Source organism: Dactylosporangium salmoneum, assembly GCF_039532525.1.
Taxonomy (GTDB): Bacteria; Actinomycetota; Actinomycetes; order Mycobacteriales; family Micromonosporaceae; genus Dactylosporangium; species Dactylosporangium salmoneum.
Map to the genome: position 1 here is coordinate 148010 of NZ_BAAARV010000004.1, position 53849 is coordinate 201858.

72 protein-coding genes and 1 tRNA gene (2 of these 73 running past the window's edge) are annotated in these 53849 nt (G+C 71.1%); 53 read left to right on the plus strand and 20 right to left on the minus strand.

Translation table 11 applies throughout. The features are described from left to right. Together ABD352_RS01520 and ABD352_RS01525 are read right to left on the minus strand one after the other, a co-directional pair. Nucleotides 1-356 carry the 5' portion of a hypothetical protein gene (locus ABD352_RS01520; RefSeq protein ID WP_344610336.1) on the minus strand. Its footprint begins 154 nt before the window's first position, so the window shows 356 of its 510 coding nt (coding positions 1-356); the start codon lies at nucleotides 354-356; its stop codon lies off the left edge, out of view. Between the two features lie 372 nt (nucleotides 357-728). Continuing rightward, nucleotides 729-1247, minus strand: coding sequence for a hypothetical protein (locus ABD352_RS01525; RefSeq protein WP_344610337.1), 519 nt, complete (start codon nucleotides 1245-1247; stop codon nucleotides 729-731). 140 nt (nucleotides 1248-1387) lie between these two features. On the opposite strand from ABD352_RS01525, the gene ABD352_RS01530 reads away from it, so the two are divergent. From ABD352_RS01530 to ABD352_RS01625, 20 genes are all read left to right on the plus strand, one after another. Then, nucleotides 1388-1639: a helix-turn-helix domain-containing protein gene (locus ABD352_RS01530; protein WP_344610338.1), complete on the plus strand. Its 252-nt coding sequence runs from the start codon at nucleotides 1388-1390 to the stop codon at nucleotides 1637-1639. Then, complete coding sequence (locus ABD352_RS01535; protein ID WP_344610339.1) at nucleotides 1639-1905, plus strand: hypothetical protein; 267 nt, start codon at nucleotides 1639-1641, stop codon at nucleotides 1903-1905. The genes ABD352_RS01530 and ABD352_RS01535 overlap by 1 nt, the downstream gene beginning before the upstream one ends. A 64-nt stretch (nucleotides 1906-1969) precedes the next feature. Beyond that, complete coding sequence (locus ABD352_RS01540; protein ID WP_344610340.1) at nucleotides 1970-2455, plus strand: hypothetical protein; 486 nt, start codon at nucleotides 1970-1972, stop codon at nucleotides 2453-2455. After that, nucleotides 2452-2733 (plus strand): hypothetical protein, encoded by a 282-nt coding sequence (locus ABD352_RS01545; RefSeq protein ID WP_344610341.1) that lies wholly within the window; start codon nucleotides 2452-2454, stop codon nucleotides 2731-2733. The genes ABD352_RS01540 and ABD352_RS01545 overlap by 4 nt, the downstream gene beginning before the upstream one ends. After that, nucleotides 2730-3077, plus strand: a complete 348-nt coding sequence (locus ABD352_RS01550) for a hypothetical protein (protein WP_344610342.1) — start codon at nucleotides 2730-2732, stop codon at nucleotides 3075-3077. The genes ABD352_RS01545 and ABD352_RS01550 overlap by 4 nt, the downstream gene beginning before the upstream one ends. After that, a complete protein-coding gene (locus ABD352_RS01555) occupies nucleotides 3074-3346 on the plus strand; it encodes a hypothetical protein (protein WP_344610343.1) in 273 nt (90 codons plus the stop codon). The genes ABD352_RS01550 and ABD352_RS01555 overlap by 4 nt, the downstream gene beginning before the upstream one ends. Further along, the gene (locus ABD352_RS01560) at nucleotides 3343-3729 is read left to right on the plus strand and encodes a hypothetical protein (protein WP_344610344.1); all 387 of its coding nucleotides are present in this window, start codon (nucleotides 3343-3345) and stop codon (nucleotides 3727-3729) included. The genes ABD352_RS01555 and ABD352_RS01560 overlap by 4 nt, the downstream gene beginning before the upstream one ends. Then, nucleotides 3726-4754, plus strand: coding sequence for a hypothetical protein (locus ABD352_RS01565; protein WP_344610345.1), 1029 nt, complete (start codon nucleotides 3726-3728; stop codon nucleotides 4752-4754). The genes ABD352_RS01560 and ABD352_RS01565 overlap by 4 nt, the downstream gene beginning before the upstream one ends. After that, nucleotides 4751-5383: a hypothetical protein gene (locus ABD352_RS01570; protein ID WP_344610346.1), complete on the plus strand. Its 633-nt coding sequence runs from the start codon at nucleotides 4751-4753 to the stop codon at nucleotides 5381-5383. The genes ABD352_RS01565 and ABD352_RS01570 overlap by 4 nt, the downstream gene beginning before the upstream one ends. After that, nucleotides 5380-7170 (plus strand): UvrD-helicase domain-containing protein, encoded by a 1791-nt coding sequence (locus ABD352_RS01575; protein WP_344610347.1) that lies wholly within the window; start codon nucleotides 5380-5382, stop codon nucleotides 7168-7170. Before ABD352_RS01570 ends, ABD352_RS01575 begins: the two co-directional genes overlap by 4 nt. Before the next feature lie 11 nt (nucleotides 7171-7181). Next, the gene (locus ABD352_RS01580; RefSeq protein ID WP_344610348.1) at nucleotides 7182-7865 is read left to right on the plus strand and encodes a hypothetical protein; all 684 of its coding nucleotides are present in this window, start codon (nucleotides 7182-7184) and stop codon (nucleotides 7863-7865) included. Next, the gene (locus ABD352_RS01585; protein ID WP_344610349.1) at nucleotides 7862-8158 is read left to right on the plus strand and encodes a hypothetical protein; all 297 of its coding nucleotides are present in this window, start codon (nucleotides 7862-7864) and stop codon (nucleotides 8156-8158) included. Before ABD352_RS01580 ends, ABD352_RS01585 begins: the two co-directional genes overlap by 4 nt. Before the next feature lies 1 nt (nucleotide 8159). Next, on the plus strand, nucleotides 8160-8495 hold the full coding sequence (locus tag ABD352_RS01590) for a hypothetical protein (protein ID WP_344610350.1): 336 nt from the start codon (nucleotides 8160-8162) through the stop codon (nucleotides 8493-8495). Between the two features lie 102 nt (nucleotides 8496-8597). After that, nucleotides 8598-9548, plus strand: coding sequence for a hypothetical protein (locus ABD352_RS01595; RefSeq protein ID WP_344610351.1), 951 nt, complete (start codon nucleotides 8598-8600; stop codon nucleotides 9546-9548). A gap of 282 nt (nucleotides 9549-9830) precedes the next feature. Beyond that, nucleotides 9831-10037 (plus strand): hypothetical protein, encoded by a 207-nt coding sequence (locus ABD352_RS01600; protein ID WP_344610352.1) that lies wholly within the window; start codon nucleotides 9831-9833, stop codon nucleotides 10035-10037. Next, nucleotides 10034-10360 carry a hypothetical protein gene (locus ABD352_RS01605; RefSeq protein ID WP_344610353.1) on the plus strand — a complete coding sequence of 109 codons (327 nt, stop codon included), beginning with the start codon at nucleotides 10034-10036 and terminating at the stop codon, nucleotides 10358-10360. Before ABD352_RS01600 ends, ABD352_RS01605 begins: the two co-directional genes overlap by 4 nt. Before the next feature lie 360 nt (nucleotides 10361-10720). Continuing rightward, nucleotides 10721-11524: a hypothetical protein gene (locus ABD352_RS01610; RefSeq protein ID WP_344610354.1), complete on the plus strand. Its 804-nt coding sequence runs from the start codon at nucleotides 10721-10723 to the stop codon at nucleotides 11522-11524. A 19-nt stretch (nucleotides 11525-11543) separates the two neighbouring features. Further along, nucleotides 11544-11774: a hypothetical protein gene (locus tag ABD352_RS01615; protein WP_344610355.1), complete on the plus strand. Its 231-nt coding sequence runs from the start codon at nucleotides 11544-11546 to the stop codon at nucleotides 11772-11774. Then, on the plus strand, nucleotides 11771-12022 hold the full coding sequence (locus ABD352_RS01620) for a hypothetical protein (RefSeq protein WP_344610356.1): 252 nt from the start codon (nucleotides 11771-11773) through the stop codon (nucleotides 12020-12022). The genes ABD352_RS01615 and ABD352_RS01620 overlap by 4 nt, the downstream gene beginning before the upstream one ends. Nucleotides 12023-12204: 182 nt before the next feature. Next, entirely contained in the window at nucleotides 12205-12732 is a 528-nt protein-coding gene (locus tag ABD352_RS01625) for a hypothetical protein (RefSeq protein ID WP_344610357.1), read from the plus strand. A 237-nt stretch (nucleotides 12733-12969) separates the two neighbouring features. Here the strand turns inward: ABD352_RS01625 and ABD352_RS01630 are convergent, their stop codons facing one another. Both ABD352_RS01630 and ABD352_RS01635 read right to left on the minus strand, forming a co-directional pair. Then, entirely contained in the window at nucleotides 12970-13146 is a 177-nt protein-coding gene (locus tag ABD352_RS01630; RefSeq protein ID WP_344610358.1) for a hypothetical protein, read from the minus strand. A 107-nt stretch (nucleotides 13147-13253) separates the two neighbouring features. Further along, entirely contained in the window at nucleotides 13254-13583 is a 330-nt protein-coding gene (locus ABD352_RS01635) for a hypothetical protein (RefSeq protein WP_344610359.1), read from the minus strand. A gap of 75 nt (nucleotides 13584-13658) precedes the next feature. On the opposite strand from ABD352_RS01635, the gene ABD352_RS01640 reads away from it, so the two are divergent. The 29 genes from ABD352_RS01640 (at nucleotide 13659) to ABD352_RS01780 (ending at nucleotide 37986) form a co-directional block, all read left to right on the plus strand. Further along, entirely contained in the window at nucleotides 13659-14165 is a 507-nt protein-coding gene (locus ABD352_RS01640) for a helix-turn-helix domain-containing protein (RefSeq protein WP_344610360.1), read from the plus strand. Next, the gene (locus ABD352_RS01645; protein WP_344610361.1) at nucleotides 14162-15430 is read left to right on the plus strand and encodes a PBSX family phage terminase large subunit; all 1269 of its coding nucleotides are present in this window, start codon (nucleotides 14162-14164) and stop codon (nucleotides 15428-15430) included. The genes ABD352_RS01640 and ABD352_RS01645 overlap by 4 nt, the downstream gene beginning before the upstream one ends. A gap of 15 nt (nucleotides 15431-15445) precedes the next feature. Continuing rightward, on the plus strand, nucleotides 15446-15814 hold the full coding sequence (locus ABD352_RS01650) for a hypothetical protein (RefSeq protein ID WP_344610362.1): 369 nt from the start codon (nucleotides 15446-15448) through the stop codon (nucleotides 15812-15814). Between the two features lie 16 nt (nucleotides 15815-15830). Beyond that, on the plus strand, nucleotides 15831-17429 hold the full coding sequence (locus ABD352_RS01655) for a phage capsid protein (RefSeq protein ID WP_344610363.1): 1599 nt from the start codon (nucleotides 15831-15833) through the stop codon (nucleotides 17427-17429). A 3-nt stretch (nucleotides 17430-17432) separates the two neighbouring features. Further along, on the plus strand, nucleotides 17433-18638 hold the full coding sequence (locus ABD352_RS01660) for a phage minor capsid protein (protein ID WP_344610364.1): 1206 nt from the start codon (nucleotides 17433-17435) through the stop codon (nucleotides 18636-18638). Nucleotides 18639-18649: 11 nt separating this feature from the next. After that, on the plus strand, nucleotides 18650-20674 hold the full coding sequence (locus ABD352_RS01665) for an NUDIX domain-containing protein (protein ID WP_344610365.1): 2025 nt from the start codon (nucleotides 18650-18652) through the stop codon (nucleotides 20672-20674). After that, nucleotides 20674-20895 carry a hypothetical protein gene (locus ABD352_RS01670; protein ID WP_344610366.1) on the plus strand — a complete coding sequence of 74 codons (222 nt, stop codon included), beginning with the start codon at nucleotides 20674-20676 and terminating at the stop codon, nucleotides 20893-20895. The genes ABD352_RS01665 and ABD352_RS01670 overlap by 1 nt, the downstream gene beginning before the upstream one ends. A gap of 126 nt (nucleotides 20896-21021) precedes the next feature. Further along, nucleotides 21022-21729 carry a hypothetical protein gene (locus tag ABD352_RS01675; RefSeq protein WP_344610367.1) on the plus strand — a complete coding sequence of 236 codons (708 nt, stop codon included), beginning with the start codon at nucleotides 21022-21024 and terminating at the stop codon, nucleotides 21727-21729. Nucleotides 21730-21743: 14 nt separating this feature from the next. After that, nucleotides 21744-22760, plus strand: a complete 1017-nt coding sequence (locus tag ABD352_RS01680; protein WP_344610368.1) for a major capsid protein — start codon at nucleotides 21744-21746, stop codon at nucleotides 22758-22760. A 7-nt stretch (nucleotides 22761-22767) separates the two neighbouring features. After that, complete coding sequence (locus ABD352_RS01685; protein ID WP_344610369.1) at nucleotides 22768-23163, plus strand: hypothetical protein; 396 nt, start codon at nucleotides 22768-22770, stop codon at nucleotides 23161-23163. A 3-nt stretch (nucleotides 23164-23166) separates the two neighbouring features. Beyond that, nucleotides 23167-23757 carry a DUF4082 domain-containing protein gene (locus tag ABD352_RS01690; RefSeq protein WP_344610370.1) on the plus strand — a complete coding sequence of 197 codons (591 nt, stop codon included), beginning with the start codon at nucleotides 23167-23169 and terminating at the stop codon, nucleotides 23755-23757. Between the two features lie 88 nt (nucleotides 23758-23845). Further along, the gene (locus ABD352_RS01695; RefSeq protein WP_344610371.1) at nucleotides 23846-24352 is read left to right on the plus strand and encodes a hypothetical protein; all 507 of its coding nucleotides are present in this window, start codon (nucleotides 23846-23848) and stop codon (nucleotides 24350-24352) included. A gap of 8 nt (nucleotides 24353-24360) precedes the next feature. Further along, nucleotides 24361-24798, plus strand: coding sequence for a hypothetical protein (locus ABD352_RS01700; RefSeq protein WP_344610372.1), 438 nt, complete (start codon nucleotides 24361-24363; stop codon nucleotides 24796-24798). A gap of 7 nt (nucleotides 24799-24805) precedes the next feature. Further along, complete coding sequence (locus ABD352_RS01705; protein ID WP_344610373.1) at nucleotides 24806-25858, plus strand: hypothetical protein; 1053 nt, start codon at nucleotides 24806-24808, stop codon at nucleotides 25856-25858. Continuing rightward, nucleotides 25855-26532, plus strand: a complete 678-nt coding sequence (locus ABD352_RS01710) for a hypothetical protein (protein WP_344610374.1) — start codon at nucleotides 25855-25857, stop codon at nucleotides 26530-26532. Before ABD352_RS01705 ends, ABD352_RS01710 begins: the two co-directional genes overlap by 4 nt. Next, a complete protein-coding gene (locus tag ABD352_RS01715) occupies nucleotides 26532-26861 on the plus strand; it encodes a hypothetical protein (protein WP_344610375.1) in 330 nt (109 codons plus the stop codon). Before ABD352_RS01710 ends, ABD352_RS01715 begins: the two co-directional genes overlap by 1 nt. A gap of 7 nt (nucleotides 26862-26868) precedes the next feature. Beyond that, nucleotides 26869-27216, plus strand: a complete 348-nt coding sequence (locus ABD352_RS01720; RefSeq protein WP_344610376.1) for a hypothetical protein — start codon at nucleotides 26869-26871, stop codon at nucleotides 27214-27216. Beyond that, the gene (locus ABD352_RS01725) at nucleotides 27213-27659 is read left to right on the plus strand and encodes a minor capsid protein (protein ID WP_344610377.1); all 447 of its coding nucleotides are present in this window, start codon (nucleotides 27213-27215) and stop codon (nucleotides 27657-27659) included. The genes ABD352_RS01720 and ABD352_RS01725 overlap by 4 nt, the downstream gene beginning before the upstream one ends. A gap of 14 nt (nucleotides 27660-27673) precedes the next feature. Continuing rightward, nucleotides 27674-28138: a phage tail tube protein gene (locus ABD352_RS01730; protein ID WP_344610378.1), complete on the plus strand. Its 465-nt coding sequence runs from the start codon at nucleotides 27674-27676 to the stop codon at nucleotides 28136-28138. Then, a complete protein-coding gene (locus tag ABD352_RS01735; protein WP_344610379.1) occupies nucleotides 28135-28617 on the plus strand; it encodes a DUF7426 family protein in 483 nt (160 codons plus the stop codon). The genes ABD352_RS01730 and ABD352_RS01735 overlap by 4 nt, the downstream gene beginning before the upstream one ends. A gap of 216 nt (nucleotides 28618-28833) precedes the next feature. Continuing rightward, nucleotides 28834-31119, plus strand: coding sequence for a hypothetical protein (locus ABD352_RS01740; RefSeq protein WP_344610380.1), 2286 nt, complete (start codon nucleotides 28834-28836; stop codon nucleotides 31117-31119). Nucleotides 31120-31136: 17 nt separating this feature from the next. After that, nucleotides 31137-33311, plus strand: coding sequence for a hypothetical protein (locus tag ABD352_RS01745; protein WP_344610381.1), 2175 nt, complete (start codon nucleotides 31137-31139; stop codon nucleotides 33309-33311). Nucleotides 33312-33314: 3 nt separating this feature from the next. After that, entirely contained in the window at nucleotides 33315-34538 is a 1224-nt protein-coding gene (locus ABD352_RS01750; RefSeq protein ID WP_344610382.1) for a poly-gamma-glutamate hydrolase family protein, read from the plus strand. A gap of 9 nt (nucleotides 34539-34547) precedes the next feature. Then, entirely contained in the window at nucleotides 34548-35027 is a 480-nt protein-coding gene (locus tag ABD352_RS01755) for a hypothetical protein (protein WP_344610383.1), read from the plus strand. Nucleotides 35028-35037: 10 nt separating this feature from the next. Beyond that, the gene (locus tag ABD352_RS01760; protein ID WP_344610384.1) at nucleotides 35038-35898 is read left to right on the plus strand and encodes a hypothetical protein; all 861 of its coding nucleotides are present in this window, start codon (nucleotides 35038-35040) and stop codon (nucleotides 35896-35898) included. Nucleotides 35899-35900: 2 nt separating this feature from the next. Then, a complete protein-coding gene (locus ABD352_RS01765) occupies nucleotides 35901-36353 on the plus strand; it encodes a hypothetical protein (protein ID WP_344610385.1) in 453 nt (150 codons plus the stop codon). Nucleotides 36354-36622: 269 nt separating this feature from the next. Beyond that, nucleotides 36623-37021 carry a hypothetical protein gene (locus tag ABD352_RS01770; RefSeq protein ID WP_344610386.1) on the plus strand — a complete coding sequence of 133 codons (399 nt, stop codon included), beginning with the start codon at nucleotides 36623-36625 and terminating at the stop codon, nucleotides 37019-37021. A gap of 120 nt (nucleotides 37022-37141) precedes the next feature. Further along, nucleotides 37142-37465 carry a PadR family transcriptional regulator gene (locus tag ABD352_RS01775; RefSeq protein WP_344610387.1) on the plus strand — a complete coding sequence of 108 codons (324 nt, stop codon included), beginning with the start codon at nucleotides 37142-37144 and terminating at the stop codon, nucleotides 37463-37465. Further along, the gene (locus tag ABD352_RS01780; RefSeq protein ID WP_344610388.1) at nucleotides 37462-37986 is read left to right on the plus strand and encodes a hypothetical protein; all 525 of its coding nucleotides are present in this window, start codon (nucleotides 37462-37464) and stop codon (nucleotides 37984-37986) included. The genes ABD352_RS01775 and ABD352_RS01780 overlap by 4 nt, the downstream gene beginning before the upstream one ends. A 19-nt stretch (nucleotides 37987-38005) precedes the next feature. Here ABD352_RS01780 and ABD352_RS01785 read toward each other — a convergent pair whose 3' ends face one another. Genes ABD352_RS01785 through ABD352_RS01800 form a run of 4 tightly spaced genes read right to left on the minus strand, consistent with a single transcriptional unit; the run spans nucleotide 38006 to nucleotide 41429 of the window. Next, nucleotides 38006-38266 (minus strand): hypothetical protein, encoded by a 261-nt coding sequence (locus tag ABD352_RS01785; protein ID WP_344610389.1) that lies wholly within the window; start codon nucleotides 38264-38266, stop codon nucleotides 38006-38008. Further along, a complete protein-coding gene (locus ABD352_RS01790) occupies nucleotides 38263-38490 on the minus strand; it encodes a hypothetical protein (RefSeq protein WP_344610390.1) in 228 nt (75 codons plus the stop codon). Before ABD352_RS01790 ends, ABD352_RS01785 begins: the two co-directional genes overlap by 4 nt. Next, nucleotides 38487-40232: a helicase HerA domain-containing protein gene (locus tag ABD352_RS01795; protein WP_344610391.1), complete on the minus strand. Its 1746-nt coding sequence runs from the start codon at nucleotides 40230-40232 to the stop codon at nucleotides 38487-38489. The genes ABD352_RS01790 and ABD352_RS01795 overlap by 4 nt, the downstream gene beginning before the upstream one ends. A 42-nt stretch (nucleotides 40233-40274) precedes the next feature. Beyond that, the gene (locus ABD352_RS01800) at nucleotides 40275-41429 is read right to left on the minus strand and encodes a hypothetical protein (RefSeq protein WP_344610392.1); all 1155 of its coding nucleotides are present in this window, start codon (nucleotides 41427-41429) and stop codon (nucleotides 40275-40277) included. Between the two features lie 102 nt (nucleotides 41430-41531). On the opposite strand from ABD352_RS01800, the gene ABD352_RS01805 reads away from it, so the two are divergent. Then, nucleotides 41532-41774, plus strand: a complete 243-nt coding sequence (locus tag ABD352_RS01805) for a helix-turn-helix domain-containing protein (protein WP_344610393.1) — start codon at nucleotides 41532-41534, stop codon at nucleotides 41772-41774. On the opposite strand, the gene ABD352_RS01810 is transcribed toward ABD352_RS01805, so the two are convergent. The 5 genes from ABD352_RS01810 to ABD352_RS01830 form a co-directional block, all read right to left on the minus strand. Continuing rightward, nucleotides 41764-41979: a site-specific integrase gene (locus ABD352_RS01810; protein ID WP_344610394.1), complete on the minus strand. Its 216-nt coding sequence runs from the start codon at nucleotides 41977-41979 to the stop codon at nucleotides 41764-41766. The genes ABD352_RS01805 and ABD352_RS01810 overlap by 11 nt on opposite strands. After that, complete coding sequence (locus tag ABD352_RS01815) at nucleotides 41976-42221, minus strand: hypothetical protein (protein WP_344610395.1); 246 nt, start codon at nucleotides 42219-42221, stop codon at nucleotides 41976-41978. Before ABD352_RS01815 ends, ABD352_RS01810 begins: the two co-directional genes overlap by 4 nt. After that, nucleotides 42206-42472 (minus strand): flavin reductase, encoded by a 267-nt coding sequence (locus tag ABD352_RS01820; protein ID WP_344610396.1) that lies wholly within the window; start codon nucleotides 42470-42472, stop codon nucleotides 42206-42208. Before ABD352_RS01820 ends, ABD352_RS01815 begins: the two co-directional genes overlap by 16 nt. Continuing rightward, the gene (locus ABD352_RS01825) at nucleotides 42472-42648 is read right to left on the minus strand and encodes a hypothetical protein (protein WP_344610397.1); all 177 of its coding nucleotides are present in this window, start codon (nucleotides 42646-42648) and stop codon (nucleotides 42472-42474) included. Before ABD352_RS01825 ends, ABD352_RS01820 begins: the two co-directional genes overlap by 1 nt. 266 nt (nucleotides 42649-42914) lie before the next feature. After that, entirely contained in the window at nucleotides 42915-44135 is a 1221-nt protein-coding gene (locus ABD352_RS01830) for an NsdA family TPR-like regulatory protein (RefSeq protein ID WP_344610398.1), read from the minus strand. 421 nt (nucleotides 44136-44556) lie between these two features. Between ABD352_RS01830 and ABD352_RS01835 the strand changes: the two genes are divergently transcribed. Continuing rightward, nucleotides 44557-44838 carry a hypothetical protein gene (locus tag ABD352_RS01835; RefSeq protein WP_344610399.1) on the plus strand — a complete coding sequence of 94 codons (282 nt, stop codon included), beginning with the start codon at nucleotides 44557-44559 and terminating at the stop codon, nucleotides 44836-44838. A 54-nt stretch (nucleotides 44839-44892) separates the two neighbouring features. Here ABD352_RS01835 and ABD352_RS01840 read toward each other — a convergent pair whose 3' ends face one another. From ABD352_RS01840 to ABD352_RS01850, 3 genes are all read right to left on the minus strand, one after another. Further along, complete coding sequence (locus ABD352_RS01840; RefSeq protein ID WP_344610400.1) at nucleotides 44893-45834, minus strand: tyrosine-type recombinase/integrase; 942 nt, start codon at nucleotides 45832-45834, stop codon at nucleotides 44893-44895. A gap of 131 nt (nucleotides 45835-45965) precedes the next feature. After that, a tRNA-Val gene (locus ABD352_RS01845) sits at nucleotides 45966-46037 on the minus strand. A gap of 117 nt (nucleotides 46038-46154) precedes the next feature. Next, nucleotides 46155-46613, minus strand: coding sequence for a peroxiredoxin (locus ABD352_RS01850; protein WP_344610401.1), 459 nt, complete (start codon nucleotides 46611-46613; stop codon nucleotides 46155-46157). Between the two features lie 47 nt (nucleotides 46614-46660). Between ABD352_RS01850 and ABD352_RS01855 the strand changes: the two genes are divergently transcribed. Beyond that, nucleotides 46661-49159, plus strand: coding sequence for an Hsp70 family protein (locus tag ABD352_RS01855; RefSeq protein ID WP_344610402.1), 2499 nt, complete (start codon nucleotides 46661-46663; stop codon nucleotides 49157-49159). 42 nt (nucleotides 49160-49201) lie between these two features. On the opposite strand, the gene ABD352_RS01860 is transcribed toward ABD352_RS01855, so the two are convergent. The 4 genes from ABD352_RS01860 to ABD352_RS01875 form a co-directional block, all read right to left on the minus strand. Beyond that, a complete protein-coding gene (locus tag ABD352_RS01860; RefSeq protein WP_190257925.1) occupies nucleotides 49202-49633 on the minus strand; it encodes a DUF3052 domain-containing protein in 432 nt (143 codons plus the stop codon). Nucleotides 49634-49740: 107 nt separating this feature from the next. Further along, on the minus strand, nucleotides 49741-52128 hold the full coding sequence (locus ABD352_RS01865) for a transketolase C-terminal domain-containing protein (protein WP_344610403.1): 2388 nt from the start codon (nucleotides 52126-52128) through the stop codon (nucleotides 49741-49743). Between the two features lie 43 nt (nucleotides 52129-52171). After that, on the minus strand, nucleotides 52172-52615 hold the full coding sequence (locus tag ABD352_RS01870) for an NUDIX hydrolase (RefSeq protein WP_344610404.1): 444 nt from the start codon (nucleotides 52613-52615) through the stop codon (nucleotides 52172-52174). Between the two features lie 27 nt (nucleotides 52616-52642). Beyond that, nucleotides 52643-53047 carry a YjbQ family protein gene (locus ABD352_RS01875; RefSeq protein WP_344610405.1) on the minus strand — a complete coding sequence of 135 codons (405 nt, stop codon included), beginning with the start codon at nucleotides 53045-53047 and terminating at the stop codon, nucleotides 52643-52645. 289 nt (nucleotides 53048-53336) lie between these two features. Between ABD352_RS01875 and aceE the strand changes: the two genes are divergently transcribed. Continuing rightward, nucleotides 53337-53849 carry the beginning of a pyruvate dehydrogenase (acetyl-transferring), homodimeric type gene (gene aceE, locus ABD352_RS01880; RefSeq protein ID WP_344610406.1) on the plus strand. It continues 2232 nt past the right edge of the window, so the window shows 513 of its 2745 coding nt (coding positions 1-513); the start codon lies at nucleotides 53337-53339; its stop codon lies beyond the right edge, outside the window.

Below are 53849 nucleotides of genomic sequence, written 5' to 3' on the forward strand. Positions count from 1 at the left end.
CCGAGCCGTATAGGTCGATGGCCATAGTCGGCCAGCAGTTTGAGCCCGGTCTCGTATCCAACGGTGCTGACGTCGTTGTCTTGCATCAGCGAGTGCCTGAACCGCCAGATCGACCACATCACGAACGCTGGCCCACGTTTGTCCCACACCGTCAGCGCGGCGCCGAGCTGTAGCGCGGTCTTGCATGCCTCGCCGGCCGTACCGGCGTCGTTCAAGAGCGTCTCTACCACATCCCGCCGCACGAGAGCCGATCCTCGCGTACCGGCGATCGTCTTGGGCAGCCGCGCGGCGCTGGTTGGGCCCGATGCGTCCGCCGGAACGTGATGTCGCAGGCCCAGGAGGCCCGCGTCGCGCACGGGAGGGCCGCTCGCGCGGGCAGAAATTGTCGTACCCCCGAGTGGTCTGACCTGGACGGACGCGGTGGGAGCGGCCAACGGCGGAGGTGGCGCGGGCCCGTGCGGACCGCGAGCTGGTGGTCCGTCGAGCCTCGGCACACAGAGCAGTGACGCTGCCGAGGGAGCCGGTGAGCTGACCGCGTGCAGCGCTGGTCAGTGGACGCGGCAGCGGCCATGGGGGGTGCGGGGTGGGAACCCCCGCCGCGGCGAAGCCGCAATGAATCCAGTGGGCACGGTTGGGTTCGAACCAACGACCCCCCGCTTGTAAGGCGGCGAAGATTTAGCGTTGTACGGATGCCTGGTTAACGCGGGCGTCCCCTGAGCACAAACCCGTTAAGCGGGGTGTCCCTGACTGGGCGTGGTTTGCTGCTCCGCTTCGTGTCTCGCCTCTTCGTAGAGATCCAACACTCCCTGGATGAGGGCGAGCTTCACTTGGGCGGGCTCGTCGAGCCTGCGGATGCGGGTCAGCTCGTACTGCAGGTCGAAGCCTTGGCCTTGGCGCACCGGAGTGCGGGCCGGTGATCCGCCACTCGGCTGCAGGTGACTGATCTTGGCCCAGACTTCGTCGACGACTGCCGCGAGCTTCGGACCCGGCTCGGCGTCGAAGCCGGCGGCGCCGAGCGCTGCGCCCGGGTCCGCCTTGACTGCGAGCGCCATGGCGACAACGGTCCGCTCGGTGGGTCGCACGGATATCCGCTGGCCCGCGCCACCTGAGGCCGTGCCAGCGACGAGCTGCCGCCAGCGTGTGTCGCTGATGCCGGCACGCCGGGCGGCCTCCCTGACGCTGATGCGCAGATCGGCCCGGGCCGGCTCGAGCAGCTCGCCGAGGGCAGACAGTTCGCGGTCTGTCATGGACCCGATGCTACGCGAATCTTCGCAGAACATCGCAACGGCGGACATGAATATTCACTATTCATGCACTTGTTGTCGGAGATTCGAGGAAGTTCGCAGAAGTGTTGCGAACTTTTGCGAACTAAGTCTAACGTTGAGCCATGCCCGACACCGCAACACGCCGTGACAAGGCACGAAGCCCCCTGGACCACGACCCGCAGCGACTCCGGCAGCGCCGCGTCGCCGCGGGCCTGACCCAGGCCAAGCTCGCGGCCGCTGCCGAGATCAGCGCCAGCCACCTGTCGGAGATCGAAGGCGGCACCCGCAACCCTTCGCCCGCCGTTCTCGTCCGCCTTGCCGAGGCGCTGCACTGCCAGCCGACGGACCTCATGCCCCCGGCCGGGGGCTCCTGATGGCCACCCCCGCGCAGCGCGAGCTCGCCGCGAGCATCGGCTCCCTCACCCGCTGGTCCCGCGTCCACGGAGACGAGGCGCGGCGTGCCGCTCTCGCCCCCGCGCGCCGCGGCCTCCGCGCGAAGTGGGAGCAGGAGGCCGACCCGGACGGGCGGCTCTCGCCGGCCGAGCTGGACGCCGCCGTCGAGCGGCTCAAGCAGGCGCACTACCGGCGCATGGCACTCGCCAGCTCCAAGGCCCGCGGCTCGAAGCGCGCCGCGGCCTGATCAAAGACGTGGCCCCGCCGGGCGCGTCACCGCCCGCGAGGCCCTGACCGGAAGGGATCTTCCGATGGAGAGCAACGTACCCCCGTTCGCCGACTACGCCGCGGCCGCCCGCGACATGCGCCGCGTCAACCACGACTCGCTCCTCGCCGCCCTCGACGGCATCCGCCTCGACGCCGCCGAGCAGCACTTCGTCGCTCTCGTCGCCGAGCTGCACTCCACGACCGTCGGCGCCGCGCTGCAGCTGCTCGAGCGCTGCCGGACGGGCGCCGGCTGCTACACCACCCGGCTCACCCTCTGCGCCGACAGCATCGAGCGCGCCTACACCGACACCGGCAACCTCGCGCCCGGGTGGCAGATCCTCGACGCCCGGGACGAGATCAGCTGGCACGACATCACCGGCGTCGCGGAGTGCGAGGACAAGACGTGCGAGGTGTCCGACGAGCCGGGCGGCCCGTGCGTGGTGATCGTGTCCGCGGCGTGGGGTGACGGGTTCGCCCACCTCCGCCACGACGCGCTGCTCCAGGTGCGCATCCCGGCGGGTGACCTGTGATCGCCTTCCTGATCTGCGCCGCGCTGGGCCTGGCCGCCGTCGCCGGCGTCTTCCTCACGCTCTACCTGACCACGGAGCGTGCGCTGACCAAGACCCGCGCACGATGCCGCAAGCTGGCCGACGACTTGTTCGCTTCGGAGCTCGAGCGTGACCAGCTCGCCGCCCAGCTCGCCAGGCACCTCGACGCGACGCAGCCACTCCCGGCCGCCGCCGTCGACGAAGGCCTGGCCGCGCTTGACCGCATGACCTGGACGATCGACGACGGCGGCGCGGCATGAACCCCGTCGCCATCCTGAACCTGCTGCTCCGCAGCTTCAGCCTGCAGGAGATCCTCGCCGTCTGGGGCGTCGGTTGCCTGCTCGCGATGGCGGCTGGCCTCGGCATCTGGGTCCTGCTCGAGGACTACATCGCTCGCCCGGCGCCCTGGTCCGCGAGCAAGCCCGCCAGCCCGACGCCGCCAGCCGACCTGCGGCGGGCACCCCGGGCCGGCCGTCACACGATCGGTCACCCGGACCACTCGCGTGAGACCCGGCTCAGCGACCTGCTCGAGCACCTCGCGATCGAGAGGGCGGCCGCCGCGGCCAAGGCCGAGGCCAAGGGCACGCCGGACGGTGCCGTGTGACGACCACCGTCAACACCAGCAGCGCGGCCGGGCGGAAGGGCATCGAGGCCAGCCTCGACGGGCTCACCGCGTCCGGCCGCGCCGTCGACAACCTGCCGTCGTGGTGGCACGACCCCGTGCCCGCCGACGAGCCGCTGCCTCGGCTCATCCTGCCCGCCCCGATCACCGACCCGGCCCTGGCCGACTTCAGCCCGGAGACGCAGCAGGTCATCACTGACCTGCGGGCCGCCGTCGAAGCTTCGCGCCGCGCTCGCGGGGCGTCCGCATGAGCGCCGGAACGATCTACCTGCTGCATTTCGAGCGGCCGTTCTCCCACGCCCGGCACTACCTGGGCTGGACCGGCGGCCCGCTGCCGGTCCGGTTGCAGGCGCACCTTGCGGGTCAGGGTGCGCGGTTGCTCGCCGCGGTGCACTCGGCCGGCATCACCTGGTTTCTGGCGCGCACCTGGGAGGGCACCCGGGCCCGGGAGCGGCAGATCAAGCGCCAGGGCGGTCTGTCCCGTTCGTGCCCGATGTGCGGGGTCCGGCCGGCCAGTTCCGCGGATCGCACCGCGCTGCGCGGCCTGGCCCGCCGCTACCCGGCCTACATGCCGCCGTCGATCCGCCGGCGCGCACTCCCGATCGTGACCGTCTCCACTGGAGGTCTGCTGTGACCATCACCATGACGCCGGAGGTCGCCAAGATCCTCCGCGCGCCGTTCCCCGCCGAGGCCGTTGGCAAGCTGCCCCGGATCTGGTGCAGCAACTGCCGCGACGCCCGCGGCAAGGTCTGCGACCGGCACCGCAAGGTCCGGTGCAACGACTGCCGGAACAACATCACCGACGCCCACCTGCACCTGGACTACGTCGGCCATGCCGAGACCACCGACCGGCTGCTGCAGGCCGACGCGGGCTGGACCTGGGAGCCCGTCGCGTTCAACGCCGAGGGCCTGCCCGTCGTCGACGCTCACGGCGGCCTGTGGATCCGGCTCACCGTCGCCGGCGTCACCCGGCTCGGGTACGGCCACGCGGAGGGCAAGAAGGGCCCGGACGCGATCAAGGAGGCGATCGGCGACGCGATCCGCAACGCCGCTATGCGCTTCGGCGTCGCCCTGGACCTGTGGGGCGCCACGTTCAAGGAGGACGACGCCGACGTCGCCCCGGCCGAGACCGAGCCGACGCCGGCGCGGCTGGCCGCGGCCCCCGCCTCTTCCGCAGCCCCGGCCGCCCCGGCGGAAACGGAAGACGATCGCCGCAAGCGCGCGATCGCGCTCCGCGACTGGGCCCTCAAGCCGGAACGCACCGCCGAGGAGCTCCGCACCGCCCTGGCGAAGCTCAAGGCCGAGCACCCTGAGACGGCCAAGACGGTGATCGTCAACGCCACCGGCGACGACGAGCCCCTCTACCAGCAGCTGCAGCGCCGCATCCACGACACGGCCGAGGCCTCGCCCGCGGCCCCGACCGGGGTGACCGACGAGCAGCACCGGCACATGCACGCCCTGTGGCGCGAGCTCGGCTACGCCGGCGACGGCAACCGCGACAACCGCCTGATGGTGATCAACCGCATCCTCGGCCGGGCCGACGAGCACCTGCTGACCACCAGCAAGGACCTGACGCTCGCCGAGGCCGACCAGGTCATCGCCGCGCTCAAGGACCGCCGCGCCCAGGTCGCGCGCCAGCGTGAGGGAGCAAACGCATGACCGACGACCTTTGGCCAACTCCGAATTGGGCTGATCCACCGGCAGAGGTCATCCAGCCGGAGGAGGCCGCCGCCCCTGCACCGGTCGTGCCGCGCGCCCAGCTGGCCGCCGAGGCCGTCTGGTGGGACGCCGTCGCCGCCCAGGCCAAGAGCCGCGCCGCCGGGGCCCGCAACGCCCTCGACAAGCAGGCCCAGGCCGAGTTTGCCCGGGACGGCATCGCCCCCACGTGGCGCATCCCCGACGTCGGCACGGTGCCGCTCTCGCTGACCGCCGACCGCGTCGACGTCGTCGACGAAGCCGCCTACACCGAGTGGGTCGCCGCCACCTTCCCCGAGCAGGTCGAAACCATCGTCACGACCCGGGTACGGCCCGCCTACGACGAGGTCGTGCGCAAGGCCGCGGCGAAGCGTCGCGCGGCGTGCACCGAGGACGGCGAGGTCATTCCCGGCCTCGAGTTCGTCGCCGGCGGCGCGCCGAAGGGCATCAGCATCCGCGCGAGCAGCGATGCCAAGGAGTCCGCGGCCGCGCTGGCCGACGCCGCCCTGGACGGCCTCTTCGAGGCCCGCACCGCTGCGCTCGCCGTTGCCCGGCTCGTCGTCGACGAGGTCCAGGCGGAGGTCTCCGCATGAACCGCCCGACGCATGAGCAGGCCGCGATCGTCGACGCCTCCACCACCGGCGAGGACCTGGTGGTGGAGGCCGGCGCTGGCACCGGCAAGACCTCCACGCTCGAGATGCTCGCCGCCGCCAACCCGCGGCGGCGCGGCATCTACCTGGCCTACAACAAGGCGATCGCCGCCGACGCCAGCCGCAAGTTCCCCCGGTCGGTGCAGTGCAAGACCAGCCACAGCCTGGCCTTCCAGGCGGTCGGCCGGCAGTACGCGCACCGGCTCAACGCGCCGCGGATGCCCGCCCGTGAGACCGCCAAGGCCCTGCGGATCAACAACCCGGTGCAGGTCAGCGGTGACCTCGGCCCGCTCTCCCCGACGCAGCTGGCCCGGATGACCATGCAGACTGTCGAGCGGTTCTGCTACAGCGCCGACCAGCAGCCCGAGGCCTGGCACGTGCCCCGCATCGAGGGTCTGACGGGAACCATCACCCGGCAGGTCCTGGCATCGGTCATCGTCCCGTACGCCCGCACGGCCTGGGAGGACCTCAGCCGCCTCGACGGCCAGTTGAGGTTCACGCACGACGTCTACCTCAAGCTGTGGGCCCTGAGCGGCCCTCGGCTGCCGGTCGACTACGTGCTCCTCGACGAGGCCCAGGATTCCAACGCTGCCGTCGCCGGCGTCGTCGAGGCCCAACAGGCGCAGCGCATCCTCGTCGGCGATCGCTCGCAGGCCATCTACGGATGGCGCGGCGCCGTCGACGCGATGGCCACCTTCACGGGCCGCCGGCTGCAGCTGTCGAAGAGCTTCCGGTTCGGACCCGCAGTCGCGCACGAGGCCAACAAGTGGCTGGCCATCCTCGACGCGCCGCTGCGCCTGACCGGGCACGAACCGATCCCGTCCGAGGTTGTCTCGCTCGAGCTGCCCGACGGGCCCGACGCCGTTCTCTGCAGAACCAACGCGGAGGCGGTGCGCCAGGCAGCGGCGGCAATCGCCCAGGGCGTCCGGCCCGCGCTGGTCGGCGGCGGCGATGACGTCCGCCGCCTGGCCGAGGCCGCGATCGACCTCATGGCCGGCCGCGGCACCGCACACCCGGAACTGATGGCGTTCAGCTCGTGGGGCGAGGTCCTGGACTACGTCATGCAGGACTCGGCCGGCAGCGACCTGCAGGTCGCGGTCGGGCTGATCGAGAAGTACAAGCCCGAGGGTGTGCTGCAGATCCTCGAGCAGCTCGTCGACGAGCACCACGCCGACGTCGTGCTCTCCACCGCGCACAAGGCCAAGGGCCGCGAATGGTCGAAGGTCCGGATCGCCGACGATTTCCGCGAGCCTCGCCGCAGCGAGGACAACCCCGACCCGGAGCTGCCCCGCGCTGACGCGATGCTCGCCTACGTCGCCGTCACGCGTGCGCAGCTGGTCCTCGACCGGCACGGCCTGGAGTGGGTGGACCGGTGGGCGCCAGCGCACCTGATCGACCGGCCGAGTGCGGCCGCGCTCCGCGAGGACGAGGCCGCGCTCGAGCGGCACCTCCGGCAGCTCGCCACCCGCGACGTGCCCGCCGTGGTCGTCAACGCCGCGGCGGCCGCGCTCGTCGCCGACGTCGAGTCGTTCGAGTGGCCGGAACCGGCGCCCGTCGACGAGCCCGACGTTGAGCCGGTCGACGCCCCACAGCCCGTCGAGGAGCCGACCTCGGTGGCGTCGCCGTGGCCGCTCGCGCCCGGCTGCCGCCGCTGCAAGGTCCCCGACTACCGGGACTGCACCTGCCGCCTGATGCCCGACCGTCGCCCCCTGGCCTCGGTGACGTCATGACCATGACGCCGATGCAGGAGCGAATCCTCCCCAAGTACGCCGCCGGGATGGAGATCAGCAGCCTCTCGCCCGCGCTCGGCGCCGCCCGCGACGAGGTCACCCACGTCGTCGCGGGGGTGTGCGGCTACAGCCGCGACCACGCCCGGCACCTCGTGTCCCTGCTCGATCAGCCCGCGCCGCCGGCGGAGGCCCCGCCGGCGGCCGCGCCGCACTCTCGGTATGCCGACACCGGGCGCCGCCGGCGCGGCAGCCTGGCCGCTGTCACCACCAGACCGCAGGAGGCGCCCGTTGCTGCCCCGACGCCCGAAGCCGTACCCGACGACGCTCCTGCTGGCCTCGCGCCGCCCACCGCGCCTGAAGCAGCACTACCACCCGAAGCCGCCGCCGAGCCCAAACCCGCCCGACTGAAGACCGCCCAGGCCCGCCGCGAGCCGCGTCTCACCGCGGCACCCCCGGCCCGGCCCGGCGTCGACGTCGACCAGGTCGCCACCGCCCCGGCCGTGCCCTTCGTGCCGCACGAGGTCAGCGCACCGGCCCCGGCCGCATCGGCGGGGCGCACGCCGCTGCTGGACTACCCGGCCTGGTGGTGCCCGCGCTCGACCTGCCACCGCCGCCAGTTCGACCCCGGCCCGTGCCGCAACTGCGGCGGTGACCTGCTCAAAGTCCGCATTGAGATCCACCGGGACCACTCATGAGCAGCCAGTTCCCGCGGGCCACGCCCGCCCGTACCCGACGCCGGCGCCCGGCCGCCCCCGGGGCTGCCCGCACCCGCGTGGCCCGGCACCGGTTCGAGGCCGACGACACCATCCCCCAGGACTACCGCGGCTGGGAGACGTGCAGGTCATGCCGCATGGTCGGTGCCCCCGGCGACGGCCACCACTACGGCGTGGACGAGCCCGTCGAGCCGCCGCCCCAGAAGTACCCGGAGCTGGACCCGGAGACCCGCCAGCTCGAGCTACGCCGCCTCGGCGAACGAGAGGACGACTGACGTGCTGATCATCCACCGCTGCGCCACCTGCAACCACCCGGACTACTGGCAGGAGCGCACCGGCACCACCGCCGGCGACACGGTCGACGGCAAGGTCGTGACGTCGGCGCAGCGCCGCACGTGCTGCCGCCGCTCCAACTGGAGACCGCCTGAGACCGCGCCGCGCTGGAAGGCGCTCACCTGCGAGCCGGTCACCGAGCTCACCCGCCCGGGCGAGAAAGCCGACAGCAGCCCCAATGCCGCGCGCATGTGCGACTGCGACGCCTGCTGGGACCTGTGGATGCAGCTCACGGGCGAGACGAGCAGGCCGCGGCACCTGGTCGCCGTCCCCAGCTGACGCCTTCCCCGCACTGCCTCGGCGCGGTCTCCACCTCCCCGGTGACCGCGCCGAGGCGCACCTAGACGCTCATCGATCACCTTTGATCATGGAGGCACCCCGTTGGAAACGGTGGACCAGGCCCCCGGCGCGTGGCTGAACATGGTGCGCCGGATGCGGTTCAACGGCCTCGTGCCCGGCGTCGCCGGCCGCGTCATCAAGGCGGTCGCCTTCGACCTGGCGGCCTGCGCCGACTACGTCGACGGCAGTGACGTCCGGCCCGGCCTCGCCCGGATCGCTGTTGAGTGCGAGATCGACTACCGCACCGCGAAGCGCTGCATGGCCGCCATCCGCGCGCTCGGCATCATCCGGCTCGTCCGCTCCGCCGCCCGCCGCGGCCACTCAGACGTGTACCAGCTGACGATGCCCGCCGACATCCTCGACCGCGTCACCGTCCTCACGCCGTCCGAAATGGACCAGGCGATCGAGGAGATCCGCGGCGGCAACCGCCGCCGAACGGTATCCGCAGGCCCGGACGACGACCCCGGTACGGGTCACGCCCGCCCCCGTACAGAGACGCCGGTACGGGTCACGGCGACCCCCGTACAGCCTGTGGATAACCCGCCGGTACGGGTCACAGACGCCCCCGTACCGGCCCTCACGGCCGACGCCAGTACGGGTCACGCCGTGCCCCCTAGCGACGCCAGTACGGGTCACGCCGTGCCGCAGTACGGGTCACGCCATGCCCCCCCACCGAGCCAAAGCACCGAGACAACTACTACGACCGAGCCAAATGATCTTGCTCTTCGTACGGACCTCACGGTGATAGCCGACCCACCGTCCGCCGAAGATCCACATTTCATCGAAGGCGAGCAATCAATAGCCGAGCCATGCCCACACGGCATCGACCCCACCGCCGCCTTCCGATGCCCCGCCTGCAACCACGCCACCGGCGCCACACGCGACCCCACCCGCTGCGAACACGGCCGCGCCCCCAGCCGCAGAGGCTTCGTCGACGGCTGCCGCATCTGCCCGACGCCGCCCCTCCGCCTCGTCCAAGGCGGCGCCGCATGACCCCACACCGCACACCACGCGAGAAACGCGCCCAAGCCGCGGCCGCCACAGCCATCGCACGAGCCACAGCCCACACCCACCTCGGTGCCAAAGAGCCCGACCCAAGACCAGAGCGCTACCCGGTCACACCCGAAGTAGCCCGCGCCATCCGACTCGAAGCCGAGGAGACCCAACGTGCCAACAACCCCTGAACCCCACCAAACGGAACCGGGCGTCCTCGGTTCCTCGCGCCGCGCGCAAGGGTCGCTCCAGGACCTCATCGACGCCGCCACACCGGCGCCGATGCGGCCCGCCCGCGGGAACGTCCTCGGCTGGATCGTCCTGCGGCGTGGCGAGGGCCGGTGGCTCCTCGACTTCGACGGCGAACTCCACCAGCAGCGCGCCGGCGCCGACAAGGCCCTCCATGAGGCGCTCACCGGCGGGCACCGCGCCGTGCTGGTGGAGGCGACCTGGGTGCGGGATGCCGTGGTGATCGGCGGCCCGCTGTGAGCCCGCTCGACGGGGTCCGGGCGCTCGGCGAGGAGATGCGCGCACTCCTCGCCGGCGCACCACCCACCGACCCATGCGCTGCCCACGGCCACGCCTGCCGCTGCCCACGCCCCGACATCGAGGCCTTCGTCGACCGCCTCAACGCCGAGCACCACGACCAGGAGGAGCGGTTCCGGGCACTCTTCACCCGCCCGGAGCCGCCGGCGCATCGCGAGCGCCTGGCCGAGCTCGACGCGCTCACCGACCGCATCGACCCGCTCCTGCAGCACCTCGACGACACCTGGACCGCCACAGAGCGTGCGCTTGGGCGGAGGTGGCCATGACCGCCGGCCGCAGGGGAAGACCGCCCGGGCCCGACGCCGACACGATCCTGCGCCTCGAGGAGTGGGCCCGCCTCGCGCCCCGAGGCCGCCCCGTCGCCGAGATTGCAGCGGCGATCGGCATGACCCGCGCCGCCCTCGACCAGATGGTGTGCCGTGCCCGCCGGCGCGGCGACCCGCTCGCGGTCTACCACCCGCTCGCCGTGCTGCCAGGCCAAGGCACGTGGCAACTCACCGGCCGAGCCGGACCGCGCCGAGCGAGAGCAAAACGCGAATCAGGCTCACAAACTGCTTGAGAAATGTCCGTTTTGACGCACACCATAATGACGCTTATGGTGTGCGTCCCGCCCACGGGGAGCGATCATGCACCACCCGCACACCCTCCACGCCCTCGCCGCCATCTGGTCGCTCCGCGCCGCCCTCACCTACCTCCCCGACTACCGCGACGCCCTCACCATCCAGCGCCGGAACCTCGCCACCGGCCGCGGCCGCATGCGCACCCTCGCCGAGCTCCACGCCTTCGACACGCTGCTCCGCGCCGAGCGGGCCGAGCGAGCCGCCGGCGCCATGACCGGCCTCAAGCCCTCCGCCTCGCCACCCGCCCCGGTCCCGCTCGACCTGATCGACCTCGAGCAGGACATCACCAGCGTGCTGGCCGCGGCCGTCGACATCGTCGCCTACGCCAACCGCGCGCACCCAGTCCTGCAGCTCTCGCCGCTCTGGCGCATCGTCATCGAGGACCTGGGCGTGCGCCGCGGCGGCCACTGGCGCTGGTCGTACCTCGTCGCGGCCATCCCCGGCACGCCGCCGGGCTTGTGCGACCAGGTCGAGCGGATGCTCGCCGAGGAGGACGCGCGGCTCCGCTCGGCGATGGGCCTGCGCCCCGACTCGGTGCCGGTGCCCGGCGCTCCGCCGTGCCCGACCTGCCGCGAGCGCCGGCTGCGTGTGCAGACGTCGGCGCCGAGCTCGGCGCGGTGGACGATCGTCTGCCGGACCGACACGTGCCTCTGCCTCGGCGACGGCGACCCACGGGCCGGCGACGGCTGCCCCTGCGGCATGCCGATTCGCGCGCGTGGCGTACGGCACATCTGGGATGCCAGCAGCCCGCTCGCAAGTTCTGCAGGTGCGGACGCGGCACACCGCGCGTCGACCTTGACTGTGGCCTGACGCCGAGGAGGATCCCTGCATGTCGGAATTCGAGAAGACCCAGAACAACCTTCGCGTGACGCTGGAGATCGACAACCAGCTCACGTGGGGCGAGCTAATTCACTTCGTTGAGCTGGGTCGACGTGCTGGCCTCCGCGCGGACGAACCCGTTGATTTCGTGTACGACAGCCAGCTCACAGAGAACCCGATCACTGGTCTTTCCCTGCACCTGCCCAGTGAGGATCTGCCGCGGGGGGCAGAAGGGGCATGATCACCGTGGACGGCGTCGACTACGGCACGGCGGCGGAGATCGCCGCTGAGCTCGCATGCCCGGACGTCGACGCCGACCTCGTCTACAGCTGGGGCCGTCGCAGCCTGATCGAGCGAATTCACCGGCCCGGCCGCGGCCGCGGCACAACGTGGTACCGCCTCGACCAGGCCGCCGCCGCCGAGCTGCGCACGCGCGAGTCCCGGCGTGGCCGGCGAAGGTCGCTTGACACCGGGCAGGCGGCCGCCTGATCATTTGTCCATTCCAACGCAGCAGGCGACGTGTGCCCACAGTCCGGGGCGACGGCGCTTTTTGCGTCTCATGGACCCGCCACCCTGTCGAGCGAGGTGCGCATGACCGACGTCCCCGCCGCCCGCCCCGCCGACCCGGCCGAGGTATTGCCACCGCTCGCTCAGTGGCCTGGCCGGTAACTGTGCTGACCTACAACCACCACAAGGCCGACAACGCACTTCGTCTGCTACAACTCGCCCACGACCAGTGGACCTACGGGCTGAAAGCCATCCAAGGTAGCAAGTACACCGAGGAACTCCGGGACCGCGCGTTGAGGCAGTACGGCTACGCCTTCACCATGCTGCTTCTGGCCCGCGGACTCGACGACATGTGCAAAACGACGGCTTCGTATACCGCGACCCGCGCCAGAATGGTGGACCTGCTCGAAGCAACCAGGTACGCAGCTAACCACACCGTTCATCAGCTCAGCGCGGTTGGCCAGCCAATCGGGGTTATCACGTGGCCACTGCAATGGCCGATCGAATACACAGTCGGGCACATGGAGTGGGTGCCCGAAGGGCACCTACCCGCAGCGTCGGACGAAAAGGACGACGCCCAACGCCGGTTCCGTGCCCGATACCTCGAACTGCTAGCTGGCCGCGACATGTCACCTGCCCTGGCGCAGCTTCGCTGGTGGTTTGAGGAGCAGGTGCTGGCCCTCGGATCGTGATCGTCTCTGCTGGGCGCGAGTCCAGCGCATGCAAGTCGGGCCGGGTACCAAAGCTCCCATTTTGATGATGATCGGGGGTGCGCGGCTGGGAGCGACCCCCGCCTACGAGCGTCAGTGGTCGCGGGGCTGCCACCACGCAACGGCCTGAACGGTGGCCCGCGCACCCCCGCCCCCTGGCGACTACGAGGAGGGCTCGGCACCCCGGAGGGGCCGAGCCCGAACGAGCTAGCGCAGCTGCTACTTCGCGTTGACTCGACCCGACAACACGCCTAGCCGAAGCACCGTGTACGCCTCGGCCAGCTCGAGAACGCCGTTATCGCCGCTAACTGCCCGGTTCTCCGCGTTCCTGATGATCCGTTGCAGAATCGCCGTCCGTGCCTGGGTGTACAGGTCGTCCTCGTCTTCGCTTGCCATACGGCATCCCCTCATTCGTGCGGGCGGCACACTCCGCCACCCGCGCTCAGCCGCCCACCATAACGACTGGGTACGACATTTCTGGCTGTACGCGGGGGACTGCGTCGTCAGGGCGTAGCAGGCGCCGACACCGTCGGCACGGCCTTGGTCGGCAGGATCGCCGTCACGCCGCCGATCAGCACGAACGTGACGCACAGCAGCGCCACGAAGATGATCGGCGACAAGATCCACAGGGCGATTACCCAGCCCGCTGTCGCCGCAGCCTTCGAGCCCCGCGGCGGAGGAGTCGTCGGCGTCACAATCACGATCTGCTGCGGCGGAGGAGGCGGCACCGGCCGCGGATAGGCCGGCGGCTGCGGCGGCGAGTACGGCCGCTGCTGATACGGAGGCGCCGACGGCACGCCATACGGGTCCCACGCTTCCGGCTGCTGCGGCATCCGACCAGCGTCCCGACACCTACACACGCCGGTCAATGGTCCGGTCGGCTACGCGATTCCGGCTTGAGGTGACCGATGACAACCAACGCGGTCACCCCCCAGGATTACGACCGCGTCCGCGAGCTCCACGGCCAGGGCCTGTCCCGCAACGAGATCGCTCGCCAGCTCGGCCGGTCCGGCCGCACCATCAGCCGCATCGCCGCCGAGCTCGGCCTCAGCTTCGAGCGCGCCGGCGCGACCGCGGCCGCCACCGAAGCCAAGAAGGCGGACGGCGCGGCCCGGCGGGCGCAGCTGCAGCTCGACGCGCTCGAGGCCAGCCAGAAGCTGCTCGGCCAGATGTTCGCCCCGGCCACCGTCTACAACTTCGGCGGCAAGGAGAACACCTACGAGGAGATGCGCCACCCTGAGCCGCCGTTCCGAGACAAGCAGTCCATCGCCGCGGCGATCGCCGCGCTGACGAGCACCGCGCTCCGCCTCGCCGAGTACGACAAGGCCACCGGCTCGGAGGAGGAGAAGGGCATGCTGCTCGAGCTACGTGACCAGCTGCGCGCCGCTCGGGACGCGTCTCGAGGCCAGCAGTGAAGATCGACATCCGGGGTCTGCCCCTCTCCGAGAAGCAGATCGATTACGTCGTCGACTCCGACGCCTTCGTCAACCTCGCCGACGGCGCCATCCGCTCCGGCAAGACCGCCTCCGGGCTGTTGCGCTGGCTCATGCAGGTTGCCGACGCGCCCACCGGCGGCGACCTGGTCGTGTGCTCCAAGACGTACGACACCGCGGTCCGGAACATCTTCAACCCGCTCCGAGAGGCCCGGCTCTTCGGCCCGCTGGCCAAGGCCACCAGCTACACGCGCGGCGCTCCGACCGCCAAGATCCTTGGGAAGACCATCGAGGTCATCACCTTCAACGACGAGCGCTCCGAGGGCCGGCTACGCGGCATGACCTGCGCCTCCGGCTACGTCGACGAGTGGTCGCTGATGCCCGAGTCCTTCCACGAGCAGCTCCTCGGCCGCTGCTCGCTCGACGGGGCGCAGCTGTTCGGCAACACCAACCCGGACAACCCGCGCCACTGGCTCAAAAAGGACTACATCGACGAGTCTGGGCCCGGGAAGCGCCACCACGGCGACTGGAAGGTCTGGAAGTTCCTGATCGACGACAACCCAGTGCTGTCCGACAAGGTCAAGGCCCGCATGCGGCGCCAGTACACCGGGCTGTGGTATCGGCGCATGATCTTGGGCGAGTGGTGCCTCGCCGAAGGCGCCATCTACGAGAACTGGGACCACGACCGGCACGTCGTCAAGGCCCTGCCCGCGATCACGCGCTGGATCTCGCTCGGCGTCGACTACGGCACCGTCAACCCCTTCGCCGGCCTCGTCCTGGGCGTCGGCGTCGACGGCAACCTGTACCTCGTCCGCGAGTGGCGCTGGGACTCCAAGAAGCGCATGCGCCAGCTCACCGACGTCGAGTACTCGACCCGGCTCCGCGCCTGGATGCGCGAGCAGAAGCTGGCGCCCGACTGGGTATGCGTCGACCCCTCCGCGGCCAGCTTCATCACCCAGCTCTGGCAGGACGGCCTCAGCCCCGTCTACGCCGACAACAGCGTGATCGACGGCATCCGCCTCATCGGCTCCCTCCTCGCCCAGGGCGCCCTTTACGTGCACGAATCCTGCGAGGGCTGGATCGAGGAGATCCCCGGCTACGCCTGGGACCCCGACAAGGCCGAGCTCGGCGAGGACGCCCCGATCAAGCTCGACGACCACAGCCTGGACGCCGGCCGGTACGCGATCCGCACCACCCAGCACAACTGGACCCCGCTGCTGCGCCGCGACCTCGAGCTCGCAGCCTGACCGACAGGAGCCCCGGTGCGCCCGACACCGATCCCCGACCGCGAGATCTGGCCCGGCGCGCACCGCGTGACCTTCGGCCCACCCGAGGGCGACGACAGCGGCAAGATCGAAACTGTCGAGACGCTCGTCGACCAGGGCCCCGACACGGGCTTCACCCGCGTCTCCGTGCGCTGCGAGCTCGAGCCAGGCGACGTCGAGGAGCTGCTCGCCGGCGGCACCGTCTGGGTCACCTTCTACGGCGGCGGCCTCATGCCGTTCTCCCTCGACGTCATGCCCGGCCTCGTCCCGCTCTCCACCGCCGGCGGCGATGCCGCTGCCGACACCCCACCAGCCGACGAGTGCCTCGCCGAACGCGAGCTCCGCGAGGCCGGGTACACCTCCTGACCCGAGAGAGGCGATCGTGGCGCTGCCCGCCAACGGCACCGAATGGCCGCCCAAGGCGTACAAACCGGCCTACGACGCCTACCGCGTCTGGGACGCCTGGTACTCCAACGACACCGACCGGCTCCGCAGCGTCTACGCCGGCTCCGGCATCCGCCCCGACGTCGTAGCCCGCGCCCGGCCCAGCCAGTACGCCGGCGGCATCATCGGCAAGGCCAGCCGATGGCTCTGGGGCCGCCCCAGCCCGCTCAACGGCCCCGACACCCGCCTGCATATCCCGCTCGCCTCCGACATCGCCCGCGCCTCCGCGGACATGCTCTTCAGCGAGCCGCCGACCCTTGCCGAAGACGACGTCCCGGACGACGTCCGGAAGCGCTACGAGCAGCTTCTTGAGGAGGACAGCTGGCACCAGCTGCTCCTCGACGGCGCCGAGCTCGACACTGCCCTCGGTGACATCTACTTCCGGTCCGTCATCGACGAGGACATCGCGCCCGGGCGCGCCATCCCCGCGCTCGTCCACGCCGACGCGGCCATCCCGACGATCCGCTACGGGCACCTCATCGCGGTGCGGTTCTTCCGCTGCCTGCTCGAGGACGGCGACACCTACCTGCGGCTCGTCGAAGACCACACCGACGGTCGGATCGACTATGCCCTGTACGAGGGCCGTCGCGACAACCTCGGCCAGAAGGTGCCGCTCACCGAGCACCCCGACGCCGCGGTGCTCATCCCCGGCCTCGACGAAGGCTCCGGGCAGGAGACTGGCGTCAAGGGCCTGACAGTCGAGCGGATCCCGAACCTCGGGCCGAACCGGCGGTGGCGCGGCAAGCCGCAGCTCGAGCAGCTCGGCCGGCCGGACATTGACGGCGTCGAGCCCGGTCTGGACGCGCTCGACGAGGCCTGGACCTCGTGGATGCGCGACCTGCGCCTCGGCAAGGCCCGGATCATCGCCGACCGCAACATGCTCGAGTCCAACGGGCCCGGCGGCGGCGCCTACCTGGACCTCGACAGGGAGGTTTGGGCGCCGGTGAACGTGCCGCCCTCGCAGAACAACAGCGCGCCGATCACGCTCAACCAGTTCGCCATCCGGTTCGCCGAGCACGGCGCAACCTGCGACGCGCTGACCGCCTGGGTGCTCCGCTCCGCCGGGTACTCCACGCAGACCTTCGGGGAGGCGGACCAGGTCGCCGCCACCGCGACGGAGGTCGAGCAGCGCGAGCGCCGGTCGTTCACGACCCGCAACCGGAAGATCATCAACTGGAAGCCTGGTCTCGCCCGGTTCCTGTTCAAGCACCTGATGCTCGAGCAGGCCCACTTCGGCGGCCCGGCCCCGGTCCGGCTGAAGCTCGAGTTCGGCGACAGCGTCACGGAGTCGCCTCTCGACGTCGCCCAGACCGTGTCGCTGCTCGCCGGCGCGAAGGCCGCCTCCAAGGAAGTCCTAGTCCGGATGGTCCACCCCGACTGGGACAACGGCCAAGTCAAGGCCGAGGTCCAGGCGCTCAAGGACGAGGAGCAGGTGGCCGACCCGACGCTTATGGGCGGCGCCGACTTCGCCCCGCCCGGCAACGACCGGCCAGGGCCACCCGGACCGCCAGCCAAGGGGCAGCCGCCCGGGAGGTAGCCGGTGCCCGTCTCCCGGACCCTTGCCGAGGACCTGGCCGCCAACCTCGCCGACCTGTACGCCGACGTCGAGCGGCAGCTCGCCGCCGAGGTCGCGCGCCGGCTCGCGGCCGGCATGCCAGCGCCCACCTGGGCCGCCGACAAGCTCGCCGCCCTGGCCACGCTCCGCCGTTGGGCCGAGCGGCTGCTGCAGCAGCTCACCGGGCGCCAGCGCGACCAGATCGCGCAGGCCATCGTGCTTGCGTACGTGCGCGGCGGCCGCGAAGCGCTCGACGAGCTCGCCCGGCAGCAGATCCCGCAGCTGCACCGGCTCGCCCTCGGCAACCAGGTAGCTGGCATGGCCCGGCTCTCCGCGGTCGCCGAGCAGCACGCCGCGGCGATCTGGGCGGAGGCCACCGCCGTCCGGGCAGCGCTGCCCGGCGTCGACGCCCTGCAGGTCCTGGCGTTCAACCTGGCCAGCACACTGCAGGGCACCCACCTGCCGGTCCTGCGCTGGGCGCTCGACGCCTACCGCACGGTCGTCGCTCGAGCGGCCGCACCGGTGCTCCTCGGCACGCTGACCCGGCGTCAGGCCGCTCAACAGGCCTGGGAGCAGCTCCTCGGGCAGGGCATCACCGGCTTCGTCGACAGCCGCGGCCGACGCTGGAACCTCGCCTCCTACGTCGAGATGGCCGTCCGCACCACTACCGCGCACGCCGCGGTACAGGGCCACCTCGACCGGCTCGGCCAGGCCGGAATCGACCTCGTCATCGTCTCCGACGCCCCACAGGAGTGCATCCTGTGCCGGCCGTGGGAGGGCAAGGTTCTCGCCCGCGTCGGCCCCCCGGGCGCCCGTACCGTCCGCCTCGAGCACGCCACCCGTGACGGCGAGCTCGTCGACGTCCACATCGCTGGCAGCGTCGCCGAGGCGATCGCCGCCGGCCTCATGCACCCGAACTGCAGGCACAGCCTGTCGATCTACCTGCCCGGCGTCACGAGGATCCCGCACCATACCGCGGATCCCGAAGGCGACCGGGCCCGGCAGCAGCTGCGGTACCTCGAACGCGGCGTCCGCGCCTGGAAGCTCCGCGCGGCCGCGGCCATCGACCCGGCCGCCAGCGACCGCGCCCGGGCCAAGGTCCGCGCCTGGCAGGCCCGTATCCGTGCGCACGTCGCCACGACCGGCCTGCGCCGCCACCCAGAGCGAGAACAGATCGGCGCCGCGCGCTGACCGGAGGAACCATGGCTAAGGCACGCGGGAAGCTCAGCGACGGCGCGCTCGCGGCCTTCAACATCAAGCACCCACGTGGGCACGGCGGGAGGTTCGTCAAGAAGGGTTCGGCCGGCGCGCCGACGGTACCAGCGGTCACACCAAGCGTTCCGACGCCCGCAGGCACCGGACGCGCCGCACAGCGCATGCGCGCGGCGCGTCCGGCCCCGACGCCCGGGTCCTGGCCCTCGGCGGGGTCGTCGCCTGCGCCAGCCGCCCACGTGGCTCCGGCGCCCGCGCCAGCAACACCGCACGCGGCGAAAGCCGGACGCGCACGTGCAGCGTTCGGCGCGTCCACCAGCAAACCGAGCGCGGCGGCACCGCCCACAGCCACGTCCAGTACCGCGAAAGTGGACACTGCACGCGACGCCATCTACGGGCGCCACCCCAAGGCCCGGCAGATGGCCTTCCAGCTCAGCGCGTACGGCGGGCTCCGCCGTGACGACTTCGATGGGCTCAGCGCGGCCGAAAAGTCCACGCTGCTCGGGGACCTGTCGTACATTGCCACCACCTCGAAGAGCCTGGCCAGCACCAAGCGGGCCCAGAAGCTCATCGACCGGTTCACCCCACCGGGCACCCCACACGGGCACATCCCGACCCAGTCGGTACTCCCTCCAGTCAGCGCCGTGGCCGGCCAGACCCGCTTCCCGAACGGCCTTTCAGGGCGGCTCACGGTGCTGCCGGCTGGGCAGCGTGGCCAGTCCGGCGATGGATGGTTCCGGCTGAAGAACGGCCAGAGCGGGCCGTGGGGCAAGTACGGGGCCAGCGGCCTCATGCTGCGCCACGTCGACCCGGCCGACGGCAAAGAGCGGTACCTGATGGTGCAGCGCGGGCCGGGTATCAGCGACCCGGGCAAGTGGCAGTTTCCTGGTGGGGCGCGCGAGTCGAAGGAGGACTACTTCCAGGGCGCCGCCCGCGAGGTCGTCGAGGAGCTCGGCTTCAAAGACACCGACCTCGCCGGCGCTCAAGTCCACGGCTTCCACGAGCACTCGATCCCGGACGGCTGGGCGTACCACTCCATCGCGGCGACTGTCAACAAGCAGCTCAAGCCCGACCTGAGCTCGCACCACGCGCGCATGGAGACCGCCGACGCGAAGTGGATGACCCGCGACGAGATCGACGCGCTCGACCAGCGTGGCGAGCTGCTCAAGCCGCTCGCCGGTGGCCAGCTGCAGGCGAACGTCATGAGCCTGTTCCCGCCCAAGCATCGGCAGGTCGGACGGCCGGGCCCGGTTACAACCAAGCCGGCCCGGCTGGCCGCTGCCGCCGCGATCGCCGCGCCCGCGCCGACGCCGGCGAAGCCGCCGCACAAGCCGTCGACTGGCCGCGACCTGCTGCCGGACACGGCCACCAAGGACGCGTTGCGGCAGCAGGTCAAGCAGATGCGGACCCAGTACGACGGAAAGACCGCTGACGGCCGTCTCGCGGCGATCGGCGCGCTGCAGGGCTTCGACGACGTGCCGACGGTGGCCAGCAAGGCCGACATGGACAAGCTGCTGGCGACGGGCAACTACATTGAGGCGTGGCGCGGCGTCCGCGGATCGACCGGCTCGGCTGGCTTCCGCGCAACCCGCGGAGGCGCGGTGTCGCAGACCAAGTCGGCCGCGGACATCAACGAGGAGCTGAGGTCAGGGCCTGCGTACTACGGCCTCGGCATCTTCGGCAACGGCTACTACTTCGCCACCGACAAGGGGTTCGCGGAGCAGTACGCTGACGGCACGAAAGGCAGCCTCGTGCGAGTCCTCATCCCGAAGTCGGCCAAGATCGTCCCGCATACCAAGGTCGTCAGCGAAGCGCGTGCAGCGAGCTCGTCGCGGTCGAAGGCGAAAGGCCAAGTAGGCGAGAACGGCACCCTGTATGACGAAGGCCGGTACGCCGCGGCAAAGGGATACGACATGATCGAAATCCCGCACACGACCGGGCCGCACGTCGCAAAGCCGGGAAAGCCCGCATTCAACATCCTGAACCGGTCGGTTCTGGTAGTCGAGGAGGCATAGTGGCAGGCCAGCCTGACGCACAGCTGTACGAGCGGCTCGTCGACCTCCTCGGCGCCCACGATGTCCACCCGGACGACCGCATCGACATCCAGCAGGCGCTCGCGACCGCGACCACCTGGAACGACCTGCCGCAGCCCCTCCGGCTCCGCATCGAGGAGCTGGAGCGCACCCTCGAGCGCCAGGCCTGGGCCGACCCGTCTGACATCCCCGGCAACGACTGACGCGTCCTCCGCACACGGGGTCCTGAGCAGCTCAGGGCCCCGTTTTGCATGCCCGGACACGCCCCACAGACTCCCGCGCAAGGCCGCGGCGAGATCACCACCGGTTGACCCCAAGGAGGGCCACCCATGCACCTCACCCGACGTCGGACCCTGCTCGCCATCAACGGCCTCGCCTACCGCGGCCCGGCCCTGCGCGACGCGCCGACGGACAACCCCACCGACGGCGGCGCCGGCGGTGGCAGCAGCACCGGGCAGGACGGCGACAGCGGCGACGGCAAGGACGGCGACGCGGACCGAAAGCCCAACTTCACCGGCGACTTCGACCCGGACCGGGCCGCTCGAGCACTCCAGTCCGCCCGCGACGGGGAGAAGACCGCCAAGGCCGAGGCCAAGGCGGCGAACGACCGGCTTGCCGGAGTGCTGAAGGCGCTCGGGCGGAACCCGGACGGCAGCGAGGCTACCGACCCGGAGGCCGCGGCCTCGCAGCTCACCACACGAGCCGAGCAGGCCGAGGCCGCCGCCTGGCGCGCCGGCGTGCAGTTGGCCGTCCACCGTCTCGCCGGCAAGGCCGGCGCCAACCCGGACGCCCTGCTCGACAGCATGTCGTTCATCGACAGCCTCGACGACCTGCTCGAGGCCGACACCGACAGCGACGAGTTCCGGACCGCCGTCAAGGCCAAGATCGAGGCCGCGGTCGCACGGAACCCGAACCTCAAGGCGGCCACCTCGAACAGCACCGGCCGCCTCGGCGCGGTCGCCGGCGGCTCCGGCGGCTCCGGCGAAGGCCGGCCGAAGAGCCTGCGCGAGGCGTACGCCCGCACCCTCAACAAGTAACCAGGAGACACCACATGGTGATCAGCCTCGCCGACGCGCAGAAGAACTCCGCGTCGGACGTGGACTACGCCGTGATCGACGAGACTCGTCGCACGTCGTGGCTCATGGACCAGATGGAATGGGACGACGTCGCCACACCCGGCGTGGGCGGCGCCTCCACCACCTACACCTATTCGCGGCTCACCCAGACCCGCGGCGGCGCCTTCCGCGCCTACAACACCGAGTACCAGCCGGCCGAGGCCAAGCGCACGCAGTACACCGCGTCGCTGTACCCGTTCGGCGGCGCGTACAACCTCGACCGCGCCCTCGCCCACCTCGGCCCGCGGCGCACCGACGAAATGGCGCTCCAGACGACCCAGCTCATCAAGGGTGCCGCCGTCACCTTCGCGGACAAGCTGATCAACGGCGACCACGCCAGCGACCCGCTCGGCTTCGACGGCCTGGACGTCGCGCTCACCGGCAGCGTCACGGAGTTCTTCCCGAACGCGTCCACGTTCTACGTGGACTGGTCGGCGGCTGCGATCGACACGGTCGACAAGGCGGTGAGCGCCTCGGACGTGCTCGACGAGTTCCTGTCGCTGCTGGACAGCGAGCCCGGCGCGCTGCTCGGCAACCGGCTCATGATCAACCGGGTCAAGGCGATCGCCAAGAAGGCCGGCACCTACACGATCGAGCAGGACAGCCTCGGCCGCACCATCGAGCGGTACGGCAACGCCGTCCTGCAGGACCTCGGCACGGTCAACAGCGACCTCACCGGGCTGCAGTACACGATCCCGATCGAGACCCGCGACCCCGACGGCGCGGGCGGCGGCGGGAACATCACCAACCTCACCGACCTCTACGCGGTGCGGTTCGGCCTCGAGGCGCTCCACGGCGCCACCGTGGCCGGCAAGCCCCTCGTCGAGACCTGGGACCCGGACTGGACCACCTCCGGCGCGGTCAAGACCGGCGAGCTCGAGATCGGGCCGGCCACCCTCGTCCTCAAGTCGTCCCGTTCCTGCGGCGTCTTCCGCAACATCAAGGTCAAGTGAGGCCACGATGACCACCCACTACTTCGAAATCCGCACGCCCAAGGCCGACTTCACCGGCCGCATCGGACCCGTGGCCTTCGCCGACGGCGTCGCGCGGGTCCAGTTCGACGACACCCGCGACCACAACGGTGTTTCCCTGGCCGACGAGCACCAGATCTCGCCCGGGCGCAGCATCGTGCTGTTCGCGCAGCGCCGGCGCGGCTACACGGTCACCGAGCTCGACGCCAACGGCAAGCCGCTCGAGGACCAGGCCGATGCGAAGGAGGCCGGCCCGCCGACCCGCTCTGCATCGAAGGCCGACTGGAAGGCCTACGCCGTCACCCACGGTGTGCCCGATGCCGAGGCGGAATCCGCCACCCGCGACCAGCTGGCCGAGGCCTTCCTCGGCCCGAAGGAGGCCTGAGCCATGACGGTCCTCGGCCGCCACAACCGCCCACTCGCCGACTCGCCGGCGCTCGACATGCCGTACAACGCCCTGCCCGGCGTCGACGAGGACGCCTTCGTCCGCCCCAACATCCCGGTGTGGGCGTGCACCAGCGACCTGGCCGCCACCGCCTCCGGCGTGGCGATCGGCACCCGGATCTACCTGCGCAAGGGCGACGTCGTCACGAACATCTCGTTCGTGTCCGGCAACACCGCGGAGAACACGCCGACCCACCGGGCGCACGCCCTGTACGACCCGGACGGCAACCTGCTCGCCCAGACCGCCGACCAGCTCACTGCGGCATGGGCGGCGAACAGCGCGCTCAAGCTGGCGCTGACCGCGCCGGTCACGATCCAGAAGGACGGCTGGTACATCGTCGCGACCACGACGACCGCGACCACCGCCGTCAACAGCCTGGTCGGGGCCGCGCCGATCGTCACCGCCACCGCGGTCGTGCACACCGGCAGCAAGGCGCTCGGCTTCACCTTCGGGTCGGCGCTCGGCGGCACGTTCCCGGCCACCACGGGCGCACAGACGGGCGTCGCCAAGTGCCCGCTCGCCATCGTGTCCTAACGCACCCAGCACGCCTACGGGCCCGGCCACGCCGCCGGCCGGGCCCTGCGCTGTCCACGAGCCCGCTCAGCCGCCCGGAAGGCAGATCATGACCCTCAACACGCGGATCGCCGTCGACCTGGCGGCCGTCCTGCAGAACGCGCTCGACCTCGGCCAGGCCGAGCTCCCGATCAGCCTCGACGTCGCATACCGGTGGCCATCCGGCACCACCGCCGACAAGGCCGATAAGCTCTGGAGCGACCACCGCACGATCAACGCCTCCAGCAACGACGACCTCGACCTGGCCGGCTCCCTCTCCGACGGCCTCGGCGGCACCATCACCTTCGCCCGGATCAAGGCCATGCTCGTCCGGGCCGCTCGAGGCAACGCCAACAACGTCATCGTCGGCGGCGGCGCATCCAACCAGTTCATCAACTGGGTCGCCGACGCCACCGACAAGATCATCGTCCGCCCGGGCGGCCTACTCCTCCTCGTCGCCCCCGACGCCACCGGCTACCCGGTCACCGCCAGCACCGGCGACATCCTCCGGGTCGCCAACTCGGGCGCCGGCAGCAGCGTCGACTACGACATCGTCCTGATCGGCGCCAGCGCCTAGGAGCATCCGTGGGCACCTTCGTCCTCAACGTCGCCAAGGGCCGCATCGCCCACTACGCCAGCCTCCCCAACGCCAACGACGCCCTGATCGCCATCCCGATCGAGGCCTCCGGCGTCGAGGCCGACGCGACCCTCATCGACTACGACACCGTCGCCGCGCTGCTGGCCGGACCGTCGAACGAGCAGACCACGATGGGCCGCAAGGTCCTCACCAACGTCGGGGTGACCATCGACGACGCCAACGACCGGGTCGCGCTCGACAGCGACAACATCGTCTGGGCCGCGGCCACCGGCAACCCGATCTCCGACATCCTCATCGCCTACGACCCTGACACCACGACCGGCACCGACGCCGACCTCATCCCGCTGAGCTGGCACGACTTCGCCGCCACGCCCGACGGCACGGACATCACCGTCACCGTCAACGACTTCGCCCGGGCCAGCTGAGTCCGCCGTGTCTCGGACCTGGTCGTTCGCCAACGACTCGATCATCATCGAGGCCGCAGGCGGCGCGGCCGGACTCGGCTCCGGCGCGCACACCATCCTGGCCTACATCAACGTGGCCGGCTCCGGCACGGGCGTCATCCAATTGCGCGCTGGCACCACCCCGGTCCGGTCACTGCTCAGCGACTCCGGCAAGTTCTTCGCGGACGGTGACTTCACCGGCGGCCCGACCAGCGAGACCGGCGTGTGGGCCATCGTCGGCTACTCCAAGGCCGCAGGTTCCGCCACGATCCGCTGGCACTACTGGTCACCGACCACCGGCACTTGGGCGCACAGCAACGGATCCGTCCTCGGCGACCCGGGTGCGGCCATCGACAACATCTGGCTGGGCAAGGCCTACAACCGCGGCAACTTCACCGGGGCCGCGATCGGCGTCTGGGCGGCCGCCCTCACCGACATGCAAGTCGAGGCGGCAGGGCACACCGCTCTACAGGACTGGTACGACCTCAACCCCGCAGCGCTGTGGGCGTTCAATCAGGCCGCGGACACCGATCTGGTCCTCGACCTCACCGGTGGCGGCGCCGACCAGACCTCGATCGTCAACACCAGCCCAGCGGTCGGCACCGACCCGCCGGGCTGGTCGTACACGATCTCCAGTGGCATCACCCTGGACCTCCCGATCGCCGTCGAGACGAGCAGCGCGCTCGCGCTGGGCCGCGGCAAGCGCCACACCCTCGGCGTCGCCGCCGAGTCGAGCACGGCGCTCACCCTGGGCCGATCGAAGGCCCGGACGCTCGCGACCGCCACCGAGACCTGCACTGCGCTCACCCTGGCCGCGGGGAAGGCCCGCAAGCTGGCCGTCGCCGGCGAGACGACAACCGCGCTGCCGCTGGGCCGGGCGAAGCGGCGCACCCTCCCTCCGGCGTCCGAGATCGATGCTGCCGTGCAGCTCTCGGCCAGCGGTGGCGTCGTCACCCGTCCTGGCGGGTTCCTCGTCGCTGGCGGCCGCGCCCGCGGCACCCTGGCCGCCGGCGGCCGCAGCAGCACCCTGGAGGCATCGTGACCGACGTCTACGACGCCGGCGACTGGCATATCCCAACCCTGACCGTCGCCGAGGGGGACGGCACCACGGCCGCCGCCGTCACCGTCACCAACCCGGCGACCGGCGCGGCGACCGTGCTGACCACGACCTCGAGCGACGGCGGTAAGACCTGGGAGGCCGCCGCCTACGAGCTCGTCGTCGCCGGCGACTGGGTGGAGCGCTGGGACGTTACTGGCTCCGGCGCGGGCAAGCAGCGCCTGGTCGTTTCCGTCGCGCCGGACCCGACTGCCACAGCCTCCGGCACCCGGGTGTACGCCACGACGACCGACTACGCCAACCACCTGCTGACCGCCTGTCCGCCCGGCGCCCGCCGCGCGCTCATCGCCGCGTCCAGGCGTGTCGACGAGATGCTCCTGACCGCCGTGTACGACGTCAACGCCGACAGCATGCCCACCGACGCCGAGGTCACGATGGCCCTTCGCGACGCAACGTGCCTGCAGGCGGAGTACGGGCGCTTCATCGGCACCGCGGCGGCCGCCGGCGCTCCCGGCGTCACGTCGGCTTCGATCGGCTCCGTCAACGTCTCCCGGCAGCAGCCCGCCGGCGGGGGCCCCACCAGCCCGTACAGCGCGGCCGCGTTCGCCCGCCTGCGCGAGCTCCCCTCGGACAAGATCTCGTGGGAGGTCGGGACCTGATGGACCTCGCTGACCTGCTCGACGAGCTCGGCGCCAGCCACACGGTCACGATCGAGCCGCACGCCGGCTCCGGCGCCTACGGCGACGTCTTCGGCCGGCCGGTCCAGATCACGCCGTGCATCGCCGACCAGGGCCGCAAGCTGATGCGCCTGCCCACCGGCTCGACCGTGGTCTCGATGTCCCGGGTGTACGCCCCGCTGGCCACAGTCTGCCCCGACCGGTCGAGGGTCACCCTCCCGGACGGCCAGCAGACCCTCGTCATCACCACCCTGCGCCGCGACGGCGGCGGCCTGGACGTGCCCGAGCACCTGGAGATCGTCTGCGAGTGAGGCGCCCATGCCCGTCTACCGGCAGTGGAACGGCTCCCGGATCCTCGGCGAGATCCGCGTCGGCCAGGTCCAGGGCCTCACCGTCGCCGCCGAGCACCTGCTGCAGGTGTCCCGGACCCTCGTCCCGATCGACGAGGCCACCCTTGAGCGGTCCGGTGTCGCCTCCGTCGACGCCTCCGAGCGGCGTGCCGCGGTCTCGTACGACACCCCGTACGCCGTGATCCAGCACGAGGAGCTGACCTACCGGCACGACCCCGGCAGGCAGGCCAAGTACCTCGAGCAGCCCTTCCACACGGAGAAGAACACGATGATTGCCCTCGTCGCCGCGGAGGTCCGCCGGAAGATGCGCGGATGAGCGGCTGGACCACCAACCTGCTGTCCGGCATCGCCCAGCTGCTCGCCGACGCCGGCGTCGGCGTCTGGCGCCCGGACGGGAGCCCCTACGCCGCCGGCGACACCGGAATCGTGGACAGTGGCATGCCGCCCGAACCCGAGCGGGTTATCTGCCTCGGCGCGTACCCGGTCAGCGACCACCCGTCGCAGGCCGACGTCACCGTCGGCGTGCAGGTGCGCACCCGGGCCGGCCGCGACCCGCGCGAGGTTCGCGACCTGGACGACGCCGTCTTCGAGGTCCTGCACGGCCTCGAGCAGACCGAGCTCGGCGGCGTCCGCGTCGTGCAGATCTACCGCCGCTCGTCGGCGGCCCTCGGCCAGGCCCGCGACGCCACCGACCGGTGGGAGTGGACCTCCAACTACTACGTCGACGCGATGCGGCCTACCGCCGCTCGCCCGTTCTGAGCAGGGAGAATCTGGTGTCTGGAGAGACAACCGCGCTCGCGCGGCGCTTCAAGGTCGACATCGACACGAACTGGCCGGCCACGCCGCCGGTATGGAATCCGCTGCTCGGCATCACGGACTTCAAGCCCGGTGTGGCGCCGACGCTGCAGGACGCCTCGGACTACGACAACGACGGCTGGGTCGGCCAGGAGAAGACCCAGCAGGCATGGACGGCTACCGCCACCTACCTGCGCAAGAAGAACCAGGCCGGCCAGTTCCCGGTCGCCCAGGAGTACCTCCGGGCCGCCGAGGACCAGTTCGGCGACGAGGCCCGCGCCCACATCCGCTGGTACGACCGCGACGGCGGCGACGAGGCCTACGAGGGCTACGGCATCGTCGGCCTCGAGCGCGCCAACTCCGGCGTCACTGACCTCGACGCCGTCACCGCGACCATCACCGGCGACGGCGCCCGCACGCCGATCGCCAACCCGCTGGCATGACGCAGTTCAAGGACCTCAACGAGTTCTTCGACCCAGGGCTCGTTCTACCGGTCGGCGGGGTCGAGTACGCCATCCAGCCACCGAGCGCCACCTACGGGCTCTGGCTGCAGCAGATGGTTGTCACCGGCCAGGCGCTGCAACACGAAGACGACACAGACGCCATCATCGAGCGGGTCACCGCCCTCGGCACTCCGCCGGACGGCAAGACCATCCCGGAGATCGTCCTCGGCGACGCCTACAGCCAGATGCAGGCCAACGGAGTCGACCTCATGCGGATCAAGCACTGCGTGAACACCGCCCTGATCTGGATCGTCATGGGCGAGGAAGCCGCCGCCCACTACTGGGCCAACCCAGGCGGCGGGGAACCGGGAAAAGCCTCAAACCGGGCCGAACGTCGGCGGACCTCGAAAGGTACGGGCGGGGCGAGAAAGACCCGGAAACGGGGCTCTTCGAGTGGTACGAGCTCCCGGAAGACCTAAAGCCTGGCACCAGCGGACCGGCCGTCACCTGGGCGGACATCCTGACGCGCTGGGCAATCGTCGAGGCCGACCTGCAGGACGCCGGCGTCGACGTCGGCGACCGCGAGCTCATGCGCCGCCGCGACTGGCGGTGGCTCCGCGTCCGGATCCTCGGCCTTCTCTCCGCCGACACCCGCATCGCCCGGGCCATGACCCCACGCACATGAGGAGGCGACCATGCTGAAACTCGGCGAGCTGGTCGCCTTTCTCAAGGCCGACGACTCCGACCTCGAGCGAGGCCTTGACCGCGGCGAACGCCGCTTCGACCGGTTCGGCCGGCACGTCGACGACGTCGTCGAGCATGCGGCCGCAACCGCCGGCGCCGCTGGCGAGCGTGGCGGCCAGCTCTTCGCCGAGGGCCTGTTCCGCGACCACAACGGCCGCTTGCACGACAGCCTCGGACGGTTCGTGGCGGAGAGCGCGGTCGCTGGTGAGCAGGCCGGCCAGCAGGCTGGCAGCCAGCTATTCAGCGGGCTGCAGCGCTGGTTCGACAAGCTCACGGTGTCCGACATCCCGTTCATGGGCCTGGTCAAGGTGATCGCCGCGCTAGCAGCAGTCGCCTTGTTTGCCGGCCCGGCTGTGTTCACGCTTGGTGGCGCACTCGGCTCACTTCCCGCGCTGGCCAGCGGCGCCGGTGCCGCGATCGCCACGCTCCTCATCGGCTTCGTCGGCCTCGGTGACGCGTTCAAGAAGACGGCCTCGAGCGGACAGAGCGCGGCGGACAAGGCGTACCAGGTCGCCGTGGCGCAGCGGAACCTCACACTGGCCACGAGGGACGCTGCCGAGGCGTCGGAGGCAGTCAACCGGGCCCGCGAGGACGAGATCGAGCGGCTCGAGGACCTGGCCCGCGCGCAGGCCCACGCCTCGAACGACCAGAAGAAGGCCACACGCGCGGTCGCCGAGGCGGAGAAGGCCCTCGCCCGTGCCCGCGCCGGCGGGAACGGCGACAAGATCAACGAGGCGCAGGAGGCGCTCGAGGACGCCAAACTCAACCTGGCCGACGTCCGGGACCGCGTCGAGGACCTCGGCAAGGAACGGGCCAAGGCCGACCGGGACGGCGTCGAGGGGTCCGACCAGGTCCAAGCCGCCCTGAAGCGGCAGGAGCAGGCGACATACGCCCTGGAGGACGCCCAGCACTCCCTCGACCAGGCCCGGCGGTCCGGCGCCGGTGGGGCCGCCGCCGCGCTCACGAAGATCTCCGCGTCGGCACAGGCCACCGTCGACGCGATCAAGAGCCTCAAGGCGCAGTGGGAGGACCTGCGGCTCTCCACCCAGGAGCGGCTGTTCAAGGGCGTCCCGAGCGAGATCAAGGCCTCGGCGAAGGCGTGGTTCCAGCCGCTCAAGGATGAGCTCGGCCGGTACGCCGACACCTACAACGCGATCTTCAAGACCGGCGCGAGCACCACCCGGACGCCGGAGTTCATCCACAACACCATGATCGGGCTGGAGTCGGTCCGTGGCCTGATCGACCGCGTCGGCAAGGCGGTCGGAGGCCCGTTCATGCGCGCCTGGGGCCAGCTGTCCGCGGCGTCGGCCCCGTTCGTCGACATGCTCGGCACCAAGCTCGCCGGCGCGATCACCAACTTTTCAAACTGGATCGACAAGGCCGACAAGTCGGGCAAGCTCAGCTCCTTCTTCAAAGAGTCGGCGTTCTACCTGTCCCAGATCTGGGACATCACCGGCGACGTCATCAAGATCAGCGGACAGCTGTTCGCCATCTGGACCGGAACCGAGAACCGTAAGGCCGACGACTCTGCGCTGCAGGGCCTGAAGAAGAGCCTCGAGGGATTCTCCGAGTGGCTCAAAGACCCACAGAACCAGGCGCAGGTCGCCCAGTTCATCGACAACATCCACTCCAGCTTCAATGTCATGATCGAAGTGCTGAAGTGGCTCGACGACACCGGCATTCCCACGGCCCGCAAATGGATCAGCGAGGCCGAGGAGTGGAAGAACACCGTCTCTGGCTGGATCGACACCGTCAAGGGCTGGAAGACCGACACCTCCGACGCGATCGACACGATCAAGGGCAAGGTCGGCGAGGTCAAGGACCTCCTCGCGAAGACCAGCCTGTTCGGCCCGGTCCGCGAGGAAGCCCGCAGCGTGCTCAACTTCATCATCGACGGCTGGAACCGGCTGCGGTTCGCGATTCCCGGCGCCGACCTAGGCCTCCTCGGCCACTTCGGCGGCACGTCGCTCGGCGTCGCACCGATCAAGCGCCTCGCCGCCGGCGGCACCCTCGTCAGCGACGGCCTGGTCCACATCGCCGAGCACAGCACCGAGGGCATCACGCTCCCGCTGCCGAAGGGCGCCCAGGTCCAGCCGCTCGCCCCCGGGTGGCGCAACGGCGGAGGCGGCGGCCAGATCAGCGGCCAGATCACCCTCGTCGGCACCGGCCTGCTGGCCGGCCTGCGCGAGACGGTGGCCATCCGCGGCGGCCGCGTCGAGGCCGTCATCGGCGCATAGCACCGAAAGGACAGATGGTGAGCAGGTTCCCCTCGAAGCCGCTCGTCGTGCAGTTCCTGGTCTACTGGGGGGCCGACCTCACCGCTGACCCATCCACCTGGACAGCCACCGACCTCACCGACCGGTGGAACACCGCGGTGGAGCTGAAGGTGACCGAGGGCCGGTCCGAGGGCGCCAAGCAGGCCGAGACCACCGAGTGCACCTTCAGCCTGTTCAACACGGACGGCCAGCTCACCCCCGAGGACGCCCGCTCACAGTGGTGGCCGTACGTCGACGCCGGCACACCGTGCATGTGGATCGTTGACGCCGGCGAGGGCGAGCACGAGCTGTTCGCCGGCTACTTCAGCGCCATCAAGCCGACCTGGCCAGGCCGGTCCCGACACCTCTCCCTCATCGAGGTCCGTGCCACGGGCGTGCTCGAGCGCATCGGCCGCGGCGACTCCCCGCTGCGCCCGGCCCTGGCCCGGGCCGTCATGGCCGACAACCCGGCCGCCTACTGGCAGCTGAACGACGACCGCAACGCCACCCAGGCGGCCAACGCGGTGCCCGGCGGGAGCCCCATGGTCATCGACGACCGGGGCGTCGGCTTCACCATGAACTGGTCAGAGGTCGAAGGGCCCGTCGGCGCCGTCCGCTACCCCGAGCTCATCACCGACGACGGATACGGGGCGCAGCTCGTCGGCACCGTTCCGGACCCGGCCGCACCCGCCAGCTTCTGGCAGGTCGAATGGTGGTGGAGCGGCAACGGCGACCCGACGCCCGACGTGTGCTTCGCGCTGCCGATCGCCATCGACGTAACCGGCAGCACCGTCGTTCATGTCGACGTCCCCACGCAGAAGAACAACGGGATCACGGGCGGCAGCGTGCTCGCCCGCCTCAAGGACGCGACCGGATCGGCCATCGCCCTGATCGGCAGCGCCAGCGACGGCCTGACCCCGCTGAACGACCGCTGGCACTACGCCCGGCTGGCCCTCACCCAGACCGCGCCAACCACGTTCACGGCGGCGCTCTACTACGACGGCGCCCTCTTCGACCGCGCAACCGGCCTCAGCGGCAAGATCGGCTGGCCGAAGACGATCCGCGTCCACGGGTTCGAGCCCGTCAACAGCGGTCTCGGCCCGCCAATCAACCTGTCCGTGGCGCAGGTCGTCGTGTCGACCGTCGACCGTGACCACTACCAAGCGGGCATCGGCTACGCCGGCGAGACAGCCTCGGACCGCATCCTCCGGCTCTGCCTCGAGGAGGCCATCCCGTGCACCGTCGACGCCGGCAACTCGGCGCGCATGGGTCCCCAACTCGAGGCCACGCTCCAGGAGCTCCTCGCGGAGGCCGAGGCCACCGACCTCGGCCGGCTCACCGAGCGGCACTTCGGCGTGCACTACCGGCCGGCCGAGACGCTGCTCAACCAGGCGGCCGCCTTCACCATCGACGCCAGCCGGCGCGAGCTTCGCGAGCCGTTCGAGCCGGTCCGGGACCTGCAGCGGATCCGGAACGAATGGACGCTGAAGCGCACCGGCGGGTCCGAGGCCACCTACCGTGACGCGGCGAGCCAGCGGCAGCGCGGCAAGATCGGCGACTCCGCCGACATCTCGCCCGAGCTCGACTCGACGCTGATCCACGAGGCGGCGTGGCGCACCCAGATCAGCATGGCGCCCGGCATGCGCATGCCCGGAATCGGCATCAACCTGGCCCGCTCGCCGCGGCTGATCGCGCCGTGGCAGCAGCTGCAGCTCGGTGACCGCGTCCAGGCCGTCAACCTGCTACCGCAGCACCCGCCCGGCCCGCTCGACCAGATCCTCGAGGGCCGCACCCAGGTCATCAAGGGCCGCCGAGTCTGGCGGGCCGCCCTCATCACCTCGCCGGCGGCGCCGTACACGGTCGGCGTCATCGAGGACGACCAGCTGGGCCGGCTCGACGCCGGCGACACTGATCGGCTCGCCGCACCGGTCGCCGCCGGAGCCCTGCAACTCCCGGTGATGTACGACGACGGCACGTTGTGGTCGGAGGACCCGGTGGAGTTCCCGATCCATGTGGAGGTTGGCGGGGAGCAGATTGAGGTTGTCTCGATCACCCCAACGGCCGGGGATGCGTTCAACCGCACCGTGCCCAGCGGATGGGGCACCCCCGACAGCGGGCAGACGTGGACCACCACGGGCGGCAACGCCAGCGACTACTACGTGCAGGGGGTGTGACCGGTGCCACCGCCGTATAGCAGCTACGCCGCGCTGGCGGCCGAGCAGACGGTCGCCGTCGATTACACCATCACCTCGAGCACCCCAACCGGGGCAACGTGGGCGTCGATCTCGATCCACGGCGGTGCGATCGAGCGCGGCTCGGGCGAGATGGCGCAGGAGGTGGCCAGCCGGATCGGCGCGGCCTACTACCAGTTCGCCGGGATCAAGAGCAGCGGCAACAGCGACCTGCACATCACCTCGACGCTGTTCGATGAGCCGACTGGCCGGGCCTTGGTCGCGGCCAGTCGGCGCACGCTGAGCTTCCACGGCTTCGCGGGCACGGTCGGGGTTAAGGAGACCGCCCTGGGTGGGCTCGATGAGGACCTCAAGGCGCGCGTCGCGGCACGCCTGACCGCGGCCGGCTTCGACGTAGGCGCGGCACCATCCGAGATCAGCGGCAGCAACCCCGCCAACATCTGCAACCTCAACCAGCGCTCCGCTGGCGTGCAACTGGAGATGAGCAACGCGCTGCGGGCGAGCTTCGTGCCCGGCAACTCGACCGGCACAGCTTTGTGGACGCCAGGCGCGCGCACGGACGACTTCTACCGCTACGCCGCGGCGGTCGCAGCCGCCTACGACGGACAGGGCATGGTGGCGCAGAGCAGCGTCAACGTGTCGCGCTACTGCCTGCTGACCGCGCCTGCCGCCGACGTCCATCTCGTCGCGACTGTGGCCACGGACGCGCTCGCCACTGGCGGCTCCCACTTCGTGGCGCTCGTCGCCCGGTACGCGGGCACAGGCGACATGTACCTGGCCAGGCTCGACTTCAGCGCCACGCAGACGGTCACGCTGACCCTGCGCAAGCGGGTCGGCGGCACGGAGACGCTCCTGGCCACGGCCCCGGCCAACGGCCTCACCCACGCCGCCGGACGGCGGTTCGGGATCGGCTTCGAAGTCGCCGGGAGCACACTGCGGGCCCGGACGTGGCTGGCCGCCGGCGTCGACCCGGGCGTGTGGCAGGTCCAGGCGACCGACAGCGACCTGACCGCGGCCGGATCCATCGGCATGCGCAGCATCCTCTCGACCAGCAACACCAACACGCTGCCGGTCGTGGCGTCGTGGGACGGCTTCCGGACGGTCGGACGGCAGACGCTCCTCGTCGGCGCCCGGGGCGTCAACGGCGTCTTCAAGGCCCACTCCGCAGGGTCGCCTGTCCACGTCGCCGCGGCCTTCGTCCTCAGCTAGGAGATCGTCATGTCGTGGCTCAAGGGCGAGCGCATCAAGGGCACTGAGGCAAAGGCCCAGGCCGACCAAGTCGCCTCGCTCACCACCGCCGGGTGGACCTCGTATGCGCCGGCGTGGACTGCCTCCTCGGGCACCCAGCCGAGCCTAGGCAACGGCTCGCTTACCGGTAGGTGGCGCCGGCCGGCCAACGCTGATCTGGTCCATGTCCAAATCAAGTTGGTGCCCGGGTCATCGACCACCTTCGGCGGCAACATCGAATGGATCTTCAGTCTGCCGATCCCGGCGCACGCCAACGATCTCCTGATGGGCAATGGATTCGCCCAGGACACCGGCACCTTCTACCGGCCGGTAACAACGAAGAAGGCGACGACATCCACGTTCTTCGTCGTCTCCGGCGTCGGCGGTGTCGGCCTCGTTCACGCCACTGCTCCACACACCTGGGCCAGCACCGACGAGCTGAACCTGCAGCTCACCTACCAACCCGCCTAAGGAGGTACTCATGGCGTGGCGAGTCGTTCGCTCGCTGGAGAAGCTCAACACGCAGGTTCGCGCCAGCGCGCCGCGTGCCGTGCCGCCGGCGACGCCCACGTCGGCGTGGGGGTCCATCGGGGACACATTGCACACCTCGACGTCCGATCACAGCCCGCACGTGTACCCGGTACTCGGCACCACGCCGGTGGTGTGCGCACGGGATTTCCCCCACGCCCCGGCGCTGGGCCTGGACGGCGCGGTCTACACAGAGACGCTGCGGCTGTCCCGCGACCCGCGGATCGGGTACGTGATCTTCAACCGGCGCATCTTCTCTGGGCACCCAGTCGACGGCGTGCCCGCGTTCACGTGGCGGTCGTACAGCGGTTCCGATCCGCACGACACCCATTGGCACGTCAGCTCGGTGTACACCGCGCTGGCTGACGACGAGCGGCCGTGGGCGATACCCGGCGCGCCAATCCCATCGAACAGCATGGAGGACGATATGGCGGTCATCGCGAAGGCCAACTCTGGCCAGCTCTACTTCTGTATCGGTGGGTTCTCCCACCCGATCAATGCGGGCGACGTCAGCGGCATCCGGTACTTGGCCGGGCAGGGCGTCTACCAGCTCGCGAACAACGCCGGCAGCAGGACCCCGGACAATGCTGAGTGGGAGGCTGGCGGCTGGATTCGGAAGGGCTGGTCCGAAGCGGTGTTCGGCCCGATCTACACCAAGCCGGCTCCGGCGCCCCCCATCCAGCTCGACAGCGCGGCCCTCACCGCGTTGACCGCGCAAATCCTGCAGGCGGTCGGCGGTGAGCTTGCGGCGGTCCGCGCCGCGGTCGAGGCCCAGCTCTCGCCCGCGGAGCGCGCCGCCATCCAGGCCGGCTGAGCGTGGACCCGACGATCGTCGCCGCGCTCATTGGCGCCGGCGGCGCGCTCGCTGGCGGCATCGTCACCGGCCCGATCGTTGCCCGCCTCGCCAACCGAAGGCAGGCGGCTGCACAAGCCAAGCATCTGGAAGCGCAGACCGACCTGATCCGCCAAGACATCTACCAGCAGCTGACCGACGATCTGAAGGCGGAGCTCGAGCGCGTCCGCACGTCGCTCCGGCAGACCTCCGCCGAGGCCGAGCAGCTCCGCGGTCGGGTAGTCGACCTCGAGTCGCGGGTTGCTCAGCTGAGGCTCTCCGAGGCCCGTGCGTCCGAGGCGCTGCGCGAGGTTCAGGGCGAGCGGGACCGGCTCCGCGCCGAACTGGCCGCGGCGACAGCCACGATTGCCGAGCTTCGCGCCCAGGTCGCCGACCTGAAGCTGCAGGCGGTCGTACTCCAGCCGCCGGCGCACTGACGCTCTACCGACAGGGCAGCAGGTCGACGAACGCCCCCTCGAGCCCGTAGATCAACTGACCGCAACTGCACGTCCACGTCGGATGGCCGTGGTGCTCGGTGCACGGCGCGTACCCACGCTGACCAGCCGTCCAGCGGCGGCAACGGGGGCAGCCCACCGGGTCGATCAACACGATCTCCTGGTCCCGGCCCGTGTATCGGTACCCCGGCGGCGCTGGCGGTCGTCTCACACCCACACGGTATCCGAACACTCGTTCGAAGGAGTCCTAGATGCTGCAGAAACTCTGGTCGCGTTACGGCCCGGCCACCGCCGCAGTGTTCATCGCGGCCCTCACCGCGGCGAGCTCGGCGCTGACCGACCACCACATCGACGCCGGCGAGGGCGTCCAGATCGCCATCGCGCTCACCACCGCGGTCTCCGTCTGGTACGTGCCGCTCCTCCCGGGCGTCCGCGGCGCCAAGACGGTCGTTGCCGGGATCCTGGCGGTCCTCAACGCCGCCACCGCGTACGTCGTCGGCGGGCTGGACATGGGCGAGATCATCAACTTGGCCATCGCCGGCCTGGGCGTTGTCCTGGTCGGCGTCGCGCCCGTCGAGTCCGTTGGCGACACCCTCGTCCCGCGGTCGGTCGCCGCGGCGATGAACCGGCAGGCGTACCGGCAGTCCTGACCCTCGACGACCGGTTACACAGAAGCGGCCCGGCTACCCCATCACGGGGGCGGCCGGGCCGCTTTCTGCGTTCCCGCCGCTTAATTCACCTACTCATATTTCACCTAGTACACTGTCCATATGGCGGATCGAGTGACCCAACCGACGCTCGATGTCCTCGAAGCACTGCTTGGTGCCAAGGACTTCGAGACCCACGGGTGGGACATCATCAAGACGACGAAGCGGGCAGGCCCGACCGTGTACAAGATCCTTGAGCGCCTCTCGGGCGGAGGACTGCTCACCGAGCGCTGGGAGGAGGTCGAACGCAAGCCGGGCGTGCCCCGGCGGCGCTTCTACAAGCTGACCCCGACCGGCGTCGCGCACGCACGCCAACTGCTCGCTGAGCGCCGACCGCAGGCCGCCTCCCGCTGGGGCCGCCTGTTCGGCGGGGAGGCCCACGCGTGAGCGAGTGGGGCATGTTCGGGCTCGGCCTCGTGGCCAGTCTCGCGGTGAACGAGATGTGCGACATCTCGCCGTGGCTCGCCGCCCGCCTGATCCCGGTGGCCGTGCGGCTCTGGACTAAAGATCCGGAACGTCGTGAGGTCTACAACGAAGACTGGCAGGCGGTTGTAAGCCAGCATCCTGGCAAGCTCTTGAAGCTCGGCGCCGCTTTGTGGTTTCTAGCGGGGGGCGCCGCTCGTGCCGCCCTGGCATCGCCGCTCAGACGCATCGCTGCGTTCTACCTGTATGGCCTCAGGATCACGATGGCCGGACCGCGCACCCCGATGGTCTTGCTGTCCATATCGCTCGGCGCGAGCGTCTTCGCCGGCACGTACAAGGCCTTTACTACGTCAGGCGTCTTTGAAGTGGCGGCTGTCTGTCTGCCTGTGGCAGTGCCCATGCTTACGCCTTTTTTTGTCGCGTGGGGCGCGTACGACGGGCGCCGAGCGGCAGAGCGGGAAATCCGCGCACGCAAAGACCACTGACCGACGCTGCACGACGTTGTCACCGCCCGAGCGCGGTGACAACGTCGTGGAGCAGCTTGAGTAGCCGCTTCCGCGCTACTACCTCAGGGCTGGGAAGTCGCACCGTCCCGCGGACCTCGGCGTGCTCTGACCCGTCGCGCCCAAGCACGCGCACTACGACGATCCGCCCGGCTCCGGGCACGTCGACCACGTGCGGGTCGCTGCGGTGCTCGCCGAGGCCGCAGGCGTGGCCCTGGGCGCACCACTCGGGGTGCGCTTCCCGCCTAGCCAGCAGCCTCATCGCCGCCCCAGCAGGTAGGCCGCGACGACGAACGCCACGATGAGCAGCCCGCCGGCGATGTTGCCAACGCGGGCCCAGTCGCGGGGCACCTGGCCCCAGAGCGCGCGGGCGGCCCGAGTGGTGGCCCGGGCGTCGCGGTACGTCCTCGACGCGACGGCCACGCGGTACCCGAGCAGCGTGCCGGCGAGCAGCCCGGCGGCCGCGGCGAGGATGTCGGTCGTCATGCGGCATCGGCTCCTTCGTGGATGGGTGTGCTCGAGCGGGCCGCCCACGCGGCCAGGTCCTCACGGCGGTACAGGTCGGACGGGCCACGCTGTCCGCACGGCTTCGGAGCGCCGGCCCGGTCGCGCTGCAGGCGCTTCTTCGCCGCCTCGTACGTCCACGGGATCACGCCGAGATCGGACGCCTCCCGCAAGGTGATCTTGTCCCCGTCGCCGGGGACATCCCTGCTCAGCGAGCTATCAAGGCCTCCGGGGGACACGGCGGCGGGCGCCGCGATCGCACGCGCCTGGGCACGCGTGAGGAAAGCAACCTGGCACTCCGTGGCAACGCCGCCGATGACGATCTGCCAGCGGCCGAGAGTGCGCGACGCCCGCGGCATCCCCGCCTCCGGGACCAGCATTTTCCACGCATTCGTGGTGTATCTGGCCAAACACCTCACGCCGAAGTTCTCTCGCGCCTCCGGGCCGCCGATCGCGCGCGCGGTGAGCATCTGCGCGATCGCCAGCACGTTGTACTTCGCGCTGCGGCCCATGAACAGCAGCTCACCGATCGCCGTGATCGCGGGCGAGCGCTTCGGCTCGTTCTTGGCCCGCGTGTCGGCCCAGTAGGTGGCCAGCATGCCGATCGTGGCGTTGAGCTCTTCGGCGATGACCAGGGTGCGCGGGCCCGGGTCCCAGTCGTCGTCCTCGTGCATGGCGTCGCTGTTGCGCTGGTCGGCGACCGCGGCCGCGCGTACGAGCGCGTCATGCATCTGGGCGGGCTTCACGCAGTAGTCCACGCCGGCCAGGCCGAGCGCCCACCGGTGAGACCCCTTGCGGTCGAGGATGATGACCCGGCCACCTCGGGCAAGGACCTGCACTGCAACCAGCTGCGCGAGGACGCTCTTGCCGGCGCCGGACCCGGCCGACACCGCGATGTGCGGCGAGTCGTCGCGCAGGCTGAGCACGATCGGCGCGCCGCCGGTGCCCAGGCCCAGGAAGAACTCCCACTCGTGCAGCCGTGGCAGGTGCTCGAGCAGGGCGTCGATGCCCACCGCGGTCGGCGGCCGCCGACGCACCGTCCACCGCGCGGTGACCTCCGCACCGACCTGGTCCCACACCTCGACCAGCTCGCCCGCGGGGACTTTCGCGCCGACGATCGACGAGATGAGCTGCCGCTGCTCGCGGGTCAGGTATGGGGTGGCGGCGGTCAGCTCGATCCGGGGGCCGTACTCGCGGCCCGGCCGGCGGAACACCTCGAGGCGCTTCGTCACCGGCTTGCACGTGCGTTGCAGCGTCCACCAGGCGCGCATCGCCCGGTCGCCCGGCCAGCGCAGCACCGGCTCCAGGTGCTCGCCGTACCAGCGTCGAGCCGCCTCCTCGGCCGGCGACGGCGGCTTGGCCAGGCGCGGCATCAGCGTGCCCAGGCCCGGGTCGACGTGGAGCCGCACGCGGACACCGCCGAGCGGTACCTCGAGCGCGGCCAGGGTCGGCGCGATGTACGCCCGGCGGAACCGGCGGCGCACCCACCGGCGGCGGCTGCGCCACGCCGCGCCGGCCGCGAGCACACCGGCGACCGCGGCGGCCTCGCGGGGTTCGGCGGCGGTGATCCCGGCGGCCGCGGGGACGCCGAAGCGCAGCAGCTGGCGGCGCCAGCCGGGCCAGCGGCCGGCGCCGCGGGTGAGGTACGGGTAGCCGGTGCGGCCGTCGAGCGGGCGGCCGGTCGCGTACCGGTAGAGCCACCGCGGCATCGTCTGGCGTACCAAGCTGGGGTCCTTCCTTCCGGAGGGGCGGGGGCGCGGCGCCCGTCACGCTGCGGCGAGTGCCGCGGTGGTCTCGGTACTGCTGCCGAGCGCCAGCTGCGCGAGCTGACGCCGGTGTGCGGGGTCGGCGATGTGGCCGCTCTCGAGCACGTCCAGGGCGTCGTCGGGGCTCAGGCGGTGCGGCGGCCGCGGCGTGGCGACGATGGCGGGCGCCCCGCTCACCGGGCGGCCGGCCTCGGAGGTGTAGCGCTGCACGGTGCGCCGGCTCATGCCGATCGTGTCCGCGATGATGTCCAAGGAGATGCCGGGGTTGGCGCGGTACATCGACTGCGCGACCAGCCGGGCTCGGTCGGTGCCCATCTTGGGTGTTTCCGCAGGTGCCGGGGCGCTGTCCGGGGCTGTCGCGTCGTTGTCCACGGCCGGCTCGTCGACTGGCGCGGTGTCCACCCGGATGTCCACGGCGGTGTCCGGGATGCCGGCCACGGCGGCCGCGGTCAGTTCGGCGCCCAGGAGGTCGGTGAGGCCGTCGTAGTCGGCGGCCGCGGCCAGCCGGGCGGCGATCTCGTCGAGGTCGTAGGTGGCGATGGCGAGCTCGGCGGCGACCTGGTCCTTGCCCTGGGACAGCTTCCGGCGCAGCAGGACGGCGATCGCGGCGTGGCGCTGCTCGCGGCGTCGGGCATCGCGGGCGGCGGCGATCGACCCGTACAGGCCGAGCTCGGGGCGCTCGACCGCCAGGGCGCGGGCCTCGCGGGTGATCGCGGGATGGCGGAGCCAGCGGGCAACCCCGTAGGCCGGCGGGACGGCGGCGAGCATGCCGCGGGCGCGGAGTTCGTCGCGGCGGCGGGCGCTCGAGTCGATGAGCCAGACGAAGTAGCCGAGGGCCGACATGCCGGCGAAGAACGCGGCCTGGCCGCGGTGCTCGCCGTGGCCGAGCCAGTTCACGCTCACGGCGCCGGCGGCGACGGCGGCGGAGAGGACGCGGGCGGCGGCGGCGCGCTCGCCGAGGCGCATGCGGGCCCCGGCGTGGTTGGAGATGACCGCGCCGCCGAGCTCGACGGCGCCGACAGCGGCGAAGGCAAGGGGCCAAGGCCAGCTGAGCCAGTCGGCGGCGGCGAGTCCTGCGCCGGCGAGCGCGACGCCGGCGACGACGACGTAGAAGACCGTGAGGATGCGGCGCGAGCCGGAGGACGGTGGCGTCATGCCGAAGAGCGTACTAGAGGTTTTGTAGGTTCTGTAGGTTCTGTAGCCTGTTGCGTGCCGCCGACGCGGCGCTTCCGCTGGCCAGTGTGGGTTTGAGAGGATGTGGCGATTCTGGCGATCCGAGAGGCGGTGCGCGTGGTCGGCGACGGCACCTGGCTACGTCCTGGCGAGGTGGCCGAGCTGCTCGGCGTGCACGTCAACACCGTGCTCAACTGGTTCGACGCCGGCCGCTTCGATCAGCCGGTCAAGCCCCGGCGACTCGTGGGCGGCCATCGCCGGATCCACAAGGACAGCGCTGAGCGAGTGCTGCGAGAGCTGACGCCCGGTGAGGACGTCAGCGAGTAGGCCGCTCGGCGTAGGCGGTAACGAGCGCAATCGGACCGGGCTCGACGTCGACGCTCCGCGGCCGCCAATCCCGCACGCCGAGGTAGTCGGCCAGCGCCGCGCGCAGCCGCGGGTCGGCCGGCACCGGCACGACGAGTACCGGTGTGCGCCACTGGCCGCGCAGCGTCAGCTTGGCCAGCCGCCACAGCAGCGCGCCAACCGTCACCGCGAGCCGCCTGGCGTGCGTGGCGGCAGCCACTCGTGCAGCTGCCGGCGCAGCGTCTCGGCGTCCGGGGCGCCCGGCCTATCGAGGTCGGCGAGCGCATCGGCGACGTATCCGCCCATGAGCAGGTGGAGCTGGAGCGGGCGGTCTGAGTAGTCCTCGAGCAGCTGGGCGCGGCGGACGGCGCATGGCCAGGGCTCGCCGCAGCCGCACCGCCAGGCCGGCCGGCTCAGTTGGTGGGCCATTGGTGCCCCCCGCGTCCCGCCCGGTCGAAGGTCCAGACCAGGAACCGCGCGTCGGCCTGCTCACGTGTCAGCCCGAGGTCCTGGGCGGCCTCCGCGGCCAGGACGCGCATGATGCCCTGCAGCCGATGCCGGGCGCCCCGCGGGTGCTTCTCCAGGAACTTCCGCCGTTGCGCGGCGCACGGCCACGGCCTCCTGCAGGTGAGGCACAGCCAGTGCGGCCGGCGGTAGTTGTGCGGGGCGTCGGAGGCCACTAGAAGGGCTCCGACGCCCGGGCGGCTGCGAAAGCCCGGCGCACGAGCACGAGGACGACGGCGCGGGCGCGGCGCCACTCCGCGCACGGATGGCGCTCGCCGCACACGACGCACGTGGCGCCGCCGGCCTGTCGGTGGTGGTGCTGGCGCTGCTGTACGGCCTCGTTGAGCTGCACGTCCGTCTCCTCGCCGCGTGGGTGCGCGGCGCCGACGGGGTGCGCCCAGCCGCCGGCGCCGCGCAGATTGCGGGCGTGGCGGCCGGTACCTGCGGCTCACGCCTCCGACCGCCACGCGCGTGCGACGCCGCGTCCCGGTGCGATCGGTTCGCAGTGGGGCGCTACCGGGACGCGCGTCTGACAGTGACGGTATGCACCGAGGTCAGGCACCGAAAGTGACTAGGCGTCCGCTGGTGTCCGCTGGTGTCCGCGGACAGGCGGACAGCTCAGGCGGACGGCCCGGCCGAGAGTGCGGGGCGGTGGGCCTCGAACGCCCCGGCCAGCTCGGCCGCTTCCGGGGCGCCGGACCGCTTGACGCCCCGGTAGACCTCCACGGCGCGCCACCAGTTCGACGGGACGATCCGGCCTGAGGTGACCGCGGCCAGTGCCTCCGCGGAGGCTTCGTCCGGCCGTCCCGCGGCGAGCAGCGCCAGGCCGAGATCCAGGCGTGCCGAGGCGACCCGGCGCGGCCTTGGCACGCCACCGGGCGCCGCCTCCAGCTCGGCGATTGCGTGCCGGGCGAAGCCCTCCGCCGCCGGGTCGCCGACCCACGACAAGGTGGTGGCTGTGTACGAGATGGCCTTGGCCGGGTCGTACCGGTAGTGGTGCTCTGGGTTCTCCGGCGTGGCGAGATTGCTCACCAGCCGGGCGACCCGTTCCAGGGCGCCACGGGTCTCTCCGGCGGCGCCCATGCGCGCCCACGCGCGGCCTTCCTGGGCAGTCGCCTGGATGAGCGCGGACGAGCCGGCCGGGGCGATGGCCTGCGCCTGCCGCGACAGCTCCAGGGCGTCGCGGTAGCGGCCGGCGGTGAGCACTTCCCACGCCCGGGTTTCGTAGCACCAGGCGCGGATCTCGTCGTGTCCGGCGTGGCCGGCCATCTGCTCGGCCGTTGCTAGCCAGGCCTCGGCCGCGTCGACCTGGCGCAGGTCGACGTGCAGCGTGGCGGCCAGTAGCGAGAGCCAGCCGCCGGCGATGAGCAGACGTCGCCGCTGGGCGAGGGTCATGCGGGCGTCGGTGAGGTGGGTGACGTAGGCGATGTGCCGCCGGACGCGCGGCAGCAGCTCGGCCGGCGCCGTTCCCGCGTACGCCATCGCCATGCGGTCGGCGACCCGTTCGAGGCGGTCGAGCGTCCCGTCGCTGACGTCGGACACCTCGACGCGGCGCGCCAGCTCGAGCGCCTCGATCTCTGCGTCGACGTCGCCGGCGGCGGCCGCGGCTGCCGGGCGGCTCGTCGAGCCGGCCAGGGCGACCAGCTCGCCACCTGCGTCGAGGGCGTCGTCGAGACGCTGCGCAAGGTCGACGGTGGGTGCTTTGCGGCCGGTGGCCAAGTCGTGCACGTGGGTCTTGCCGTGGTGCACGCGGGCGGCGAGGGCTCGATAGGACGTTCGCCGCTGCTCGATGAGCTCGCGCAGGCGCTGGCCAAACGTAGGGTCGGTAGCAGGCGGCACGATTGATCACCCCAGGGAGCAGCTGGGGGGCCGCCACCTGCTCCGTGACGGCCCGCTGATGGACAGGCTACTCCTTCGGCCAGCACGCGTTCGGGGTCAGCTCACCTGGGAAAACATGCCCGCCATGTGGTCGGATTGTGAGCAAAGTTTCACAAAGTTTGGCCGTTCGGCCGACAGAACGCATCGATATTCATCGCGGCACTTCATCACCGGCTGTAGTTGCACTGCTGCAAATACATCTCGCCTGTCCGGTTTTCGCTACGACGCGTGATGGCTGTAGCACATACGTTCGACCGGGGCCAGGTCTCGTTTGGGTGGATCTTTCGTGGCCGAATGTCTACTGCATTCACAGTGATCATCAGCGCAGAGTGATCGCCTACCTGCGGCAAGGAATCACTGGGGATGCAGGAGGTACCAAGCCTTGAGTAACAAGATCCGGTCAACTCACGTGATTTGCGTGCTCGCTGGCGCGGGCATTGGTGTGGCAGCCGGAGGGCTTCTGGGAGTCGACGTTGACCTGTCGGGGCCGGAGGCCGTCAGCATCCTGGTCTCGGTCCTGGTGGTCAGCCTCGGCACGCTGGTCTCGGGCTACTACCTGCGCCAAGTCAAGGCGTACCTCGACCAGGTCCGCGAGCTTCGCGCTGCTGATCGTCGCGAGGGCTACGTCGAGGGCTATCTCGAGGCGGTCAGCGACCGGATGTAACCCCAATGCCGGGGCCGGCCAGTACCCCGTTCCTGGCCGGCCCCTCGCTGACCTTCAGATCCCGCCCATGACGTTGACGTTGTCGTAGTTGCGCCGGGCCCGCGCGCTCCGGCCACTGCGCCCGTACAACGCCAGCATCTGGTTACTCTCCCAGCCGACTAGCTCTACCAGGTCGCCCTCGGCGCCCCCGTTGAGCAGAAAGTTGTGCGCGAAGGTGTGCCGGAACAGGTGCGGGTGGAGCTTGATACCGAGCCGCTCGGCACGCCGGTAGAGGATCTGCCGTACGCCGTTGGGTGTCATCGGCTTCCGGCTACGGACGGCGATCCACAGTCCCGTGACACCGAGCTCGACAACGACGGGTCGGGAGGCGCGAAGGCGCAGGTACCGGTCCAGGGCGACGGCGGTCTTGGCGTCGAACTTCGCCTTGCGGACTTTGCGCGCCTTGCCGGTGACCGTCAGCTCTCGTTGGGACAGGTCGAGGTCGGCGATGTCCAGGTTCGTGATCTCGGCGAGGCGTGCCCCGGTCGACGCGAACATTCGCAGCAGGGCCGCGTCTCGCCGTGACTCGAAGTCGCGGCCACGCTCCGCGTCCTTGACGAGGGCGGCCAGCTGCTCTTGTGCGATGACCGGGGGAGGGTTGTCACCAAGCTTCGGTGCGGCCGGCGGCTTGACGAGGTCCATCGGGTTCGGCACGTCCTCTTCGGCGGCGAACCACTTCCAGAACGCCTGCAGTGACCGGCCGACCTGATTGCAGTAGCGCGGCGTGTACTCCAGCCCGTTGAGCCACGCGAAGAACTGGCGTAGGTGGACCTTGTCGACCTTGTGCCAGCTGTTGACCTTCGGGTGGTGCTCGACCATCCACCCGCCGAACCAAGCGGCCGCGTCGGTGTAGATCTCGCGGGTCTTCTTCGACCGGCGGAGCGACTCGAGGTGCAGGTCGAAGGAGTCGATGAACGGGCGGAAGTGCTTCGGATCTCTGCGCTCGGTGCGGGGCATGTGATCACCGTGCCTGCTGGTCGCAGGCCTGCGGCATCAGGCGAAAAGCGTTAAGCGGATGGTCCCTGAGCATCGTTCGGTATTCCTCTCGGCGAGGCTTACCGGTATTCGTGCAGGTGACGCCATCTGTGTGGGCACGGTTGGGTTCGAACCAACGACCCCCCGCTTGTAAGGCGGGTGCTCTTCCGCTGAGCTACGCGCCCCTGAGCCCCCTCGCGAGGGCCGGGTACCCAGATGGTACCGAAGCTCGCCCCCACGACCCAGCCGGGCGCAACGACCGTACCGTCCCGGCCGTCCGGATGCGGCCGTATCGGGCCGTGTCACAGGGCGGCGATCGCCTCGCGCCAGGTGGCGATGGCCCGCGACTGGCTGGCCGGCAGCACCTCCCGGAAGCGAACCACGCCGGCGCGGTCGATGAGGAACGTGCCGCGGTTGGCGTAGCCCTTGGCCTCGTTCAGGACGCCGTAGGCCGAGGCGACGGCGCCGTGCGGCCAGAAATCCGACAGCAGCGGGAACGTGTAGGACTCGCGGTCGGACCAGATCTTGTGGGCGTACGGCGAGTCGACGCTCACCGTCAGGACCTGGACCCGGTCGTTCTGGAAGTCCGGCAGGGACTGCTGCAGGGCGGTCAGCTCGCCCTGGCAGGTGCCGGTGAAGGCCAGCGGGTAGAACACCAGCAGGACGGCCTTTGTGCCGCGGTACGAGGACAGGGATATCTCCTGATTGTTCTCGTTGCGCAGCAGAAAGTCCGGTGCCGGATCTCCGACATCCAACGTCATGGCATCGAATATGCCAGGGGTTCCGGCGTGGCCTTACACTCGCCCGCATGGCAGCAGGGCCGCGGCTCGGCATCGACTTCGGGACATCCCACACCGTCGCGCTTCTGGCGTGGCCGGACGGGAGGGTGCGCCCGTTGCTGTTCGACGGCTCGCCGCTTCTGCCGTCCGCCGTGTTCGCGCAGGCCGACGGGACATTGCTGGTCGGGCGGGACGCGGTGCACGCCGCGCGGGTCGACCCCTCGCGCTTCGAGGGTAGCCCCAAGCGGCGCATCGACGACGGCACGGTGCTGCTCGGCGACCGCGAGGTCACCGTGCCCGCGCTCATCGGGGCCGTGCTCACCCACGTCGCGCAGGAGGCCGTGCGGGTCGCTGGCGGGCCAGTGGCGGAGCTCACGCTGACGCACCCGGCCGCGTGGGGGGTCTCGCGCAAGCTCACCCTCGTCGAAGGGGCCAAACTGGCGGGGCTGCCGCAGCCGGCCCTCATGCCCGAGCCGGTCGCCGCCGCGCACTATTTCGCAGGTGTACTGCAAAAGCCTCTCACCGCCGACCAGGGCCTGTTGGTCTACGACTTCGGCGGCGGCACCTTCGACGCCAGCCTGGTGAGCCGGTCGGGGGAGGGGTTCGACGTGCGGGCCGTCGACGGGATCGACGACCTCGGCGGGCTCGACCTCGACGCGCTGATCGTCGAGCACGCCCGCACGCAGATCGACAACCCGGAGGTCTGGGCCCGCCTCGACGGGCCGCAGAGCACCGAGGACCGGCGGCACCGCCGGATGCTGTGGGACGACGCGCGCATCGCCAAGGAGATGCTCTCGCGCACCCCGGCGGCGGCGCTGCACGTGCCGATCGCGGCGGCCGACGTCAGCATCACGCGGGAGCAGTTCGAGGACAAGGCCCGGTCGCTGCTGGAGCAGACCGTGCGGACCACCTCGGCGGTCATGCGCTGGGGCGGCCTCGACAAGGACAAGCTGGCGGGACTCTTCCTGGTCGGCGGGTCCAGCCGGGTGCCGCTCGTGGCTACGCTGCTGCAGCGGGAGCTCGGCGTCGCGCCGACCATCATCGAGCAGCCCGAGCTCGTCGTGGCCGAGGGCAGCCTGCGCGCCTGGGTGAGCGTCACACGCCCGAACCCCCAGGTGACCCCCCAGCCCCCGCAGACCGCGGCCCCGATCCAGCAGCAGCCCCAAGCCGTCCAGGCGCCGCAGGCCTTCCAGTCGGCACCGAACGCACAACAGCCGCAGAACCAGCAGCCCCAAGCCGTCCAGGCACCGCAGGCCTTCCAGCCGGCACAGAACGCACAAAATCCGCAGGGCTTCCAATCGGCACCAAACGTACAAAACGTACAAACTCCGCAGAACCAGCCCCAGCGGCCGCAGGCGCCGGTCAGCGGGGTCCCGGTCAGCCCGGCGGCGTTCCAGCAGGGCGCGTACCCGGTCAGCGCGCCCCCGGGCGCCCAGCGCCCCGTCAGCGCCGCCCCGGTCAGCCCCGTAGCCCCTTCGGCCTATCAGGCCGGCCGGGCCCCGGGAGGTACCCCCGCGGAAGTCACCCAGCCGATCCGCCCCATGACCCCGCGGACGGTCCCGCCCCCGCCGCCCCAGCCGGTCTACGTCTCCCCGGCCGCCCAGCCCACCGTCTACGCGCCGGCCCCGCGCGAGGAGGCCCCCGAGCCCCCGCGCAGGCGCAACATCGCCGTGCCGCTGCTGATCGGCATCCTGGTGCTGGCGCTGGCCCTGGCCGGCTACGTGGTGTTCCAGAACCGCGACCACGGCGGGCAGCAGGCCCTCGACGACCCGACCAGCGCCGCCGCCAGCGCGCCGGCCAGCGACGGCCCGAAGGCCATCCCGCAGTACAACCGCGAAGAGGAACCGGCGTGGGTGCCCAACGGCTGGCGCCAGCCGGACCTGGGCGGCGTCGAGCAGCTCTGGAAGTCGCAGGCCGAGTCGGAGGGCGGGCGCTGCGACACGAACAACGGCCGCCTGCGGGTGACCACCGACGTCGCCCCGGCGCTGACCGGCTGCACCCTGAAGCCGCCGCTGGACGTGTACATGCAGGACGGCAGCATCGAGGCCAAGGTCCATGCGGCGAACGGCTGCGCGGGCCTGTGGCTGCGCACCGGTGACAAGGGCTACACACTGGGCTACTGCGCCGACGGCCACGTACGGCTCTACCGGCTGGCCAACAAGGCGCCGGGGCCGGACTCGCTGCTGAAGGACTGGGCGATCCAGGCCAGCGGGGATCCGTACGTCGCGTTCAAGATCCAGGGCGACCAGCTCGACGTCTACGTCAACGGCGTGCACTTCGGCCCGGTGAAGGACTCGGTCATCCCGACGGGCAAGGTCAACCTCGGCGCGTTCAGCCTGACCGAGCAGACCGCCGACGCGACCTTCACGCAGGTCCGGCTGTTCGTGCCGGAGGACTGGCAGCCGGGGAACGCGGGCAACACGACCACGAAGAAGCCCACCCCGACCTCGTCGAGCTCGGGCTGGGGGTCGGGCTCCCCGTCGGCGACGCCCACGTCGAAGAAGCCCACGCCACAACCCACGGCGTGAGCGGGCCGCGCCTTGACGAGGGGCGCGGCCGGCAAAACCAAGCTAGCGACGCGAGCGGGCCGCTCGAGGCGCGACCAGTCGCGCCGCGGTCCAGTCCTTGCCCGCGTTGACCGTCGAGGTCTGCTGCAACCCGGCGGTGGGCGCCGACTCGTTGATCTCGCTCGGCTCGACGTGCCCGGGGCGGCCGGCCTTGGGGGTCAGCAGCCACACCACGCCGTTGTCCGCCAGCGGTCCGAGGGCGTCGATGAGCGTCTCGACCAGGTCGCCGTCCTCGTCGCGCCACCAGAGCAGCACCACGTCGACGACCTCGTCGGTCTCCTCGTCAACCAGGTCCCCGCACCGGTCGATCAGGACGTCGCGGAGATCCTGGTCGACGTCGTCGTCGTACCCCATCTCCATAACGACCATGCCCGGTTCGACTCCGAACCGGTCCGCCAGGCTCTTCACCTCGGCCTGACCCGCGGTCGCGTTCACTGTCCACTGCCTCCTGTCGCAACAACCACTGTTAGCGCGTAGTCCACACAGTACGGGCCGTCAACGCAAGTGGCGCACCGATGCGATCGAAAAAGTATCGCTCCAAGTTACCGGGCGAGCAGCGATCGCGCGCCCTGAACGACCTGCTCCTCGGAGACGAGGACGTGGTTCGCGGCCGGTCCGAGCGGCACGAACGAGTCCACGGCGGCCACCCGGCGGGCGACGCCGACGTAGCCGGCGTCCACCAGAGCGGCGATCACCCCCTCGCCGACCCCACCCGATCGGCGGGTCTCGTCGACGATGAGCACCCGGCCGGTGTCCGAGGCGTTCTTGATGATGTCGCCGACCGGGAGAGGGGACAGCCAGCGCAGGTCGACCACCCGGCAGTGCACGCCCTCCTCGGCCAGCCGGGCGGCCGCGCGCAGCGACAGCCGCACCCCGTTGCCGAAGGTGATGATCGTCAGGTCGTCGTTCGGGCCGTTGCTGTAGGCACGGGCCCGGCCGATCGGCACGTGGATGGCCGGCCACTCGCTCGGGGGCGCGTACTCCGACAGCCACCAGTTGTCGTTCTCGGTGTGCAGGTCGCGGGTGTGGTACAGCGCGATCGGCTCGACGAAGACGCAGACCGACCCGTCCACGATCGCGCTCGCCAGGCACGTGCGCAGCATCGGCGCGGCGTCCTCGGCCCGGCTCGGGACGGCCACCACCAGGCCCGGGATGTCGCGCAGGACGGCCAGCGCGTTGTCGTTGTGGAAGTGCCCGCCGAAGCCCAGCTGGTAGGCCAGGCCCGCCACCCGCACCACCATCGGGTTGTGGAAGGCGCCCTGCGAGAAGAACTGCATGGTGGCGGCCTCGCCGCGCAGCTGGTCCTCGGCGTTGTGCAGGTAGGCGAGGTACTGGATCTCCGGCACCGGCAGCATCCCGGCCAGGCCGGCGCCGAGCCCCATGCCGAGGATGCTGGTCTCGTCGAGGAGGGTGTCGAACACCCGGGTGGCGCCGAAGCGGTCCCGCAGGCCCTTGGTCACCCCGTAGACGCCGCCCTTCGCCGCGACGTCCTCGCCGAAGACGAGCATCTGGGGGTACGCCAGCATCGCGTCCGTCAGCGTGGCGTTGATGGTCTGGGCGAGGGTCAGCGGGCCCGCCTGCTCGGGCAGCTTGCCGCTGAACGCCGCCGCGCGGCTGGCCGGGCCGCCGTCGCCGCTGTTGCGGGGCGTCCCGGAGACGGGCCGGATCGCGGGCTCGGGCTCTTCCGGGGACGTGAACTCCAGGTTGTCGTCCAGCTCGCCCTCGAGCTCGGGCGCCAGGTCGTCGTCGGCCAGGTGGGCGGCCGCGTCCCCGACGGCCCGGGACACCCGCACCGGCCGGCGCGGGGCGAGCGGCGCGGTGACCTCGGACGCGCTGGCCAGCTTGGGCTCGCCGAGCACCTCCTCGGCGACCCGGCGCACCTCCCAGCCGATCTCGTCGTAGCGGGTCATGAGCTCGGCCGGGGCGGCCACGCCGGCCTCGACGAGCAGCCGGGCGGTGCGCACCAGCGGGTCGCGGGCCAGGTCGTTCGCGATGTCGACGGGGGAGCGGTAGGCCATCTCGGCGTCCGCGCCGGCATGGCCCATGAGCCGCACGGTGCTCAGGTGCAGCACGGCCGGGCGCCGGTACCGCCGGACCCACGCGGCCGCCTCCGCCGCCCGGTCGTAGGTGGCGGCCGCGTCGCAGCCGTCGGCGGCGTAGTAGCGCAGGCCGGGCCGGCTCGACAGGGCGGCCGCGGCCCAGCCGTCGGGCGAGCGCACGCTGATGCCCAGCCCGTTGTCCTCGCAGACGAACAGCAGCGGCAGCTTGAGCCCGATATGGTCGCACCAGCCGGCGGTGTTGAAGGCGGCGGTGGCCGCCGCGTGGTTGATGGACGCGTCGCCGAAGGAGCACACGACCAGCGCGTCCGGGGGCCAGCCGTGGCCGCCGCCGGGCGGGTTGAGCCGCTTGCCGCGGCCCAGGGCGTAGGCGACCCCGACGGACCGGGGCAGGTGCGAGGCGATGGTCGAGGTGGTCGGGATCACGTGCAGGTCGGCGTGGCCGAAGACCTTGTGCCGGCCGCCGGCGATCGGCTCGCGGGCCGAGGCGACCACCCCGCGCAGCACGTCGCGGATCGGGTCGCTGCCGGCCACCTGGGCCGCGCGCATGCAGTAGAACCCGCCGGAGCGGTAGTGCAGCAGGGCGGGGTCGGTCGGGCGCAGCGCGGCGGCTACGGCGGCGTTCCCCTCGTGGCCCGACGAGCCGATCGTGTAGTACCCGGCGTCGAAGCTGCGCAGCCATCGCGCGGCCAGGTCCAGGTGGCGGCTCGTCGACTGGGCGTCGTAGAGCGCGCGGGCCTGCTGCCCGGTGAGCGCGGTGTCCTCGCGGACGGGCTCGTCGAGCTCCCGCGCGGCCGGCGCGGCCACGAGCCCGGCGAGTTCGGCGCGGAACCGCTCGTCGAGATCCTGAGGGGTGGTCACGTTCGACAGCATGGCCGAAAACGGTCATGTGATGCCACCCGAGAGCCCGGCGGCGCTACGGCTTCGCCCGTTCGGCCAGGGCGCGGTACTCCGGGGAGCCGAGGAACCGCGGCAGTAGAAGCTCGGCGGTCACCCCCAGGTCGCGGGCGAGCGCCTCGTCCGGTGTGAGGAACACCATGGCCTGGCCCTCGCCGAGCACCACGTCGTCCTGGGTGGCCTCGGTCGGCCCGTAGAAGGCGTACATCTGCACCTCGCCGTCGACGGTGGTGACCGACGGACGGGTGGCGACGGTGAAGGGTCGCAGCGCCCCGGCGTCCAGGCCGGTCTCCTCGAGGACCTCGCGCCGGGCCGCCTCCTCCGGCGACTCGCCGTCCTCGATCTTGCCCCCGGGGAAGGCCCATTGGTTCGGCGACACCTTGGCGTGCCGGTCGCGGTGCTGCATCAGGATCCGGCCATCGGGGTCGACGAGGAACACGACGGCGACGCGGCGCTCGATCACGATTCGAACCTCACGCCATGTAGCTTCTCACCCCTGGACGAAACTGAGCCGGACCTGGCGTGTGGAATTGTCGCCGTTCGGGTCGACCAGGCAGATCGACTGCCACGTGCCCAGCGCGATCTTGCCGCCGATCACGGGCAGCGTGGCGTAGGGCGCCACGAAGGCCGGCATGACATGGTCGCGGCCGTGCCCGGGGGAGCCGTGCCGGTGGGCCCAGCGGTCGTCGGCCGGCAGCACGTCGTCGAGGGCGCGCAGCAGGTCGTCGTCGCTGCCGGCGCCGGTCTCGATGATCGCCACCCCGGCGGTGGCGTGCGGGACGAAGACGTGCAGCAGCCCGTCGCCCTGCCCGGCCACGAACCGGGCCGCCTCGTCGGTGATGTCGCGCACGACCGGCCGCGATCCGGTCCGGACCGTAATCACCTCGGTACGCATCGGGTCAGTCTCGCAGGCGCGCTCATGAGGCCGCCGGGCGCCTGGGATACTCGCGGTGTTGCCGTCAGTCAATAGCGGAACGCCACAGAAGTTACCGGTCGGTATCGTGTCGCGTGTCGCAGTTGACGTCCCGTAGGCGTGACGGACGGCACCGAAGCCAGGCAGGATGGACATTGGCTCAGCATTGGCCATGAACCATCGAGCCAGACCCTAGGCCACCCAGACCGGTCGCCGAGCCCGACGTCTCCGCCGAGCAACCCCCGGTCGCTAGTACCCAGAAGGAACGCCTGTGTCCACCGAACGCAAGCGCCCGGTGATCAGCGACGGCCTACCGAGCCAGCTGCCCGACATCGACCCCGAGGAGACCACCGAGTGGGTCGAGTCGCTGGACGGTGTGATCGACGAGCGCGGCGCGAAGCGCGCGCGCTACGTCATGCTGCGTCTGCTGGAGCGGGCGCGGGAGCGACAGGTCGGGGTCCCGCCGCTCACCACCACCGACTACATCAATACCATCCCGCCGGAGCGCGAGCCCTGGTTCCCGGGTAACGAGCACATCGAGCGGCGGATCCGGGCGTACATCCGGTGGAACGCCGCCATGCTCGTGCAGCGCGCGCAGCGCCCCGATGTGGGCGTCGGCGGCCACATCTCGACCTTCGCCAGCGCCGCGAGCCTGTACGAGGTCGGCTTCAACCACTTCTTCCGGGGCAAGGACCACCCCGGCGGCGGCGACCAGGTGTTCTTCCAGGGCCACGCCTCCCCGGGCATGTACGCCCGCGCCTTCATGGAGGGCCGGCTCAGCGAG

Bases quoted from the DNA above. Each gene is read 5' to 3' on its own strand.
- ABD352_RS01785 (WP_344610389.1), bottom strand. From the start codon at position 38,266: ATGAGGCTGCTGGCTAGGCGGGAAGCGCACCCCGAGTGGTGCGCCCAG.
- ABD352_RS01680 (WP_344610368.1), top strand. From the start codon at position 21,744: ATGGTGATCAGCCTCGCCGACGCGCAGAAGAACTCCGCGTCGGACGTG.
- ABD352_RS01580 (WP_344610348.1), top strand. From the start codon at position 7,182: ATGCAGGAGCGAATCCTCCCCAAGTACGCCGCCGGGATGGAGATCAGC.
- ABD352_RS01695 (WP_344610371.1), top strand. From the start codon at position 23,846: ATGACCCTCAACACGCGGATCGCCGTCGACCTGGCGGCCGTCCTGCAG.
- ABD352_RS01540 (WP_344610340.1), top strand. From the start codon at position 1,970: ATGGAGAGCAACGTACCCCCGTTCGCCGACTACGCCGCGGCCGCCCGC.
- ABD352_RS01615 (WP_344610355.1), top strand. From the start codon at position 11,544: ATGTCGGAATTCGAGAAGACCCAGAACAACCTTCGCGTGACGCTGGAG.
- ABD352_RS01815 (WP_344610395.1), bottom strand. From the start codon at position 42,221: ATGGCCCACCAACTGAGCCGGCCGGCCTGGCGGTGCGGCTGCGGCGAG.
- ABD352_RS01790 (WP_344610390.1), bottom strand. From the start codon at position 38,490: ATGACGACCGACATCCTCGCCGCGGCCGCCGGGCTGCTCGCCGGCACG.
- ABD352_RS01610 (WP_344610354.1), top strand. From the start codon at position 10,721: ATGCACCACCCGCACACCCTCCACGCCCTCGCCGCCATCTGGTCGCTC.
- ABD352_RS01635 (WP_344610359.1), bottom strand. From the start codon at position 13,583: ATGCCGCAGCAGCCGGAAGCGTGGGACCCGTATGGCGTGCCGTCGGCG.
- ABD352_RS01575 (WP_344610347.1), top strand. From the start codon at position 5,380: ATGAACCGCCCGACGCATGAGCAGGCCGCGATCGTCGACGCCTCCACC.
- ABD352_RS01855 (WP_344610402.1), top strand. From the start codon at position 46,661: ATGGCAGCAGGGCCGCGGCTCGGCATCGACTTCGGGACATCCCACACC.
- ABD352_RS01865 (WP_344610403.1), bottom strand. From the start codon at position 52,128: ATGCTGTCGAACGTGACCACCCCTCAGGATCTCGACGAGCGGTTCCGC.
- ABD352_RS01685 (WP_344610369.1), top strand. From the start codon at position 22,768: ATGACCACCCACTACTTCGAAATCCGCACGCCCAAGGCCGACTTCACC.
- ABD352_RS01755 (WP_344610383.1), top strand. From the start codon at position 34,548: ATGTCGTGGCTCAAGGGCGAGCGCATCAAGGGCACTGAGGCAAAGGCC.
- ABD352_RS01600 (WP_344610352.1), top strand. From the start codon at position 9,831: ATGCGGCCCGCCCGCGGGAACGTCCTCGGCTGGATCGTCCTGCGGCGT.
- ABD352_RS01775 (WP_344610387.1), top strand. From the start codon at position 37,142: ATGGCGGATCGAGTGACCCAACCGACGCTCGATGTCCTCGAAGCACTG.
- ABD352_RS01525 (WP_344610337.1), bottom strand. From the start codon at position 1,247: ATGACAGACCGCGAACTGTCTGCCCTCGGCGAGCTGCTCGAGCCGGCC.
- ABD352_RS01665 (WP_344610365.1), top strand. From the start codon at position 18,650: ATGGCTAAGGCACGCGGGAAGCTCAGCGACGGCGCGCTCGCGGCCTTC.
- ABD352_RS01720 (WP_344610376.1), top strand. From the start codon at position 26,869: ATGCCCGTCTACCGGCAGTGGAACGGCTCCCGGATCCTCGGCGAGATC.
- ABD352_RS01715 (WP_344610375.1), top strand. From the start codon at position 26,532: ATGGACCTCGCTGACCTGCTCGACGAGCTCGGCGCCAGCCACACGGTC.
- ABD352_RS01530 (WP_344610338.1), top strand. From the start codon at position 1,388: ATGCCCGACACCGCAACACGCCGTGACAAGGCACGAAGCCCCCTGGAC.
- ABD352_RS01570 (WP_344610346.1), top strand. From the start codon at position 4,751: ATGACCGACGACCTTTGGCCAACTCCGAATTGGGCTGATCCACCGGCA.
- ABD352_RS01690 (WP_344610370.1), top strand. From the start codon at position 23,167: ATGACGGTCCTCGGCCGCCACAACCGCCCACTCGCCGACTCGCCGGCG.
- ABD352_RS01760 (WP_344610384.1), top strand. From the start codon at position 35,038: ATGGCGTGGCGAGTCGTTCGCTCGCTGGAGAAGCTCAACACGCAGGTT.
- ABD352_RS01740 (WP_344610380.1), top strand. From the start codon at position 28,834: ATGCTGAAACTCGGCGAGCTGGTCGCCTTTCTCAAGGCCGACGACTCC.
- ABD352_RS01560 (WP_344610344.1), top strand. From the start codon at position 3,343: ATGAGCGCCGGAACGATCTACCTGCTGCATTTCGAGCGGCCGTTCTCC.
- ABD352_RS01800 (WP_344610392.1), bottom strand. From the start codon at position 41,429: ATGACGCCACCGTCCTCCGGCTCGCGCCGCATCCTCACGGTCTTCTAC.
- ABD352_RS01620 (WP_344610356.1), top strand. From the start codon at position 11,771: ATGATCACCGTGGACGGCGTCGACTACGGCACGGCGGCGGAGATCGCC.
- ABD352_RS01725 (WP_344610377.1), top strand. From the start codon at position 27,213: ATGAGCGGCTGGACCACCAACCTGCTGTCCGGCATCGCCCAGCTGCTC.
- ABD352_RS01735 (WP_344610379.1), top strand. From the start codon at position 28,135: ATGACGCAGTTCAAGGACCTCAACGAGTTCTTCGACCCAGGGCTCGTT.
- ABD352_RS01640 (WP_344610360.1), top strand. From the start codon at position 13,659: ATGACAACCAACGCGGTCACCCCCCAGGATTACGACCGCGTCCGCGAG.
- ABD352_RS01850 (WP_344610401.1), bottom strand. From the start codon at position 46,613: ATGACGTTGGATGTCGGAGATCCGGCACCGGACTTTCTGCTGCGCAAC.
- ABD352_RS01840 (WP_344610400.1), bottom strand. From the start codon at position 45,834: ATGCCCCGCACCGAGCGCAGAGATCCGAAGCACTTCCGCCCGTTCATC.
- ABD352_RS01550 (WP_344610342.1), top strand. From the start codon at position 2,730: ATGAACCCCGTCGCCATCCTGAACCTGCTGCTCCGCAGCTTCAGCCTG.
- ABD352_RS01770 (WP_344610386.1), top strand. From the start codon at position 36,623: ATGCTGCAGAAACTCTGGTCGCGTTACGGCCCGGCCACCGCCGCAGTG.
- ABD352_RS01675 (WP_344610367.1), top strand. From the start codon at position 21,022: ATGCACCTCACCCGACGTCGGACCCTGCTCGCCATCAACGGCCTCGCC.
- ABD352_RS01535 (WP_344610339.1), top strand. From the start codon at position 1,639: ATGGCCACCCCCGCGCAGCGCGAGCTCGCCGCGAGCATCGGCTCCCTC.
- ABD352_RS01630 (WP_344610358.1), bottom strand. From the start codon at position 13,146: ATGGCAAGCGAAGACGAGGACGACCTGTACACCCAGGCACGGACGGCG.
- ABD352_RS01585 (WP_344610349.1), top strand. From the start codon at position 7,862: ATGAGCAGCCAGTTCCCGCGGGCCACGCCCGCCCGTACCCGACGCCGG.
- ABD352_RS01875 (WP_344610405.1), bottom strand. From the start codon at position 53,047: ATGCGTACCGAGGTGATTACGGTCCGGACCGGATCGCGGCCGGTCGTG.